Below are 56,635 nucleotides of genomic sequence, written 5' to 3'. Positions count from 1 at the left end.
GGCGATCGCCGGGTAGATCGAGGCGCAGCCGTCCATCTTCGTCGTCGAGCCGAAGGGCACCGCGAAGGAGGCGTACTCCTTGGGGACGCCCAGCCGCTCGGTGACCTTCTGGGTCAGCGGCATGGTGCCCACCGAGGAGCGGGAGACGAAGGCGAGCTGGATGGCGGGCCAGGCGCCCTTGAAGAAGCTCAGCGGGTTGACCTTGGCGACCGTCGCGAGCAGCAGCGGGTAGACGCCGAACATCACCAGCGCGCAGCCGATGTAGATGTCGGCGGTGAAGGTCGCGTACTTGCCGATCAGGTTCCAGCCGTAGTCGGCGATGGCGGTGCCGATGAGGCCGAGGGTGCCCAGTGGGGCGAGGCGGATGACCCACCACAGGGCCTTCTGGAGCAGTTCCAGCACCGACTGGCTCAGGGTGAGGATCGGCTGGGCCTTCTCGCCGAGCTGGAGGGCCGCGACGCCCGCGACGGCGGCGATGAAGACGATCTGCAGGACGTTCAGCTCGGTGAACGGGGTGATGACGTCGGTCGGCACGATCCCGGTGAGGAAGTCCAGCCAGGAGCCCGCGTGGTCGGGCTTGGCGCCGTCCTTGGGGGTCAGATCGGTGCCGGCGCCCGGGTTGGTGATCAGGCCGATCGCGAGGCCGATGGCGACGGCTATGAGCGAGGTGGCCATGAACCACAGCAGGGTGCGGGTCGCCAGCCGGGCGGCGTTGTTGACGTTCCGCAGATTGGTGATCGAGATCAGGATCGCGAAGAACACCAGCGGGGCGACGGCCAGCTTCAGCAGCTGGACGAAGATCGAGCCGATCTTGTCGAGCGTGGTGACCAGCCAGCCGACATCACCGCTGCGGGCGATCCAGCCCAGCACCACACCGAGGACGAGGCCCAGCAGGATCTGTGCCCAGAAGGGCACCTTGGGCAGGCGGAAGGACGACGACCCCTGGGGGACGCCTTGAGGGCGGACGACAACGGACACACTCCGGTGGAGGTAAGAGGGCGGGAGAAAGCCAGGAGTCCGTACGGGATCTCCGGCCGCTGTGCGTGAGGTCGATCAGCGGCGACGACAGGCCGCGGACAGGCAGCGGCAAAGATCGATGTGCAGGCGCGCCACGAGCGGAACGCTCGCGGAGATGAGGGGCGCGGCTGCTGTCTTCATGACAAGTACATTAACACCGCCGCTTTGGGGCACCCAAAGGAAATCTTTGACTTCTGGCGGCTTCTGAGGGCTCCTGACGGCTCCTGAGGGGCCGAAAGACATCAACGCCCCCTGTGCCAACGGAAGCTGGCGCAGGGGGTGTCGGTGGAGTGTGTGGGGTGGTGTGAGGAGGGTTACAGCCCGGCGCGGGTCAGACGCCGTCCTCCTGGCTCTGGTTCGCCGCCAGCCGCTCCTTGGCGCGGTCCACCTTCTCGGCGACCTGGACGGCCACGGCGTCCCGCTGCCTGCGCAGCATCACCCAGCTCAGCGGCGCGGAGACGACCAGCGCGAGCAGCGCCACCCAGAAGAGGTTGGAGCTGCCGAGGCCGGAGGGCAGCACCCGCACGTAGACCAGGCCCCAGATGACCAGGAACGAGCCGACGAAGATGCCCAAGCGCATGAGGGTGTAGCGGAACATGGCACTCGGCGTGAAGGACACGACTCGTCCTCTCTCCTGGGAGTTCTGCTGGGCGTTCTGCCGGAGCTTGTGCCGGGAGAAACTGTCCTCCCAGTGAACCACGGCCGGTTTCCGATCAATTCAGCGGCAGCCACATGGTGACGTCGTCCCGGAAGTCGTCGTCCGCGACCTTGATCGCGCCGGGCACCCGCCCGACCTCCTTGTAGCCGCACGCCTCGTAGAAGCGGTCCGCCCCGGTGCCGCCGCGGCAGGTGAGCCGTATCCCCCGGATGCCGTCCATATCGCGCGCGGCGTTCTCGGCGGCGGCCATAAGGGCGCGGCCATATCCCTTGCCCTGGTGGGAGGGGTGCACCATCACGGTGTAGAGCCAGCACCAGTGGCGCATCAGCCGGTGGACGTTGAAGGTGAAGAACGCGGTGGCGGCCACGGTGCCGTCCTGGTCGCGGCCGATGAGCAGGCGGGTCCGGCCCTCCGTGATCGCGGCGAGGTGCTTGAGCAGCTCGGGGCGTATGTCGTCCTCGGTCACGGGCGGTACGAAGCCGACGGCGCCGTCCGCGTTGGATACGTCGGCCCAGAGGGAACAGACGGAGTCGAGCAGCTCGGGGGTGACCTCGGGGTCGAGTTCAAAGCGCAGGGACATGCGGCCGACGATACCCACCGGGACTGTCAGTGCCCACGCGCCTCGGGCCCCTTACACGACGGCGGCGGAACCCCCGGGCTCCCGTACGCCCCCGCCCCGGCCGCTCGCTCAGCCGAGCACCTCCGCCGCGACCCTCAGATCCGCCACCAGCCCGCCGTACACCGCCTCCCGGTCATCGGCCCGCAGCACCGCGGAAGGGTGGATCGTGGGGACGATCAGGGCGCCGCGGGCCGGTCCCGACGCGTCGCCCTCCAGCCGCGTCCCGCGCTCCTTGGTCACCCGGAACGATGAGCCGAGCAACGCCTTCCCGGCCGTGGCGCCGAGCGCCACGATCACCTCGGGTCCGATCAGCTCCACCTCGGCCTCCAGCCAGGGCCCGCAGGCCGAGAGCTCGCGCAGGCTGGGCGGCTTGTGGATGCGCCGCTTGCCGCGCTCGGGGACGTGGGTGAACTTGAAGTGCTTGACGGCGTTGGTGATGTACGTCTCGTCCGGATCGATCCCGGCCTCGGCAAGGGCCCGGTCGAGGACCTTGCCGGCCGGGCCCACGAAGGGCTTGCCCTGCCGGTCCTCCTGGTCGCCCGGCTGCTCGCCCACCAGCATGGCCCGGGCGCCCGGGTCGCCGGCGCCGAAGACCGTCTGCGTGGTGTCGCGGTGCAGCGGGCAGCCGCGGCATCCGGCCGCCGCCTCCCGGAGCGCGCCCAGATCGGCGCCGTCCGGGACGAAGGGGGCGGCGGTGTACGCGTCCTCGGGGCTGTTCGTACCGGCCATGGCCCCCGAGTGCCCCGCTCGGCGGCCGTCAGACAGCGGCCGCCGAACGGTGGGCAGGACGGGTCACACCCGCATCGGCTGCGGGGACTCGCGGCGGGCCGCGTCCGGGCCCTCGAACTCGCGGATGATCTCGTAGCGGGTGTTCCGCTCCACCGGCCGGAAGCCGGCGTCCCGGATCAGGTCGAGCAGGTCGTCACGGGTGAGCTTGTTGGGCGTCCCGTAGGAGTCGGCGTCGTGAGTGATCTTGTACTCGACGACCGAGCCGTCCATGTCGTCCGCGCCGTGGTTGAGCGCGAGCTGTGCGGTCTGCACACCGTGCATCACCCAGAAGACCTTGACGTGCGGCACGTTGTCGAACAGCAGCCGCGAGACCGCGAAGGTCTTCAGCGCCTCGGCGCCGGTCGCCATGGTGGTGCGGGCCTGAAGACGGTTGCGGATCTTGCCGTCCTTCATGTCCACGAAGTCGTGCTGGTAGCGCAGCGGGATGAAGACCTGGAAGCCGCCGGTCTCGTCCTGGAGCTCACGCAGGCGCAGCACGTGGTCCACCCGGTGGCGGGGCTCCTCGATATGCCCGTAGAGCATCGTGCAGGGGGTCTTGAGCCCCTTCTCGTGCGCGAGCCGGTGGATGCGCGACCAGTCCTCCCAGTGGGTTTCGTGGTCGACGATGTGCTGCCGGATCTCCCAGTCGAAGATCTCGGCGCCGCCGCCGGTGAGCGACTCCAGTCCGGCGTCGATCAGCTCGTCGAGGATCTCCGAGGCCGGCATGCCGGAGATCTTCTCGAAGTGGTGGATCTCGGTGGCGGTGAACGCCTTCAGCGAGACCTGCGGCAGGGCTTCCTTGAGCGCCTTGAGCGAGCGCGGGTAGTAGCGCCAGGGAAGGGTCGGGTGCAGGCCGTTGACGATGTGGAGCTCGGTGAGGTTCTCGTTCTCCATCGCCTTGGCGAGGCGGACGGCCTCCTCGATGCGCATCGTGTAGGCGTCCTTCTCGCCGGGCTTGCGCTGGAAGGAGCAGTACGCGCAGGACGCGGTGCACACGTTCGTCATGTTGAGGTGGCGATTGACGTTGAAGTGCACGACATCGCCGTTCTTACGGGTGCGCACCTCATGGGCGAGACCGCCCAGCCAGGCCAGGTCGTCGGACTCGTAGAGGGCGATGCCGTCCTCCCGCGAGAGCCGCTCGCCCGCGCGGACCTTCTCTTCCAACTCCCGCTTGAAACCCGCGTCGTGTGTGGTCCCCGTCACCCCGGTCGCCTCCCAATACGTCTGCTGATGTCAGCCTTCGCCGAGACTACGCCTCGATGTCCTCGGGAAGCTCGCCGACCCGGTTCTCCCACTTGGTGGAGAGCACGATCGTGGTGCGGGTACGGGAGACGCCCTTGGTGCCGGAGAGCCGGCGGATGGTCCGCTCCAGGCCGTCCACATCGGAGGCGCGCACCTTGAGCATGTAGGAGTCGTCGCCCGCGATGAACCAGCAGTCCTCGATCTCGGCGAGCTCGCGCATCCGGTGGGCCACCTCCTCGTGGTCGGTGGCGTCCGAGAGCTGGATGCCGATCAGGGCGGTGACGCCCAGTCCGAGGGAGGCGGCGTCGACGGTCGCGCGATAACCGGTGATCACCCCGGCGGCCTCCAGGCGGTTGATCCGGTCCGTAACGCTGGGCCCGGAGAGGCCGACCAGCCTGCCAAGCTCCGCGTACGAGGCCCGGCCGTTCTCCCGCAGGGCCTGGATGAGCTGCCTGTCCACCGCGTCCATAAGCACGTACGCCTTCCATTATTCAGGGATTGAGCGAGATTACATGTAGAATCTAAGGCATCAGGGCCACAAGCCCTGTAAATCTTTCAGGCGATCAACCTGTCCTCAGGAGATGAGACTCACCGTGTACACGATCGAAGGTCTTGAGGCCCGCATGCTCGAGCTGCGGGACCTGGCCAACCGCTCGCGTGCAACCCATGCCACCGACCGGCCCGTCTCCCGTGCGGCCCGCCGCGCGGCCGTCGTCGCGGCCCGGGCCGCGCGCACCAGGAGGCGCTGGACCCGCTAGGGCGAGCGCCCCTAGGCCGCTCCCCGGTCCCGGTCCCCACCGAGCTCCCCCTCCCACCGGCGGTACAGCTTGTGCGGCACCCCCGCCGCGTCCAGCACCCGCCCCGCGACGAAGTCCACCAGATCCTGGATATGCGTCGCCCCCGCGTAGAACGCCGGCGAGGCGGGCAGCACCACCGCGCCCGCCTCGTCCAGCGACACCAGAGCCTTGAGGGTCTGCCCGTTCAGCGGCGTCTCGCGCACCGCCACCACGAGCTTGCGCCGTTCCTTGAGCGTCACGCTCGCGGCCCGCTGGAGCAGATCCTTCGACAGCCCGAGCGCCACCCCGGCCACACACGCGGTGCTCGCCGGGACGATCAGCATCCCCTTGGTCGGATACGAGCCGGAGGACGGCCCGGCCGCCAGGTCCCCGGCCGCCCAGTGGGCCACGTCCGCGACCTCGGCGGGCACCTCGAAGGCGTCGGGACTGCCGTCCGCGCCCCGCGCCAGCCAGCGGCGCAGATCCTCGCGCCAGTGGGCGTCCCGGAACCCGATCCCCGTCTCGTCCAGCAGCGTCAGCCGTGACGCCCTGCTGACCACGAGGTCGACGGCCTCCCCCGCCGCCAGCAGCGCGCGCAGCACCGAGGCGGCGTACGGCGTCCCGGACGCGCCGGACACGCCGACCACCCAGGGACGGCGCCGGCTCACTTCTTCGTGCGGCCCGTACGGCTCGTGCGGTCCGTAAGGCTCGTGCGGCGTCTCCACGTCACCGAGCCTATCCGGCGGGTCTCACAGGCCGAGGCCCCGCACCACGAGGTCCAGGAGCGCGCAGGCGAAGAGGGCGATCCCGATGAAGCCGTTGACCGTGAAGAAGGCGCGGTTCAGCCGGGACAGATCGCCGGGCCGCACGATGGTGTGCTCGTACCCGAACGCCACCGCGACGATCACCAGCCCCACCCAGAAGAACGCCCCGGCGTCCGTGGCCAGCGCGTACCAGACCAGCAGGGCCGTGGTGACCACATGGCAGACGCGCGCCCCGTAGAGGGCGCCCGCGATGCCGAAGCGGGCCGGCACCGACCGCACCCCGTGCGCCCGGTCGGCCGCCACGTCCTGGCAGGCGTAGATCAGGTCGAAGCCGCCGATCCAGATGCCGATCGCGAGTCCGAGGATCACCGCGTCCCACGACCACTCGCCGGTGACCCCGATCCAGGCGCCCACCGGGCCGATGGCCTGGGCCAGCCCCAGGATGGCGTGCGGAAAGTCGGTGAACCGCTTGCCGTACGGATAGACCACCATCGGCACCACCGCGAACGGCGCCAGCGCCAGGCAGAGCGGGCCCAGGAGCGCCGCCGAGCCCAGGAAGACGGCGAGCGCGATGAGCGCGCCGGTCCAGGCGGTGCGCACCGACACGGCGCCGGTGACCAGCTCACGTCCGGCGGTGCGCGGATTACGGGCGTCGATCTCGCGGTCGATGATCCGGTTGCAGGCCATCGCGAAGGTGCGCATGCCCACCATGGCGACCGTGATCAGCAGCAGCCGCGTCCAGTGGACGGTGCCGTCCCACAGCTGCATCGCGGTCAGCGCGGCCGTGTAGGCGAAGGGCAGCGCGAAGACCGAGTGCTCGATCATCACCAGCCGCAGAAAGGCGCGGATCCGCCCGGGCGGCGCCGGTTGGGGGCCGAAGAGATCGGAGGTTGCGGATTCGGCGCTCACAGCCCGTACTCCTTCCATCGCTTTGTCACCCGATCGGCGATCTCCGGGTCGGACATGACCATGCGGGGCCATCCGCCGTCGCGCGTATAGCCCTCCTCGGGCCATTTCGCGGTGGCGTCGATGCCCGCCTTGCCGCCCCAGAACTGCTGGTACGAGGCGTGGTCGAGGTGGTCGACGGGGCCATCGACCACGGTCAGATCGCGGCCGTAGTCGGTGTTCCCGAGGGCGCGCCAGGAGACCTCGTGCACATCGTGTACATCGCAGTCGGCGTCGACTACGACGATCAGCTTGGTGAGCGACATCATGTGGGCGCCCCAGATGGCGTGCATCACCTTCTGCGCGTGCTTGGGGTACTTCTTGTCGATCGAGACGATCGCGCAGTTGTGGAATCCGCCGGACTCGGGGAGGTGGTAGTCCACGATGTCCGGGACGATGATCTTGAGCAGCGGGAGGAAGAACCGCTCGGTCGCCCGCCCCAGCGGTCCGTCCTCGGTCGGCGGACGGCCCACCACGATCGACTGGAGCAGCGGCCGCCGCCGCATCGTCACACAGTCGATGGTCAGGGCCGGGAACGGCTCCTGGGGCGTGTAGAAGCCCGTATGGTCGCCGAACGGGCCCTCCGGCAGCATCTTTCCGGGCTCCAGCCAGCCCTCGATGACGACCTCGGCGGCCGCCGGGACCTGGAGCGGCACCGTCTTGCAGTCGACCATCTCGACCCGCCGGCCCTGGACGAACCCCGCGAAGAGGTACTCGTCGATGTCGCCGGGCAGCGGCGCGGTCGAGGCGTAGGTCACGGCGGGCGGCGCGCCGAAGGCGATCGCCACCGGGAGCTTCTCCCCGCGCCGGGCGGCCACTTGGTAGTGGTTGCGGCTGTCCTTGTGGATCTGCCAGTGCATGCCGATGGTGCGGCGGTCATGGCGCTGGAGGCGGTAGAGGCCGAGGTTGCGCACCCCGGTCTCGGGGTGCTTGGTGTGGGTGAGGCCGAGGTTGAAGAACGACCCGCCGTCCTCGGGCCAGGTGAACAGCGCCGGAAGCTGGTCCAGATCGACGTCCTCGCCGGTGAGGACCACCTCCTGGACGGGCGCCTCCTTCACCTTCTTCGGCGGCACATGGGCCATCGAGCCCAGCTTCCCGAACGCCTCGCGCATACCGCCGAATCCCTGCGGCAGCTCGGGTTTGACCAGCCCGCCGATCTTCTCGCTGATCTCGTCGTACGAGCGGAGTCCGAGGGCCTTGAGGAGGCGGCGGTCGGTGCCGAAGACATTCATGGCCAGCGGCATCGCCGAGCCCTTGACGTTCTCGAAGAGCAGCGCGGGGCCGCCCGCCTTGTTGACCCGGTCGACGATCTCCCCGACCTCCAGATACGGATCCACTTCGGCCTTGACCCTCTTGAGGTCGCCTTCCTTGTCGAGCGCCCGCAGAAAGGAACGAAGATCGTCATAAGCCATGCGTCCCAGTATCCGGTACGCACTACCCTGGTCCCGTAACTGGGGGCCCGAGCCACCGCCCCGAACACCACACGCAGGGGGGAATCGCCTCATGCTACGGGTGCTGATGATCCTGGTGCCGCTGGCACTGAGCATCTACGCGTTCATCGACTGCATCACCACCGACGAACAGGACATCCGCTATATCCCCAAGCCCATCTGGGCGATCCTCGTCCTGCTGTTCCCCGTCGTGGGCTCCGTCTCCTGGCTGATCGCGGGCCGTAAGCGCGCCGTCGCCGAAGGCGGCGGCCGGGGCGCTGCCCGCGGCGCGGGCGGGTGGGTCGCGCCGGACGACAATCCCGAGTTCCTCAAGTCCCTGAACGACAACAGCCGTAAGGACGACGGGGACGCGCAGGCCGACCCGCCCGGCGGCCAGGAGAGCGACGAGGAGCGGCTGAAGGACTGGGAGGCCGACCTCCGCCGCCGCGAGGAGGAGTTGCGCCGCAAGGGCGAGGGGCCCGGTTCCGGTTCCGGCTCCGGTCCCGAGGACTCACCGCCGCCGGCCGCGTCCTGAGGAGCGGTCGGACGGCCTGACGCGGCGGCCGGAGCTGTCCGCACGCACCACGGCCGGTGCCCGTGACCTGGGTCACGGGCACCGGCCGTTGGCGTGTTCCGGTGTCAGACGCCGGCGTAGGAGTGCTTGCCGGTGATGAAGATGTTGACGCCGTAGTAGTTGAACAGGTAGCAGCCGAAGGCGATCAGCGCCAGGTAGGCGGCCTTGCGGCCCTTCCAGCCGGCGGTGGCGCGGGCGTGCAGGTAACAGGCGTAGGCGACCCAGGTGATGAAGGACCAGACCTCCTTGGGGTCCCAGCCCCAGTAGCGGCCCCAGGCCGCCTCGGCCCAGATCGCGCCCGCGATGATCGTGAAGGTCCACAGCGGGAAGATCGTGGCGTTGATGCGGTACGCGAACTTGTCCAGCGACGCCGCCGAGGGCACCCGCTCCAGAACGGACGTGGCGAACCGGCCGTACTGCTTGCCCTCGGGGTTCTCCAGCTGGGCCTCGTAGCGGTCGCGGAAGAGGTACAGCAGCGTGGAGACGGCCCCGATGTAGAGCGAGGCGCCGGAGACGATCGCGCAGCTGACGTGGATCCACAGCCAGTACGAGTGCAGGGCCGGAACCAACTGGTCGCTGTCGGTGTACAAGACAGAGACGGCGAGACCGAGGTCGAGGAGGACCGTGGTGACGAGGGGCAGCCCGATCCAGCGCACATTCTTCTTCAGCGCCAGCAGCACCAGGTACGTGGCGACCGCGACCATGGCGAAGGTCGTGGAGAACTCGTACATGTTGCCCCACGGCGCCCGCTGCACCGACAGCGCGCGGAAGAGGACGCCCACGGCATGAAAGAGCAAGGCCAGTACGGTCAGGCCCACCGCGATCCGGCCGTACACATCGCCCTGTTCGGTGCCGCCCGCGGCGCCCGGCCCGTCCGGCACGTCGCGGCTGCCCGCCGCGGAGCGGGTGACGATCTTCGGTCGCTCCAGCACGGCGGTGCCGCCGCTCTGCCCGCCGACCTGCACGGTCACCTTGGCGCGCTGGGCGGCCGCGGCGTCGGCGGTGATCGCGGCGGCGGTGCGGCCGACGGCGCTGCGGCTGCCGAACACCCACTCGGCGATATGCGCGAGGAAGGCGAGCGTGTAGACCGCCATCGCCGAGTAGATCAGCACGTTGCTGTAATGAGCCAGGTTCTCGTTGACTTCGGCGGCGAGGTTCACGCGCGCGCTCCTTCGGCAGGATCTGCGGGATCTGCGGTGTCGGATGCGGATTCCGATGCGGAGTCCTTGGTGGGCTCCTCGGTGGAGTCCTTGCCGGGCTCCTCGGTGGAGTCCCGGGCGGGCTCCGGATCGGGTTCCGCTTCCGGGGCCGGAGGTGCGTCCGTCTGCAGACGGACGGCCAGATCGGCGAGTTCTTCGGGGAGCTTGGCGTACTCACTGCGGCCGAGCCCCGCCATCTCGACCACGGTGGTGCCGTCATCGCCCCTCGCCGCGCGCACCCACACCCGGCGGCGCTGGATGAACAGGGAGCCGGCCAGGCCCACCAGGGCGGCGACGGCGCCGATGAGGGCGCCCTGGTCACCCGGCTTGTGCGAGATCTGGAAGCTGGCCCATTCCTTGACGCCGTCGAACGACAGCGTTCCGGCGCCGTTCGGCAGCTTCATGGTGTCGCCGACCTTGAGCGCCCGGGCGAACTTGGTCTTGCCGTCGGACTCCATGAACTGCTTCATCCGCGACTTGTCCAGCTGGTACACGCTCTGTGGAGTGCCGCCGTCGACGCCGAGGCTGCCGTGGTAGGCGGTCAGGACCAGTGTCGGGTTGTCCAGCGCCGGGAAGACGGAGAACATGCCCTGGCTGCGCACCCAGGTCGGCAGGAACTGCCCCTGGAAGCCGATCTGGTCCTTCTTGCCGTCCTTGTCCCGATAGTCCGGGACCTTGATGACCATGCTCTCGGTGAGGTTGGCCCCGTCGATCGGCAGCCCGACCACCGGGCCCTGGTGCACCACATTGCCCTTGCCGTCCCGGATGGTGACGACCGGCGAGTAGCCGTGGTTCCCCAGGAAGACCTTGTAGCCCGAGATCTCCAGCGGCTCGTTCACCTCGATGGAGGTCTTGCGGGTGGCCCCGTCCGCGCCCTCCCAGTAGGACACATCGGCGCGGAAGGTGCGCGGGGTGCGCATCTGCGGACCGCTGCGTTCATAGGTCGCGGTGAAGCGGTCGAGCTGGAAGCCGAAGGGGGCGAGATCGTCGTTGTTGAACAGCTGCCCCGACTTGAGGTCGTCGTACTGGGTGACGCTGTTGGAGAAGCCGCCGCCCTCGGTGATCAGGGTGCTGCCCTCGGTCTTCCACAACTGACCGGCGGCGAAGGAGACCAGCAGCACGATCAGCGCGATATGGAAGAGCAGATTGCCCACCTCGCGCAGATAGCCCTTCTCCGCGGCCACCGCGTCACCCGAGCCGTGGATGCGGAAGCGGCGCCGCTTCATGATCTTCCGGGCGGCCTCGAGCACCTGCTCCGGCTCGGCCTCGCTGCGCCAGGTGGTGTACGCGGGAAGCCGGGTCAGCCGGCGGGGCGCGGCCGGCGGGCGGCCGCGCAGCTGGCCGATGAACTGCCAGGTGCGCGGCACGATGCAGCCGATGAGGGAGATGAACAGCAGGAGATAGATCGCCGAGAACCACACCGAGCTGTAGACGTGGAAGAGCTGCAGCTTCTCGTAGATCGGCGTGAGCGTCGGGTGCCGCTCCTGGAAGTCCTGCACCTTGAGCTGGTCGATGCTGGTCTGCGGGACCAGCGAGCCGGGGATCGTGCCGAGGGAGAGCAGCAGGAGCAGCAGCAGCGCGACCCGCATCGAGGTGAGCTGCCGCCAGAACCACCGGGCCCAGCCGAGCGGCCCCAGCGAGGGGATGTTGATCTCCTCGGCCGGGGCGGTGGACAGCTGCGACTCCGCGGCGCCGAGCTCGCGCTCCTCGGCGGTCGCGCCGCTCTCGGGCGGCGCCTCCTGGCCGGCCGCGGTGTCGGTATCGGTGGTGGACATCAGTCAGATCCCAACGTTGAAGCCCTGAGCCCAGGTCTGCATGGAGCCCATCATGGTGTCCCAGATACCGGTGAGCAGCAGCACCCCCAGGAGGACGAGCATGCCGCCGCCGGCTCGCATCACCCAGACGTAGTGCCGCTTGACCCAGCCGAAGGCGCCCAGCGCCCGGCGGTAGGCCACGGCGACCACCACGAAGGGCAGCCCGAGCCCCACGCAGTACGCGGCGGTGAGCAGCGCCCCGCGCCCCGCGCTCGCCTCGTTGAACGCCAGGGCGTTGACGGCGGTGAGCGTCGGCCCCAGGCACGGCGTCCAGCCGACGCCGAACAGGGCGCCCAGCACCGGCGCCCCCGCGAGCCCCAGCGTGGGCTTGATGTGAAAGCGGAACTCCCGCTGTCCGAAGCCCCCCAGCACCCCCATGAAGGCCAGGCCCATCACGACCGTGACGACCCCGAGAATCTTGGAGATGGTCTCCTTGTGCTCCTGGAGGGTCCAGCCGAAGTTGCCGAAGAGCGCGCCGCCGGAGACGAAGACCGCGGTGAAGCCGAGCACGAAGAGCGAGGCGCCCGCGACCATCCGGCCGCGCTTGGCCTCGGCCAGATCCGTCCCCGTGACCCCGGTGACATACGACATGTAGCCGGGCACCAGCGGCAGCACGCACGGGGAGAAGAAGGAGACCAGCCCGCCGAGCAGGGCGACCGGAAGCGCCAGCAGCAGCGCCCCGGTCAGGACGGTCTGGTTGGGATCGGTGGCGGCGGCCAGAGTGCTCACGGAGGTCACTTCTCCGCGATCAGCGGGGTGATCATCGAGCGCAGGCGCTCCTCGCTGAGCGGCGTCAGAGCGCGGGCCGCGATCCTGCCCTCCCGGTCCAGGACGATCGTCGAGGGGATGGCCTGCGGGTTGAGGCTGCCCTTGGGGAAGCGCAGCATGAGCTTCCCGATCGGGTCGTACAGGCTCGGGTAGTCGACGCCGTATTCCTTCTCGAACCTGAGAGCGGGGGCGCGGTTGGAGTCACGGGTGTTGATCCCGACGAACTGCACACCCTTGGCCTTGGTGTCCTTGGCGACCTTGGCGAGGTTCGACGCCTCGGCCCGGCAGGGGGCACACCACGAGCCCCAGACGTTCAGGACCACGATCTTGCCCTTGTAGTCCGCCACGTCCAGCGGCTTGTCCTCCAGGGTCTTCCCCGACAGCTTGGGGGCGTCCTTACGGTTCTCCTCGGAGACCGTGTCCACTCCGCCCTTGCCCTGGACGAACTTGGTGTCGGCGGAGCCGCCCGAGGCGCCGCCCCCGCCGCAGGCGGTCAGGGACAGCGCGGCGATCACGGCCCCGATGGCCGGCACGGTTGCGCCACGACGGGTCGCGAGGCCCCGAAGGGCACGGCAGGCACTCATGTGAAAAGTTTCGCATGGCCCTTTTGCGGATCTTCGCCACCCCCCTCCGGGCATCCCCGCCAGGGGTCCGGAGGGCCTCCGCGGGCCTTTCGGCCCGCCGGCACGGTCAGTGACCGCTCGCGCTCCACGCCTGGCCCACGCCGAGCCCGCGCAGATCGGCCAGGACCGCGGGGTCCTGTGCGTCCATCCAGTCGGTGAACTGCTTGAAGGAGACCAGCCGGACGTCCTTCCGCTTCTCGTCGGCCATATGCTTCAGCGCCTCTTCGACGGCGTCCATGTAGATACCGCCGTTCCACTGCTCGAAGTGGTTGCCGATGAAAAGCGGGGCACGGTTGGTCTCATAGGCCCGCTTGAAGCCGGCTATGTATGCCTCGGTGGCCTGCTTGCGCCAGCCCGGGTAGTTCGCGGGCGGGGCATTGGTGGAATTCTTCGACTGGTTCGCCAGGATGTTGTAGTCCATCGAGAGCACCTCGAAGGTGTGCCCCGGAAAGGGAATCTGCTGCAGCGGGAAGTCCCACACGCCCTGCTTCTTCGACGGCCATACCTGGAGTCCGCCGGGCGAACTGGCGTCATAGCGCCAGCCGAGTTCCCGGGCGGTCGGCAGCAAATTGGTCTGGCCCTTCAGACAGGGCGTGCGGCCGCCGATGAGTTCCTTGGCGTAGTCGAACGGCAGCGGTTCCACATCGGTGAAGCGCGTATTCGTCCGCCACTCGGTGACAAAGGACATGGCCTGGTCGATCTCGGACTTCCACTGCGCGGACGTCCAGTTCTCCACCGACCCGCTTCCGGAGCAGAAGTGGCCGTTGAAGTGGGTGCCGATCTCATGGCCCTCGAGCCACGCCTCGCGCACGTTACGCAGCGTCTCCTTGATGTGCTCATCGGTGAGATAACCGATGTCGGAGGCGCCCACCGGGTTGTTCGGCGGCCGGTACAGCGACTTCTTCGACTCCGGAAGGCAGTAGATACCGGAGAGGAAGAAGGTCATGGTCGCGCCGTGGTCCTTGGCGAGTTTGCGGAACCGCGGGAAGAGACCGTTGCCGACCTCTCCCGCGCCGTCCCATGAGAAGACCACGAACTGCGGCGGCTTCTGCCCCGGTGCCAGCCGCTCGGGCTTCGGGTCCGCCGGTCGCTGCTCACCCTTCGAAGTGGAGCCGTCACCGATCGGCTTCGCCTGAGTGGTCTTCTTCGCAGGCTTCGGCGTCCCGGATCCCGAGGAACAGCCGGCGACGGCCAGTGATGCCGCCGCTCCCATACCCAGACCGAGGATCCCCCTCCGGCTGACCTCACGCATAACGTCCTCTATTCGCACTCGCCGTTCCGATTGCCCGGGGTGTCCGGACAACCCTGGAGATGGCGAAGCGAATAGCGAGGTTCCGAAGGAACGCGGTCAATTACACGCTGGACACAATGTCTCCGTTCGGGAACGCGCCCCGTGGCGCACCGGCCATCCCGCGGCCAGGCGCCGGTCACCGCGCACCGCGGCCCGCGCCGCAGCCCTGCCGCTCGGGCGCCGTAGGCCCCGCCGCTCAGGCGCCGTAGGCCCCGCCGCTCAGGCGCCGAAGCCCTTGGAGGCCCCCTTCACCGGCTTGGCGCCCGCGCGCAGATGGGCCGGGACAAGATCACGGGCCGGTTCGCTGTAGCCCACCGCGACGATCCTGTCGCCGCGGTAGGTGAAGCTGGTGAGGCTGGCCAGGGTGCACTGCCGCTTGCGCGGGTCGTGCCACAGCCGCCGCCGCTCCACGAAGCTGCGCACGATCCAGATGGGGAGCTGATGGCTGACGCACACCGCCTCGTGCCCGCGCGCGGCGTCCCGCGCCCGGCCCAGCGCCGCCATCATCCGCACCACCTGGTCGACATAGGGCTCGCCCCAGGACGGACGGAAGGGGTTGGTGAGATGGCGCCAGTTGGCCGGTTTGCGCAGTGCGCCGTCGCCCACGCCGAAGGTCTTGCCCTGGAAGACGTTCGCCGCCTCGATCAGCCGCTCGTCCGAGGCCACGTCCAGGCCGTGCGCCTTGGCGATCGGCCCCGCCGTCTCCTGCGCCCGCTCCAGCGGGGAGGCGACGACATGGGTGATGTCACGGTCGGCGAGGTGCTCGGCGACCCGATCGGCCATCTGCCGCCCCAGGTCCGAGAGGTGGTAGCCGGGCAGCCTGCCGTAGAGCACGCCCTCCGGGTTGTGGACCTCGCCGTGGCGCATCACATGGACGACGGTGATCTCGTTCTCGCTCTGTGTCATGTCATCCATCATTCAGTGGCCTCGGCGGCCGCCCGCGCCGCCCCCGGCAGAGCCGCTGCCACCCGCTCCAGCGCCCGCTCGTCATGCGCCGTGGAGACGAACCAGGACTCGAAGGCGGACGGCGGGAGATAGACGCCCTGGGACAGCATCGAGTGGAAGAAGGCGGTGAAGCGGAACGACTCCTGCGCCTTGGCCTGCTCGTAGTTGGTGACCTCGTCGTCGGTGAAGAAGACCGAGAACATGTTGCCCGCGACCTGCACCCGGTGGGCCACGCCCGCCTTGGAGAGCGCCTCGGTCGCCATCGCCCGCAGCCACTCGGAGGCCGCGTCGACCTGTCCGTACGCCGCGTCGTCCAGCAGCCGCAGCTGCGCGACGCCCGCGGCCGTGGCGATCGGGTTCCCGGACAGCGTGCCCGCCTGGTAGACCGGGCCGGCCGGGGCGAGACGCTCCATGACATCGGCGCGCCCGCCGAAGGCCGCGGCCGGGAAGCCGCCGCCCATGACCTTGCCGAAGGTCATCAGGTCCGGTTCCACGCCGTCCAGCCCGAACCACCCGGCCCGGGAGACCCGGAAGCCGGTCATGACCTCGTCGGAGATGTAGAGCGCGCCATGGTCGGCGCACAGCTGCTTGAGGCCCGCGTTGAACCCGGGCAGCGGCGGGACCACGCCCATGTTGCCCGGCGACGCCTCGGTGATCACACAGGCGATCTCCCCGGGGTGCGCGACAAAGGCCGCCCGGACCGCCTCCAGATCGTTGTACGGCAGCACCACGGTCTCCCCCGCCTGCGCTCCCGTCACCCCCGGAGTGTCCGGCAGCCCGAAGGTCGCCACTCCGGACCCGGCCGCGGCCAACAGGGCGTCCACATGCCCGTGGTAGCAACCGGCGAACTTGATCACCTTCGACCGCCCGGTGAACCCGCGGGCCAGGCGGATCGCCGACATCGTCGCCTCGGTGCCGGACGACACCAGGCGCACCTGCTCGACGGGGGCGACCCGCGCCACGATCTCCTCGGCGAGCTCGACCTCACCCTCACCGGGCGTGCCGAACGACGTACCGCGAGCGACGGCGGCCTGCACGGCCGCGATGACCTCGGGGTGGGAATGGCCGAGGATCATCGGTCCCCACGAGCACACGAGGTCCACATACTCGCGTCCGTCGGCATCAGTGAGGTACGGACCGTCACCGGACACCATGAACCGGGGCGTTCCTCCCACGGCGCGGAACGCCCGCACCGGAGAGTTCACGCCGCCGGGGGTCACGGCGGCCGCGCGATCGAAAAGCGTCTGCGAAACTGGGGCTGCGTACGGATAGCTCACGCAAGCCATGTTGTCAGAGCCGGACAGACTCCCGCGGCCGGGCGTTTCACAGCCCGAGCGTGGGGGAGGTTGCTGTAACAGAGATCGGGTTGCGCGGTAGTGGCCGCGAGTGGTCGGGTGGAGATATGCATCGCGGTGGCGAACTGGGTGAAGGGACTGACGACCGAGGCGGCCCCGAGCGTGCCCGGCCCGGTCGCCATCGGCGGGACGAGGCGGGCAGGGCAGGCAGAAGCGGGGGCCGCATGGGGGTGACCTACAAGTACTTCGGTGCGCCCGATGGCGCCACCGCGGCCAGGGTCCCCATCTCCATGCGCCCCGAGGAGCTCGGCGGCGATGAGCTCGGCCAGGGCATGTTCACGAAGATCAAGCCGGAGACGGTCGCGGCGATGGTCCTCACCGGCATCGAGGGCGTCCCGCTCCACAGGGTCCCCCCGCTCGAACTGGTCGTCCTCCACCCGGACTACGCCGTCGTCAAGCTCCCGATGACCGTCGTCGACCCGCTGCGCGGCGTGGGCGAGGAGTCCGTGGGCGCCGCGGCCTTCATCTGGTCCACGGTCCCCGACCGCGGCGGCCCCCGGGACGCCTTCACGGTCTATCAGTTGCTCCACGAGTGGCAGGACTTCAGCCACCGTCTGCACGAGGCGGGGCACCAGGCGTACTGCCTGGTGTGGCCCTGAGGCCGGGGGTTCTGAAGCCCGGGCCCTGAGGCCGGGCCGTGCTCTGAGGCCGGAGCCCTGAGGCCGGGGGTTCTGAGGCCGGGCCGTGCTCTGAGGCCGGAGCCCTGAGGCCGGGGGTTCTGAGGCCGGAGCCCTGAGGCCGGGGGTTCTGAGGCCGGGCCCCTACGCCGCGGACGCCGCGCGCAGCAGGCGGAGTTGGCCGATCTCGGTGGCGTTCTTCATCAGCTCGGCGTTCACCCAGGCCGCCATGTGGGCCACGGTGTGCTCCGGGTCCCGATCCCAGGGGAACGGCGCGATGGCGTCCAGGTCCTCCTCGGTGAGCCGTTCCAGCACGGCCGTCCACGCCGTCCGCAGACCCCGCAGCCAGTCGATGACCGCCTTACCGTCGCCGGGCCAGATCACCTCGGTCCGCTCCCGCGGCCTCCGTCCCTCCGCGTGATCGATGGTCACACTCCACCACCAGCCGATATGCCAGCTCAGCCATCCGATGGTGGGGACGGGCACGGGATCGGGCTCGGTCTCCGCCCAGTCCGGCACCCACGCCCCGTCGGCGTCCCGCCGCACCGTCCAGCAGTGGGCCGCGGGCTCCCACAGGAAGTCCCCGGGCTCCAACCGCTCCAGGTGGTACTCGAAGAGCGACCAGGTCAGGTCGAACTGCCAGCGCAGTAAGGCACATCGGGATGTCGTCGACGTCGTCATCGGCCCGACCCTGGCACACGGGCGGATGCGCGCAAAGAGAATTTCGGCCGGCGCCCGGGGCTCAGGCGGGCCCATGGGCGGTTCGTTCCGGCTTCATGATCGGGCCGTACCCTTCCCCCATGCTCACCGCACGTTCCATCGCTCTGTTCGCCGTGGCCGCGCTCCTGGAGATCGGAGGCGCCTGGCTCGTCTGGCAGGGCGTACGTGAGCACAGGGGTTGGGCGTGGATCGGCGCAGGGATCATCTCCCTGGGCGCCTACGGGTTCGTGGCCACGCTCCAGCCGGACGCGGAGTTCGGCCGCATCCTCGCGGCGTACGGCGGCGTTTTCGTCGCCGGATCGCTCGCCTGGGGCATGGTCGCCGACGGCTACCGGCCCGACCGCTTCGATGTCATCGGAGCGCTGATCTGTCTGGCCGGAGTCGCTGTGATCATGTACGTGCCTAGGCGGTAACCATCGGCCGGCCGTGGCCGCCCTTGCCCTTGTGGTCGCCGTGGTCACCCTTCTTGCCGTGGTCACCGTGGCGGTCGTCCTGCTCCTGCTCCTGCTCCTGCTCCGTACCGAGGACGCAGCCGGTCTCCGGGTCGATGAAGACGGTCGTGAGGGTGTGGTCGCACTCGACCTCCACGACCCACACCTTCTTGCCCTCCTTCTGGTGCGGGTCCTTGTGCTCGTCCTTGCGCTGCTTGTCCTTGCGCTGACCGTCGTGGTGCTGCGGGTCCTTGCGCTCGTCCTTGCGCTCGTCCTTGCGCTCGTCCTGGTGGTTGCCCTTGTGGTGCGGGTCGTCCTCGGGGCAGTCCACCAGCTCGGCGGTGACGGCCCGGCCGCCGACCTCGCACTCGGCGATCTCGATCGCCTCGGCGATCGTCACCGGGTCGCTCTTCTTCGCGTCCTGGTGCTCCTTGTTGTTCTTGTCGTCCTTGTTGTTCTTGTCGTCCTTGTTCTGCTTGTTCTGCTTGTTCTCCTCGCCGTGGCGCGCCTGGTCGTCCTCGTGGGAGGGAACGGTGACGGGGCGCACGGCGCCGCGGTCCTGGGCCTCCTCAGCGGGCTGGGCGGCCTGCTCGGGCTGGGCCACCTGCTCGGGCTGCGCGGCCTCCTGCGGCTGCGCGGCCTCCTGCGGCTGTGCGGCCTGCTCCGGGCGCGCCATGCTGCGGGTCTGGGGGCCGTGCCAGAACTTCCCGGGGAAGTACTGGCTCAGGTCCGGACGCCCCTGGTTCTCGCGCTGGCCGTTGTCCTCCTGGCCGCCGTTGTTCTCCTTGTTCTCCTTGTTTTCCTTGCTCTCCTTGCTCTCCTTGCTCTCCTTGCCGCCGTTGTCCTCCTGGCGCCCGTGGTCGTCACGGCCGCTGTCCTCACGCTGGCCGTTCTCCTCGTGCCGCCCACCGTCGTCGTGACGGCTGTCCTCGTCGTGGCGGCTGTCCTCGTCGTGACGGCTGTCCTCGTCGTGACGGCTGTCCTCGTCGTGACGGCTGTCCTCGTCGTGACGGCTGTCCTCGTCGTGACGGCTGTCCTCGTCGTGGCGGCTGTCCTCGTCGTGACGGCTGTCCTCCTCGTGCCGCCCACCGTCGTCGTGACGGCTGTCCTCGTCGTCCCGGACGTGATCGTGGCGGCCGTTCGGGTCCTGATGACCATTCTCGTCGTGGCGGCCGTTCGAGTGCTGGTCACCGTTCTCGTGGTGCCCCTTGCTGTCACCGTGCGCCCTGTCCTGGTGGCACTTGTTGCTCGGCGACGAGTGCGGCTCGGGGGTGCTGCCCGTGGCCCATGCGGTTCCCGGAGCACCTGTGACCAGGGCCGCCGCCGCGATGGCACCCGCTGAGGCCACGCCCCAGCGCCGGAAAGAACGACGAGACCGCTGAAGGAATCTGCTCTGCTGCGTCATTACCTGAATTCACTCCTTGGGCATGGGTGCTCCATTACCGGCGCCGCGCCGGACGCACTGCACCCTTCCCCGAGCCCAGGACCCGCTAGCGGATTCCGATCTTCAGTCCCCCGGTTGGAGGTAAATCAGGCCGTCATATCCTGCGTATGGATCATGCGCAGGCACCACCGTTTGCGCCACGTCGTCACTGGAGGGCCGATGACCACCCGTACCGCAGTCATCACCGGCGCGAGCAGCGGGATCGGCGCCGCGACCGCGCGCCGCCTGGCCGCCGCCGGATTCCGCGTCATCCTCGCCGCCCGCCGTAAGGAGCGCCTCGACGCGCTCACCGCCGAGCTGACCGAGGCGGGGCACGAGGCCGAGGCGTATGTCCTGGATGTCACCGACCGTGCCGCCGTGGAGTCCTTCGCCGCCGCTGTGGACCGCTGCGACGTCCTGGTGAACAACGCGGGCGGCGCGATCGGCGCCGAGCCCGTCGCCACCGCCGACCCGGCCGACTGGCGGGCGATGTACGAGGTCAATGTGGTGGGCGTGCTCCAGGTGACCCAGGCGCTGCTGCCCGCCCTCACCGCCTCCGGCGACGGCACGATCGTGGTGCTGTCCTCCACGGCGGGCCATGTGGCGTACGAGGGCGGCGGCGGGTACGTGGCGGCCAAGCACGGCGCCCACGCCATCGCGGCCACCCTGCGCCTGGAGCTGTGCGGTGAGCCGGTGCGGGTGATCGAGATCGCCCCGGGCATGGTCAGGACGGACGAGTTCGCGGTGAACCGCTACCGCGGCGACGAGGCCAAGGCCGCGGCCGTCTACGACGGCGTGGCCGAGCCGCTGACCGCCGACGACGTGGCCGACACGGTCGAGTGGGCGGTCACCCGCCCCTCGCATGTGAACATCGACATGATGGTCATCCGCCCACGCGCCCAGGCCGCCCAGCACAAGGTCCACCGCGAGCGCTGAGCCCGCGAACCGGCGGCTTGTAGCCGTCCGCCCGTCCGACCCGGTGCATGTGCGCCGTCCCGAGGTCTCTCCGATGCTGGGAGAGACCGTCACCTCACGGTGAAGCGGAGGCGTCATGAGAGTTGTCGTAGATCTCAACCGGTGCCAGGGCTACGCACAGTGCGCCTTCCTCGCGCCGGATGTGTTCGCGATGCACGGTGAGGAGGCGCTGCTGTACGACGGGCAGCCCGACGACTCGCGGCGCCTGGACGTCCTGCGGGCGGAGGCGGCCTGTCCGGTCAAGGCCATCACCGTGGAGGGCGCGGGCGCCACATGGGCCGCGGAGGGGGCGGGTGTCTCCGATGGCGGTTGACGGTTCGCTGGAGCGGCTCAGGCGCGAGGGCCGCATCGTCGTCGTAGGCGCCTCCCTGGCGGGGCTGCGGGCCGCCGAGACGCTCCGGGAGGAGGGCTTCACCGGCACCCTCACCATGATCGGTGACGAGCCGTACGAGCCGTACGACCGCCCGCCGCTGTCCAAGCAGGTCCTGCTCGGCAGGGTGCCGGCCGACCATACGGCGCTTCCCCGGCGCCGCGCGATCGAGGCGCGATGGCGGCTGGGTGTCGCCGCGACCGGTCTGGATCTGTCGGCCAAGCGGGTGGCTCTCGCCGATGGCACCTCGGTGGAGTACGACCGGCTGCTCATCGCCACCGGGGTCCGCTCCCGCCCGTGGCCGAACGAGCTGGAGGCCGGCCTGGACGGCGTCTTCGTGCTGCGGACCATGGACGACGCCACCCGGTTGAGGCACCGGCTGAAGGCCGGGCCCAGCCGGGTGCTGGTGATCGGTGCCGGATTCACCGGCTCGGAGATCGCCTCCGTCTGCCGCGAGCGGGACCTGCCCGTCACGGTCGCCGAACGCGGCCCGACCCCCCTGTCGGGCGCCCTGGGCAGCGTGATCGGCGATGTGGCCGCCCAGCTGCACCACCAGCACGGCGTCGACCTGCGCTGCGGCGTGATGGTCACCGGGCTCGAAGGCGACGGCGCGGGACGGCTGCGACGGGCCCACTTCTCCGACGGCGGCACGGTGGACGCGGAGGTGGCCGTCGTCGCCCTGGGCGCGACGCGCAACACCGAATGGCTCACGGGATCCGGGCTGGCCGCGGGGCCGCGCGGGATCGCCTGCGACGCGGGCTGCCGGGCCTTCGACGTACGGGGCATCGTCGCCGACGATGTCTTCGTCGCGGGAGACGTCGCCCGCTCCCCGCATCCGCTGTTCGGCTACCAGTTCCTGTCCCTGGAGCACTGGGGCAACGCGGTCGCGCAGGCCGAGGTCGCCGCCCACAACATGATCTGCCACGGTGAGGAGCGCCGCCCGCACCTGTGGACGCCGTATTTCTGGTCGGCCCAGTTCGGCGTCAACATCAAGTCCGTCGGGGTCCCGAACATGGCCGACCAGATCATCGTCAGCCAGGGGTCGCTGGGCGAACACCGCTTCACCGCGGCCTATGGCTACCAGGGCCGCGTCATCGCCGCCGTCACCTTCGACCAGGCGAAATGGCTGGAGTTCTACCAGCGGCAGATCGAACAGGCCGCGCCCTTCCCCCCGCCGTTCACCACCGTCGACCGGCGGACCGAAGGACTGCGTCCGGTGCCGGCCGGATTCCCCGACCCCTCGGTGCCCACCCACGGCCCGCAGGTGACCGTGAGCGGCCACTCCCCGACCGACCAGCGCGTCACGTTCACCCCGGCCTGACGCGGGCCCCGACGCCTGACGCGTTCACCCCCGCCTGATACGGGCCCCACCACCCGACGCGGACACCCGGACACCATCGGCACCCGGAAGGAAAACCACCATGACGTCGGTCGCACTCCTGGGCCAGATCCTCGACTACGCCAACCGCGCCGACCCCTACCCGCTGTATGCCGAACTCCGCAGGACCCCCGTGGTGCGGGACGAATCCGGCCCCTACCTCGTCAGCACCTACTGGGAGATCCACAGCCTGCTGCACGACCCCAGGGTCAGCTCCGACATCCGCAATCTCGCCCCCGAGGCGAAGACCGGCCCCAGGACCGATGACCCCGACCTGCCGCCGAGCTTCATCAGGCTCGACCCCCCGGACCACGACCGCCTGCGCCGGCTGATCATGCGGACGTACGGCCCGCCGCACTCCCCCCGGCGCGTCTACGGCCTGCACGGCGAGATCTCCGGAATCGTCTCCGGCCTCATCGACCGCTTCCAGGGGCGGGAGCAGATCGACCTCGTCGACGACTTCTCCTACCCCTTCCCCGTCACCGTGATCTGCCGTCTGCTCGGGGTCCCGCAGGAGGACGAGCAGCGCTTCCACGGCTGGGCCGACACCGTCGCCACCGCCATCGAGCCGCCCGTGGGCACGCCCGAGGAACAGGAGGCCCACTGGCGGTCCATCCGCGAGGCCCACCACCAGCTCGCCGACTACCTCTCGGGCCTGATCGAGCAGCGCCGCCGCGCACCCCGGGAGGACATGATCTCCGCCCTGGCCACCGACTGCGGAGCCGACGAGAGCCCGATGTCCCTGCCCGAGATGCTCAGCAACCTGACGCTGCTGCTGATCGCCGGGCATGAGACCACCGTCAACCTCATCACCAACGGGATGCTCACCCTGCTGCGCCACCCCGACCACCTCAAGCAGCTTCGCGCGGACCCCGACCTGGTCATCCCGCTGGTGGAAGAGCTGCTGCGGTTCGAACCGCCCGTGCAGCTACTGCCCGAGCGCACCACGCTCGACGACATCGAGATCGCCGGGACCACCATTCCCCAGGGCGCCTCCCTGTGGCTCGTCCCGGCCTCCGGGAACCGGGACCCCCAGCGCTTCCCCGAGCCCGACCGCTTCATCCCCGACCGCCCGGACAACCAGCACTTCGGCTTCGGCACCGGCATCCACAACTGCATCGGCTCGCCCCTGGCCCGCCTCGAGGCGCAGGCCGCGCTGGCCGAACTCGTCCGCCGGCTCGACAACCCCCGCCTGGTCGAGGACCCGCCCCCTTACCGCCACAACGCCGTCCTCAGAGGCCCCCGGCATCTGCCCATCGCCTTCGACGGCCTCAGCCGATAGCGCCGGGCATCACCCGTGGACAAGGCGAGGCCCCCGAACCGTCACCGGTCCGGGGGCCGTTGATCATGTGCGGTCGCGGGGTTCCGGGCCTCAGCCCTTCACGCACACGACCTGCTTGAGCCTCGCCACCACCTCGACCAGATCCCGCTGCTGGTCGATGACCTTCTCGATCGGCTTGTACGCCCCCGGGATCTCGTCCACGACGCCGGAGTCCTTACGGCACTCCACGCCCCGCGTCTGCTCCTCCAGATCCCGGGTCGAGAAGCGCTTCTTCGCCGCGTTACGGCTCATCTTCCGGCCCGCTCCGTGCGAGGCCGAGTTGAACGACGCCTCGTTCCCCAGACCACGCACGATGTACGAACCGGTGCCCATCGAGCCCGGGATGATCCCGTAGTCCCCGCTTCCGGCGCGGATGGCGCCCTTACGGGTCACGAGAAGGTCCATGTGCGCGTAGCGCTCCTCGGCGACGTAGTTGTGGTGGCAACTGATCACCGGCTCGAAGACGGGGCGGGCCTTCCTGAACTCCTTGCGCACCACGTCCTGGAAGAGCGCCATCATGATCGCGCGGTTGTACTTCGCGTACTCCTGCGCCCAGAAGAGATCGTGCCGGTACGCGGCCATCTGCGGGGTGTCCGCGATGAAGACGGCCAGGTCGCGGTCGACCAGATCCTGGTTGTGCGGCAGCTTCCGGGCCTCGCCGATGTGGTACTCGGCGAGCTCCTTACCGATGTTGCGGGAGCCGGAGTGCAGCATCAGCCAGACCGAGCCCTCGTCATCGAGGCAGAACTCGATGAAGTGGTTACCGGACCCGAGCGACCCCATCTGCTTGACGGCCCGCTCCTGACGGAACTTGACCGCCTCGGCCACTCCCCGAACCGGCTCCAGAAGTCGTCCCACCCCGCCGTCGGAAACGCGTGCAGCCGTCCCGGGTCCACCGGGTCGTCGTGCATTCCGCGCCCCACCGGGATCGTCTGCTCGATCCGGGACCGCAGCCGCGAGAGATCCCCCGGGAGGTCGTCGGCGGTCAGCGATGTCTTGACCGCCGACATCCCGCAGCCGATGTCCACGCCGACGGCCGCCGGGCACACCGCGCCCGCCATCGCGATCACCGAGCCGACCGTGGCACCCTTCCCGTAATGCACATCCGGCATCACGGCGAGGCCCTTGATCCAGGGCAGCGTGGCGACATTCCGGAGCTGCTGCATGGCCACGCCCTCGACCGTCGAGGGGTCGGTCCACATCCGGATCGGCACCTGGGCGCCGGGCACCTCGACATACGACATGATGTACTCATTCCCCCGTAAAAGACAGAAAACGCAAAAGCCGGACCAAGGCCCCGTAGACGGCAGGCGACCGGCAGGCACCGCAGTGCGTGCGGTAGACATTGTCTCCAGCCACCGCCCCCGGGCGGCAAGGAGTTTTCCGTCGCTCGAAGGGACACCGACAGTGCAGCCAGCGCAGCGAAGGGCGTACGGATGGCGGGCCACCCCGGCCGTCGCCGTGCTCATCACCGTGCTCGCCGCCGCGGGGCTCGGCGGATGCACCGGCTCCGATTCATCCTCCGGCCCGGACGACGGCGCCTCCGGCGACTCCGGGACGAATGTCTCCGCCGAGCCCGGCCGTTACCGCACCCTGCCCGAGGCATGCGGCGCGGTCAGCCGTAAGACCCTGCAGACCCTGCTGCCGGGCGCCGAGCAGGACGACAAGGTGTACGACGGCCAGGCCGCCGTGACGTATGACATAGACCGGCGGGACGGCTGCCGCTGGAAGGTGGAGACCGCGAGCGGCACGCGCTATCTCACGATCGACTTCCAGCGCGTCGTCTCGTACGACCCCTCGGTCAGCGATGACGACCGGGCGCAGGAGACCTACGAGAAGAAGGCCGTCGCCGCCCACATCCCGGACGCCCCGAGCTCCCCCTCGACCCCCTCCACGAGCTCACAGAGCGAGGGCGGCACGAGCGGTGACAGCGGCTCCTCCGCCTCCCCCGGCACCAGCTCCGACGAGCCCGGCACGAGCGGTAAGGGTGCCGCGGGCGATGAGGCCCACAACTCCGACCAGACAGGCAAAGGCACCGATACCCCCTCCGCGGGGGGCGAGGCGAGCGGCGAAAGTGATGAAGGTGACACCGCCTCGGACGACACCGCCCCGCGCCGGCTGGACGACCTCGGTGACGACGCCTTCCTCAACGACGAGCTGATCACCAAGGACTCGGGTATACACCGCGATATCACGCTGGTGTTCCGGTCCTCGAATGTGATTGCCACCATTGAGTACGACCAGTGGACGACCGACAAGAAGCACATTCCCAACAGCCAGGGACTGCAGGAAAACGCCCAGGACTTGGCCGATGAGCTGACCGGTCGCCTCAACGAATAGCGGGTTCCGGCCCCCCTCTGCGAGCCCCCGCTCAGACCTCGGAAATTGGGACGCCCGCGCGTCGGCCGCGTACCGTGCCGACTAATGACGCGGGCGGTACGTCCGCCCATCGACAGAGAATGAGCGAAGGACCCATGCACCGTTCAGCCCCGCGACTCGCCCGAATACTCGCCTGCGCGACCGTACCGATGGTGCTCGTCGCCGGCTGCTCCTCCGGCTCGGACGACAAGGACGACAAGAACGCCGGTGGCTCGGCGAGACCCGGCTCGCCCAGCGCTTCACCCACCGTCGCGGCCGCGAAGTTCAGCAAGCTGCCCGACGTGTGCACCGCCCTTTCCGGCAAGACCGTCGACAAGCTCGTCCCCAAGGCGCAGAACAAGAAGGGCAAGGCCCTTCCCTCGGCCGACACCAACACGTCGGCCAGTTGCCTGTGGAGCGGCCTCGACGGCTTCAAGTACCGCTCGCTGACCGTCTCCCTCAAGCTGTTCCGCTCCGACCCGGGGCTCGGCTCCGGCGACCGGCGCGCCGGGGAGTACGCCGCCCAGCAGGCGAGCCGGGCCGCCACCGGCAAGGTGACCGACCCCAAGACCGAGAAGGTCGCGGGCATCGGCGACGAGGCGACCTCGGTCAGCTCCAAGGAGAAGAAGGACGGCGACGAGTTCCGCAACCAGACGGTGGTGACCCGCACCGCCAACGTCGTCATCACCGTCCAGTACGACGGCGCGGGCTATGAGAAGGAGAAGACCCCGGACGCGGCCGCGCTGCTCAAGGACGCCAAGTCCGCCGCCAAGGAGGCCGTCGGCGCCATCGCGAAGGACTCCCAGAGCGGCACCTGATCCCCCGACACGGCCCCTTCCCGCCCACGGACCTTGACGTGTATGCGACGCTGAGGCCGCTGTTGTTGAAGACGGGGAGGGGTCGCGGGTGGCCGCGATGCGACTGACACGGATGCACCGAATACTGGCCGGGGTGGTCGTCACCGGGGCGGTGGTGATCGCGGGGATCGGCTTCGCCGGTTCCTACTCCGCGGTGCGCGATCTCGCCCTCGACAAGGGCTTCGGCGCGTTCTCCAACGTCTTTCCGATCGGCATCGACGCGGGGATCGTGGTCCTGCTCGCGCTGGATCTGCTGCTCACCTGGATCCGCATCCCCTTCCCGCTGCTGCGCCAGACGGCCTGGCTGCTGACCGCGGCCACCATCGCCTTCAACGGCGCGGCCGCCTGGCCGGACCCGGTCGGCGTCGGCATGCACGCCGTGATCCCGATCCTCTTCGTCGTCTCCGTGGAGGCCGCCCGGCACGCGGTCGGCCGGATCGCGGACATCACCGCCGACCGGCACATGGAGTCGGTCCGCATCACCCGCTGGCTGCTCGCGCCGGTGCCCACCTTCCGGCTGTGGCGCCGGATGAAGCTGTGGGAGCTGCGCAGTTACGACGAGGTCATCAGGCTGGAGCAGGACCGGCTGGTCTACCAGGCCCGGCTGCGGGCCCGCTATGGGCGCGCCTGGCGCCGTAAGGCGCCCGTGGAGTCGCTGATGCCGCTGCGGCTGGCGCGGTACGGGGTGCCGCTGTCGGACACCGCCCCGGCGGGGCTCGCGGCGGCCGGTCTTGAGCCGTCCGCGGTGTCGCCGACGGCGCTTCCGCGGGGCCGGACCGACGCGGCGGACGGGGCGGGGGCCAAGAGCACCTCCCCGGGGGCCCAGCCGGGCCCGTACGGCCCGCCCGGGGCCCTGGAGGGTGCGGGCGGCACCGGCGCCGCCGACGCCCCGCAGCAGCACCCCCAGACGCCCCAGACGCAGGAGCTGCCGCTCTCGCTGCCCCTGCCGGTCTACCAGCAGCCCGCCGGGCAGGGCCACGACGGCCGCCACGCCGTGCCGTTCGACCCGGCGGCCGCCACCCACCCCACGCCGGTCGAGCAACAGCCGCAGCAGCCGCAGCAGCCGCAGTACGAGCAGGCCCCCCAGCCGCAGTACCAGCAGGTCCCGGCCCAGGCGGCGCAGTTCGGGCAGCAGCCCGAGCAGCAACAGTCGCAGCAGCCCCAGCTGACCGTGCCGGTCGGGCCCGGCGGCCGGGTGCGCCCGCTCGGCGGTGAGGGCGTCGGCAGCCATCAGGGCGTGTACGTGCCGGAGCAGCGCGAGCCCGAGCGGTACGCGTACGAGGAGCAGCCGGGGCAGCCGGTGAACCAGCTCCCGGACGACGTCCCGCGCGAGGAGGTCTACTACGCGACCTTCCGCCAGTTCCTCGCCGACCACAGCCGGTACCCCTCCGCGTACCAGTTCGGGCAGCGGCTGCGCGAGACGTACGGCGTGAGCGACCTCAGCAACGGCGAGCTGTCCGCGTATGTCGAGGACTTCAAGGAGCGCGTCCGCCTGGAGCGGGAAGCCATCCCGTAAAGCCGAAGGCGCCGGGCGGCAGCCGTAAGGCCGCCCGCCCGGCGCCCGGGAGCGCGGAGGTCAGGCCGCGAGCAGCTTGCGCACCCGGTCCGCCCCCACCGCCAGCAGCAGCGTGGGCAGCCTCGGGCCGGTGTCCCGCCCGACCAGCAGGGTGTAGAGCAGCGCGAAGAACGACCGCTGGGCGACCTTCAGCTCCGGCGTCGGCTTGGCGTCCGGCGACAGCCCCGCCTGGATCTTGGGCACTCCGTAGACCAGCGTGGTGAGGCCGTCCAGCGACCAGTGGTCGTCCAGGCCGTCGAGCAGCAGCCGCAGCGACTCCCGCTCGGCATCGCCCAGCACGGCCAGCCGCTCGGTGTCCGGCTCGTCCCGGACCCGGGTGCGCTGGTCGGCCGGGACCTGGGTGGTGATCCAGCGCTCGGCCTTGTCGAGCCGGGGCCGGGTCTCCTCCAGGGACGTGACCGGGTTGCCCGGGTCGAGGTCGCTGAGGATGCGCAGCGTCTGCTCGTCATGGCCGGTGGTGATGTCCACCACCGAGGCCAGCGTGCGGTACGGCAGCGGGCGCGGGGTGCTCGGCAGCTCGCCCGTGGAGGTGCGCGTCGCGCGGCCGTAGGCGGCCACGTCGGCGGGCTGGGCCGTGCCCTCGGTGATCTTGCGCTCCAGCGCGTCCCACTCGTCGTAGGTCCGCTGGATCTCCTGGTCGAAGGCGATCTTGAAGGACTGGTTGGGCCGGCGGCGGGCGTACAGCCAGCGCAGCAGCGGCGCCTCCATGATCTCCAGGGCGTCGGCCGGGGTGGGCACACCGCCCTTGGAGGAGGACATCTTGGCCATGCCGCTGATGCCCACGAACGCGTACATCGGGCCGATGGGCTGCTCGCCGCCGAAGACCTCGCGGACGATCTGGCCGCCGACCACGTAGGACGAGCCGGGCGAGGAGTGGTCGACGCCCGAGGGCTCGAAGACGACGCCCTCATACGCCCAGCGCATCGGCCAGTCGACCTTCCAGACCAGCTTGCCCCGGTTGTGCTCGGTGAGCAGGACGGTCTCGCCGTGGCCGCACGCGCAGGTGTAGGCCAGCTCGGTGGTCTCGTCGTCGTACGAGGTCACCGTGGTCAGATCGCGGTCGCAGACCGAGCAGTAGGGCTTGTACGGGAAGTAGCCCGCGCCGCCCGCGCTGCCGTCGTCCTCGGCGGCCGCGCCCGAGCCCTCGGCGGCGGCCAGCTCGGCCTCGTCGACCGGCTTCTGCTGCTGCTTGGCCGGCTTCTTGGCGCCGGCCTTCTCCTTGGTGCGGTACCGGTCCAGGACGGCGTCGATCTCCCGGCGATGGCGCATCGCGTGCAGGATCTGCTCGCGGTACGCCCCCGAGAGGTACATCTCGGTCTGGCTGATGGGGTGGAACTCGATGCCCATCTCCCGCAGCGCCTCGGCCATCGGCACCTTGAAGTGCTCCGCCCAGTTCGCATACGGCGATCCGGGCGGGGCCGGGACCGAGGTGAGCGGCTTGCCGATGTGCTCGGACCAGGACGGGTCGATCCCGGCCGGGACCTTGCGGTACCGGTCGTAGTCGTCCCAGGACAGGATGTGAACGCATTCGTAGCCCCGGCGCCGGATCTCGTCGGCGACCAGGTGCGGGGTCATGACCTCGCGCAGATTGCCGAGGTGGATCGGGCCGGACGGGCTGAGGCCCGAGGCGCAGACGACAGGTTTGCCCGGGGCGCGGCGCTCCGCCTCGGCAATGACCTCGTCGGCGAATCGGGAGACCCAGTCGGTCTCGGTGCTCTGAGCCACGGTCGGCACTTCCTTCCTAGCGGTCATGGCACCGCCCATTGTCCCAGACGGAACGGACCCCTCTGGCGTTGCCCACAGGGCCTGCCGGGCGGGCCCGGGTTATCCACAGGCCGGGGAAATCGTTGGACCCGCCGTGAAATACTGGGTTGCCCATACCACCACTATCGGAATGGCACCTCATCTATGGCATCGGTCGCTTCCCTCGCCGCCACCGTCCATCAGCGCGTCGCGGACGCCCTCTCGGCTGCCCTGCCGGAGGCCGGCTCCGCGGACCCGCTGCTGCGACGAAGCGACCGGGCCGATTTCCAGGCCAACGGGATGCTGGCGCTGGCCAAGAAGCTCCAGGGAAACCCTCGTGAGCTGGCCTCCAAGGTCGTGGCGCACCTTCCGGTCGCCGCCACCTCGGCCGACCCCGATCCGGTGATCGCCGACATCGAGGTCTCCGGCCCCGGCTTCCTCAACATCACGATCGCCGACTCCGCGATCACCGCGACCCTGGCCGCCCGCGCCGCCGACGACCGCCTCGGCGTGCCGTCCGCGCAGGCGCCCGGCACCACCGTGATCGACTACGCCCAGCCCAATGTGGCCAAGGAGATGCACGTCGGCCATCTGCGCTCGGCGGTGATCGGCGACGCGGTGGTGCGGATCCTGGAGTTCGCGGGCGAGAAGGTGGTCCGCCGCCACCACATCGGCGACTGGGGCACCCAGTTCGGCATGCTCATCCAGTATCTGATCGAGCACCCGCATGAGCTGGACCACAAGGACGCCTCCTCCGGTGAGGAGGCCATGTCCAATCTGAACCGGCTGTACAAGGCCGCGCGGGCGCTCTTCGACGCCGACCCGGAGTTCAAGGAGCGGTCCCGGCGGCGGGTGGTGGACCTCCAGGCGGGCGACGAGGAGACCATCGCCCTGTGGCGGAAGTTCGTGGACGAGTCGAAGATCTACTTCTACTCGGTCTTCGACAAGCTGGACATCGAGATCCACGACCCCGATGTGGTCGGCGAGTCGGGTTACAACGACATGCTGGCCGAGACCTGCCGGCTGCTGGAGGAGTCCGGCGTCGCCGTTCGCTCCGAGGGTGCGCTGTGCGTCTTCTTCGACGACATCAAGGGCCCCGAGGGCAATCCGGTGCCGCTGATCGTCCAGAAGTCCGACGGCGGCTTCGGCTATGCGGCCACCGACCTCTCCGCGATCCGCGACCGGGTGCAGCATCTGAAGGCCGACACCCTGCTGTATGTGGTGGACGCCCGGCAGTCGCTGCACTTCAAGATGGTCTTCGAAACCGCCCGCCGGATCGGCTGGCTCAATGACCAGGTGCACGCCGTCCAGCTCGCCTTCGGCACCGTCCTGGGCAAGGACGGTAAGCCGTTCAAGACCCGCGCGGGCGAGACGGTGCGGCTGGAGGACCTGCTGAACGAGGCGACCGAGCGGGCCGCCGCCGTGGTCCGGGAGAAGAGCGAGAAGCTCGGCCTCACCGAGGAGGAGATCCTCGAGCGCGGCGCCCAGGTCGGCGTCGGCGCGGTGAAGTACGCGGATCTGTCCACCTCCGCCTCGCGTGACTACAAGTTCGACCTCGACCAGATGGTCTCGCTCAACGGCGACACCTCGGTCTATCTGCAGTACGCGTACGCCCGGATCCAGTCGATCCTGCGCCGCGCCGAGGAGGGCCAGCGGGCGCTGGCCCATCCCGAGCTGCCGCTGACCAAGGCCGAGCGGGCGCTGGGCCTGCACCTCGACCAGTTCGGGGAGACGCTGGGCGAGGTGGCCGCCGGGTTCGAGCCGCACAAGCTGGCCGGGTATCTCTACCAGCTGGCCTCGCTCTACACGACCTTCTACGACCAGTGCCCGGTCCTGAAGGCCGAGGGCGGCCCGTCCCAGGTGGAGAACCGCCTGTTCCTGTGCGACATCACGGCGCGGACGCTGCGGCAGGGCATGACCCTGCTGGGCATCCGCACCCCCGAGCGCCTCTGAGCCGGTCGAACGTGAAGCGCCCCGCCCCTGCGACAGGGAGCGGGGCGCCGCACGTTCATCAGGGGCGTATCGCGTTCCTCAACCGCGCGTGCCTCAACCGCGCGTTCCTCACCGGCAGAGCACATCGTGCTGCGGCCGCTCCCCCTTCAGCAGGAAGTCCGTGACCTTCCGGTCCGCGCAGGCGCTGCCGTTGTTCACCACATAGGCCGCGCCATGCCCCATCGCGTCCACGCTGACCATCCGGGCCCGGTCGCCGTAGGCGCGCCGCAGGTTCAGCGCCCCGCTGTACGGGGTGGCCACATCGCGCTTGTTCTGCACCAGCAGGACGTTCGACGGCCCCTGGTCGGTGATCCGCACCGGCTTGTCCCGCGGCGCGTCATGCCAGAACGAGCACGGCGTGACGTTCACCGGCATGCCCGCGGTGAGCGGGTGGCTCTTACGGCTGGCGGCCACATCCCGGGCGTAGTCCGGCAGGGACGTGGGCCACTTCACGTCGTTGCAGATGGTCGCGAGGGACACGGCCGCGGCGTCCTGGGACGGGTCGGCCGGTGCCGCACCGGGCGCCTTACCGGCGTCCGCGGCCACGATCAGCCTGGCCAGGTCCTCGAAGTCGTCCCGGGAGTACAGGGCGTTCAGCATGCTCTGGCGCAGTGCGTTGCCGTCCAGCTCGGGCGGGTTGGCGCCGGGCCACGGCAGCGGCTTCGCGTCCAGCCGGGCGGCGAGGTCCAGCACCCTGCTGCGCACCCCGTCGGGGGTCCCGGCGAGCCGGACGGGGCTGTTCGGGGCGGAGGCCCAGGCGGCGAAGTCGGGGAAGGTGTCCTCGACGCCGACGGCGTAATTCGCCAGCCAGCGGCGCTCCACCCGCTCCGGGTCCGGGTCGTCATTGCTGTCCAGCACCCAGCGGTCGGTGTGCTCGGGGAACATCTGCGCGTAGACGGAGCCCACGTACGTCCCGTAGGAGACGCCCCATGCGGACAGCTTCCGCTCGCCGAGCGCCCGGCGGATGCTGTCGATGTCCCGGGCCTCGTTGACGGTGCTGATGGTGCGCAGCAGCTCACCGCCGTTGCGGGCGCAGGTGTCGGCGATACGGCGGCCGGTGGTGACGTTCCGCGTGATGTCCCCGCCGGGGGCGGGCCAGGGGCGGGAGGCGAGCAGCGACAGATCGGCGGTGTCCAGACCGCATCCGGTGTGCGTGGACCGCCCCATGCCGCGCGGGTCGAAGCTGACGATGTCATAGGCGTCCCGCACCGACCGCGGCAGCCGCTTGCCGAGTGTGGTGGGCCGCTCCAGCCCCGTGGATCCGGGGCCGCCCGGGATCAGCAGCAGGGTGCCCCGGCGGGCCTGCGGCCGCTCGCTGGGGATACGGGATACGGCGAGGGAGATCCGCTTGCCGCCGGGGTCGCGGTGGTCCAGCGGCACCGTGAGCGTGGCGCATTCCTGCCGGGGGTCGAGCCCGGTGCCCGCGCAGGCCCCCCAGCTGAGCGCGGTGGCGGTCGGATCGGCCAGCGGTCCCGGCGTCGCGTCCGCGGACGCGCTGCCGAGGAGGGATGCGGTGGCGGCGGTGGCGATGGCCAGCGCGGCGGTTCTGCCGGTCGTCGGTCTCATGTGCACAAGCCTTGTCGAACCGGCTTCTGCCTCCCATCCGGGCAACCGGCCGACCCGTCCGGGGGATAACCCCCGACGGAGCGTCAGGCGTAGCGTCGCGCACGTAGCATTCGCGACACATTTCCCGGACCGGGACAACCTCTCGCCACCCCGGCCCGTCCAACCCCGTGAATCACCTGTCATCAACAGACCATTGGGGGCTCGACCATGCGACGGTGGGGGACCGCACTCACGGCGATGGTGCTCGCGGGCGGCGCGCTGGCGGCGACGGCGGGGGCGGCGGGAGCCGTCACTCCGGCCGCGGCCGGGGCGGCGGCCTGTGAGACCGGCTGGGGCAGCGGCGACAAGACGGCCCAGCCGGCGGGGCACACACCGCTGGGGAGCATCAGGACCGGCCGGCACGCCTGCTACGACCGCATGGTGTTCGACGTGAAGGGCGCCACGGCCGCCGATCGCGTCGGCTACCGCGTGGCCTACGTGGACACCCTGTACCAGGACGGCTCGGGCGAGGAGATCCCGGTCGGCGGCGGGGCGATCCTGGACATCCATGTGGCCGCGCCGAGCTACGACCCGGGGACCGGCGGGGAGTCGTATCCGGGGCGGGCGCGCAAGCCGCTGCCGGGGGTGAACATCGCCGGGTACCAGACCTTCCGGGACACCCGCTTCGGCGCCAGCTTCGAGGGCGAGACCCAGGTCGGCCTGGGCGTGCGCGCACGGCTGCCGTTCCGCGTCTTCCAGACGGACGGCCGGGTCGTGGTGGATGTGGCGCACTCCTGGAACGCGGTGCGCTGAGGGAGACGGCGAAGGGCCTGCCCCACGGCCGGACGGTCGTGGGGCAGGCCCTTGTTCGCCTCGGACTCGGCCTACCGCTTGAAGCCGTAGTCCATGATCTTCTTCGCGTCCGCCGTGCGGTTGTCCACCGAGGAGGAGGCGAGGACGGTGCCGATGACCGTCTTCCCGTTCCGGGTGGCGGCGAAGACCAGGCAGTACTTGGCCTCCGGACCCGAACCGGTCTTGACGCCGATGGTGCCCGAATAGCTGCCCAGCAGATTGTTGGTGTTGGTCCACGACATGTAGCGGTAGCCGCCGCTCTTCGTGGTCACCTTCTGCTTGGTCGACTTCGTCTTCACGACCGTACGGAACGTGGAGTACTTCATCGCGCTGCTGGCCAGCTTCGTCAGATCGCGCGGTGTCGAGTAGTTGGCGCCGTGCCCGATGCCGTCGAACGAGTCGAAGTGGGTGTTCGTCAGCCCGAGGGACTTGGCCGTGGTGTTCATCTTGCCGATGAACGACTTCACCCGCGCGGCCCGGGTGGAACCGGTGCCGAACTTGTCCGCCAGCGCGTACGCCGCGTCACAGCCGGACGGGAGCATCAGCCCGTACAGCAACTGGCGGACGGTGACCTTGTCGCCGACGATCAGCCGGGCCGAGGAGGCCCAGTTGTTGTCGACGATGTAGTCGCTGTACGCCTTCTGGACCGTGACCTTGGCGTCCAGGTTGAGGTTCGGCTGTGCGAGCACCACCCGGGCAGTCATGATCTTGGTGGTGGAGCCGGTGGACCGACGGGTGTCCGCGGCCTTGGTGAACAGGCTCTTTCCCGTGCCGTTGTTCATCACGAACCCGCCCTTGGCGGCGATCGTGGGAGTAGCGGTCGTCGCGGCCTGCGCGGAGGCGGTGAACGCCCCCGCCGTCAGCACGGCTCCCGCGGTGATCGCGACCGCGGATACGCGACGTAGACCCTTCATGCCGGTTTTCAACGTGAATATCTCCAAATGCCCCATGCGTGCGGCCGCATCGCAGGGCCGCTCTCCCATGTGACGCGTGAAAGGGGTCAAGGGATGTGCCCCTCTGCCGAGATTTCTGGAAATTCCCCCGGCTGCCCGCCTGCCCGCCCCGTCACCGGCAGCCGCGGGGGCGGGCCGCGGGCCGGATAGTGGATCGTGCCGATTCCCGAAAGCCACCGAAAGCGCCGCCATGACCTCCCAGCAACTCCTCGACCGCGTCCAGCGCCTGGCCGACGCGGGCGGCCGCCGCCTGCTCGGCATCGCCGGACCGCCCGGGGCCGGCAAGACCACCCTCGCCGAGTACCTGGTCGACGCCCTCGGCGCCGACCGCGCCGTCCTGGTGCCGATGGACGGCTTCCACCTCGCCGACGCCGAGCTGCGCCGACTCGGCCTGCTCGGCCGCAAGGGCGCGCCGGAGACCTTCGACCCGTACGGCTACACCGCGCTGCTGCGGCGGCTGCGGGCGCCGCGCGCCGAGGAGGTCGTCTACGCGCCGGGGTTCGACCGCGAGCTGGAACAGCCCGTCGCGGGCACCATCCCGGTGCCGCCAAAGATCCCGCTGGTGATCACCGAGGGGAACTATCTGCTGCTGGACGAGGCGCCCTGGCTCCCGGTCCGCGAGCTGCTGGACGAGACCTGGTGGGTCGACCTGGACACCGAGGAGCGGGTGCGCCGGCTGATCGACCGCCATGAGCGGTTCGGCAAGCCGCGCGAGGTGGCCGAGCGCTTCGTCCTCACCTCCGACGAGGCCAACGCCCGGCTGGTCGCCCCCGGGCGGGCGGCCGCCGACTTCGTGGTCGGGGGCCGGTGATCGCCGTGTGCGCGATATGAGGAGAAGCGGGCCGGGGGCTCCGCTCCCCCGGCCTCGTGATCATTCCCCGCGGTGGAGACTCACTCCCCGCGGTTCAGCCGCTGGGCGACCTCGACCGCCCAGTACGTGAGGATCATCCCGGCGCCAGCGCGCCGTACCGACGTCAGCGTCTCCATGATCGCGCGGTCGCGGTCGATCCAACCGTTGGCCGCCGCCGCCTCGACCATCGCGTACTCACCGGAGATCTGGTACGCGGCCACCGGCACGTCCACGGCGTCGGCGATCTGCCGCAGGATGTCCAGATACGGCAGGGCCGGCTTCACCATGACCATGTCCGCGCCCTCGGCCAGGTCCAGCTCCAGCTCGCGCATCGCCTCCCGGGCGTTGGCCGGGTCCTGCTGATACGTCTTGCGGTCGCCCTTCAGCGAGGAGCCCACCGCCTCGCGGAACGGGCCGTAGAAGGCGGAGGCGTACTTCGCGGTGTAGGCGAGGATCGAGACGTCCTGGTGCCCGGCGCCGTCCAGCGCCTCGCGGACCACCCCGACCTGCCCGTCCATCATGCCGCTGGGGCCCACCGTGTGGACGCCCGCGTCGGCCTGGACGCGGGCCATCTCCGCGTACCGCTCCAGGGTGGCGTCGTTGTCGATCCGGCCCTCGGTGTCCAGGACCCCGCAGTGGCCGTGATCGGTGTGCTCGTCCAGGCAGAGATCGGACATGATCACCAGGTCGTCGCCGACCTCGGCGCGCACATCGCGGATGGCCACCTGAAGGATTCCGTCCGGGTCGGTGCCGGGCGTGCCGACGGCGTCCTTCTTGGACTCCTCCGGCACCCCGAAGAGCATGATCCCGCCGATGCCCGCGGCGACCGCGTCGGCCGCCGCCTTCCGCAGGGAGTCCCGGGTGTGCTGCAGCACGCCCGGCATCGTCTGCAGCGGCACCGGCTCGGTCACGTCCTCGCGGACGAACGCGGGCAGGATCAGCTCGGCCGGATGCAGCCGGGTCTCCGCGACCATGCGGCGCATGGTCGGGTTCACCCGCAGCCGGCGCGGCCGCGCACCGGGGAAGCTGCCGTACGTGGTGCTCAAGAGCGTGCCCTCCTCCTCGAACCGGGCCGTCGCTCGCTCGGGCGGGTGACCGGCTCCCCGGCCTCGATCGCGGCCTGCCGCCGCGCCGCCCCGAAGTCCGCGAGCGCCTCGGCGAGCTTGAGCACCGAGGGCTCGGGCGACAGCACGTCCACCCGCAGCCCGTGCTCCTCCGCGGTCTTCGCGGTGGCCGGGCCGATACAGGCGATGACCGTGACATTGTGCGGCTTGCCCGCGATGCCGACGAGGTTCCGCACGGTGGACGACGAGGTGAAGAGCACCGCGTCGAACCCGCCGCCCTTGATGGCCTCACGGGTCTCGGCCGGCGGCGGCGAGGCGCGCACGGTGCGGTACGCGGTCACGTCGTCGACCTCCCAGCCCAGCTCGATCAGCCCGGCGACCAGGGTCTCGGTGGCGATGTCGGCCCGCGGCAGGAAGACGCGGTCGATCGGGTCGAAGACCGGGTCATACGGCGGCCAGTCCTCCAGCAGCCCGGCCGCGGACTGCTCACCGCTGGGCACCAGATCCGGCTTCACCCCGAAGTCGATCAGCGACTTCGCGGTCTGCTCGCCCACCGCCGCGACCTTGATCCCGGCGAACGCGCGGGCGTCGAGCCCGTACTCCTCGAACTTCTCCCGCACCGCCTTGACCGCGTTGACCGAGGTGAAGGCGATCCACTCATAGCGCCCGGTGACCAGGCCCTTGACCGCGCGCTCCATCTGCTGCGGGGTGCGCGGCGGCTCCACGGCGATCGTCGGCACCTCGCTGGGCACCGCGCCGTAGCTGCGGAGCTGGTCCGAGAGCGAGGCGGCCTGCTCCTTGGTGCGCGGCACCAGGACCTTCCAGCCGAACAGCGGCTTGGACTCGAACCAGGAGAGCTGATCGCGCCGGCCGGCCGCGCTCTGCTCGCCGACCACGGCTATCACCGGCTGTGCGCCCTGCGGGGACGGCAGCACCTTCGCCGCCTTCAGCACCTGGGCGATGGTCCCCAGCGTCGCGGTCCAGGTCCGCTGGCGGGTGGTGGTGCCGCCCACGGTGACGGTCAGCGGGGTGTCCGGCTTGCGGCCCGCGGCCACCAGCTCACCCGCGGCGGCGGCCACCGTCTCCAGGGTCGCGGAGACCACGGCGGTCGCGTCGGACGAGCCGACCTCGCTCCAGCAGCGCTCGTCGGCGGCCAGGGCGTCCACGAAGCGCACATCCGCGCTGTGGGCGTCCCGCAGCGGCACCCCCGCGTAGGCGGGCACGCCCACCGCGGCGGCCACACCCGGCACCACCTCGAAGAGGATGCCCTCGGCGGCGCAGGCGAGCATCTCCTCGGCGGCGTATCCGTCGAGGCCGGGGTCGCCCGCGACCGCGCGGACGACCCGCTTGCCGCCGCGCGCGGCCGTCATGACAAGATTGGCGGTGTCCCGGAGTATCGGGACGGCGGCGGTGGCTGACGACCCATCAGCGTCCGCCTGTCGCGGCGCGCCCTGAGCGTCCGCGGCCACGCCCGGCCTGACGTGCCCCCGCACCACGTCGAGCACTTGCGGGTCGGCGATCAGTACGTCCGCGGTGGCCAGAGCCTCCACGGCGCGCAAGGTCAGCAGGCCCGGATCTCCGGGGCCCGCACCGAGGAAGGTGACGTGTCCGCAGCCGGGGTGATTCGGGACGGTGGGGTTCAAAGTGCTCGCTCCCCCATAAGACCGGCCGCACCCTTGGCGAGCATCTCGGCGGCGAGTTCGCGACCGAGGTCCCCGGCCTCACTGGGCGACGCGGGTACGGGACCGGTGGTGGACAGCTGCGCCAGCGTCGTGCCGTCGAGGGAGCCGACGACGCCGCGCAGGCGCATTTCGGTGACAACCTGACCGTCGGCCAGCAGGTCGGCCAGCGCCCCCACGGGTGCGCTGCAGCCGGCCTCCAGGGCGGCGAGCAGGGATCGCTCGGCGGTCACGGCGACCCGCGTATACGGGTCGTCGATCTCGGCGAGCCGGGCAGTGAGCGCCACGTTGGACGCGGCACACTCCACTGCCAGAGCCCCCTGGCCGGGGGCGGGCAAAACATGACCGACATCGAGCAGCTCGGTCGCCTCGCCGATCCGCCCCAGACGGATCAGGCCGGCGGCGGCGAGCACCACGGCGTCCAGCCGTCCCGACCGGACGTAGCCGATGCGGGTGTCGACGTTGCCGCGTATCGGCACGGTCTCGATGTCGAGGCCGAAGGAGCGGGCCCACGCGTTGAGCTGGGCCGCGCGGCGCGGGGATCCGGTGCCTATCCGGGATCCCGGGGGAAGCTCGGCGAAGGTGAGCCCGTCCCGGGCGATCAGCGCGTCGCGCGGGTCCTCGCGGCGCGGTATCGCGGCCAGCCGCAGCCCCTCCGGCTCCGCGGTGGGAAGGTCCTTCAGCGAGTGCACGGCCAGGTCGATCTCACCGCTCAGCAGCGCCTCGCGCAGCGCCGAGACGAAGACGCCGGTGCCACCGATCCGCGCGAGGTGCTCCCGCGAGGTGTCGCCGTACGTGGTGATCTCGACCAGTTCGACGGGGCGCCCGGTGGCCTCCCGTACCAGCTCCGCGACCAGGCCGGACTGGGCCATGGCGAGCGCGCTGCGGCGGGTGCCCAGACGCAGCGGCGCAGTGCCGCCGGAGGCGGCGGGTGAGGGGGTGGCGTTCATGGCCGGCCTCCCTTCGGGTCGTTCTGTTCGGCCGCGCGGGCCGAGCCGTCGGCACGGCTGACGGCGGCGACCGCCTGCGGATCGAGGTCGAAGAGCTCGCGCAGCGCGTCGGCGTAACCGGCGCCACCCGGAGTGCTCGCGAGCTGCTTGACCCGCACGGTGGGCGCGTGCAGCAGCTTGTCGACGACCCTGCGCACGGTCTGGGTGATCTCGGACCGCTGCTTGTCGTCCAGATCCGGAAGGCGCCCGTCGAGCCGGGCGATCTCACTCGCGACGACGTCCGCCGCCATGGTACGCAGCGCGACCACCGTCGGGGTGATGTGCGCGGCGCGCTGGGCCGCCCCGAAGGCGGCCACCTCGGCGGAGACGATGGTCCGCACCTTGTCCACATCGGCGGCCATCGCCCCGGCGGACGAGCCCGGCGCCCCGGACGGCTCGGCGGCCGCCTCGGCGAGGGACTCGATGTCGACCAGGTGCAGCCCCTCGATCCGGTGCGCCGCCGCGTCGATGTCGCGCGGCATCGCCAGATCGAGCAGCGAGACGTCCGTCCCCGCGCGGTGGGCCCCGGGCGGGCAGGCGGCGCGCTGGGCGAGCGCGGTGCGCAGCTCCGCGGCGGTCAGGACCAGCCCGGTCGCGCCCGTACAGGAGACGACGATGTCGGCGTGCGGCAGCTCGGCGGACACCCGGTCCCGCGGCACGGCGCGGGCCACCAGCGGCTCGCGCAACGTTTCATCACCCTCGGCGGGGATCGCGGCCGGGGTGGCCGCGTGCTGCTGGACCAGGGACTCGGCCAGGCGCAGCGCCCGCTCCAACGTCCTGTTGGCGATCACCAGTTCTGCCACACCGGCGCGCGCGAGCGTCGCCGCGGCCAGCGAGGACATCGAACCCGCGCCGATCACCAGGGCCCGCTTGCCCCGGGCCCACTCCGCCACCGGCGCGCCCTGGGCGAGCTGCTCCAGGCCGAAGGTGACCAGCGACTGGCCCGCCCGGTCGATACCGGTCTCGCTGTGGGCCCGCTTGCCGACCCGCAGCGCCTGCTGGAAGAGATCGTTCAGCAGCCGCCCTGCGGTGTGCAGCTCCTGCCCCAGCGCGAGCGCGTCCTTGATCTGGCCGAGGATCTGCCCCTCGCCGACGACCATCGAGTCCAGCCCGCAGGCCACCGAGAAGAGGTGGTGGACGGCCCGGTCCTCGTAGTGGACGTAGAGGTACGGGGTGAGCTCGTCCAGTCCGACGCCGGTGTGCTGGGCGAGCAGCGTGGACAGCTCGGCGACCCCGGCGTGGAACTTGTCCACGTCGGCGTAGAGCTCGATGCGGTTGCAGGTGGCCAGCACCGTGGCCTCGGTGGCGGGCTCGGCGGCGAGGGTGTCCTGCACCAGCTTCGCCTGCTCGTCCCCCACCAGGGCGGCGCGCTCCAGCACGCTCACGGGCGCGCTGCGGTGGCTCAGTCCGACGACGAGGAGACTCATGCCGGCATCACGGCGGGCACGTCCCCGTCAGGCCCTTGCCGGCCGCTGTCCGCTGCGGGGCCGCCGGAGGGCGCGCGATGCGCCACCGGCGGCGGTGGAACGGCTCCCGCCGCCTCCTCGGGGGCGGCGACCTCCTCGCCCGCCTTGCGCTGCTCGTGGAAGGCGAGGATCTGTAGCTCGATGGAGAGATCGACCTTGCGCACATCCACCCCGTCCGGAACGGTCAGCACGGTGGGCGCGAAGTTGAGGATCGAGGTGATCCCGGCGGCGACGAGCCGGTCGCAGACCTGCTGGGCCGCGCCCGCCGGGGTGGCGATGACACCGATCGAGACGCCGTTGTCCGTGATGATCTTCTCGAGCTCGTCGGTGTGCTGCACCGGGATGCCCGCGACCGGCTTCCCGGCCATGGTGGGGTCGGCGTCGATCAGCGCGGCGACCCGGAAGCCACGGGAGGCGAAGCCGCCGTAGTTGGCGAGCGCGGCGCCGAGATTACCGATACCGACGATCACAACCGGCCAGTCCTGGGTGAGCCCGAGCTCCCGCGAGATCTGGTAGACGAGGTACTCGACGTCGTAGCCCACACCGCGGGTGCCGTACGAACCGAGATAGGAGAAGTCCTTGCGCAGCTTGGCCGAATTGACGCCGGCCGCGGTGGCCAGCTCCTCCGAGGACACTGTGGGCACCGAGCGCTCCGAGAGAGCGGTCAGCGCACGCAGATACAGCGGTAGCCGGGCGACGGTGGCCTCGGGGATCCCTCGGCTGCGGGTCGCCGGTCGGTGAGTTCGGCCAGTTGCCACGGTGCTCCTGCGGGTAGAGCGAGGCTGTGGGCGGCCGGGTGTTTCATGACCGCCCCATCGACAGCAGGCTATGTCTTTGTGAACGCGTGCACAAAGATGGTGTCCGCTTTGTCCGAGCAAAGTGACCGGTGTCACGCGCCTTTTCGGGCCAGCCGCGGAACCACCACCTGCGTCACACCGTTCCCGGCAGGCACGCTCGCACCGCTGGGCCGCCGACCGGAGCACAGGCCCTCACTCCTCACCCTTTTACCCCCGGACAGCAACAAAACGCCCACGATCGTAATCGACCGAGAGCCCACTTCCGAACTCGTGGAAGCAGGCCCGCCGACGCGGGCAGGCAGAATGAGGGGCATGAGTCCGTTGCTGCGCCGCACCCCGCGGAAGAAGCCCTCCGAGCGCACGGTCACGCTGATCGGCAAGCCCGACTGCCATCTGTGCGAGGACGCCGAGGCCGTGGTCGAAGAGGTCTGCGGCGCGCTGGGCACCCCCTGGGAGAAGAAGGACATCACCCAGGACGAGGAGCTGTACCGCGCCTACTGGGAGCAGATCCCGGTGGTACTCATCGACGGCGAACAGCATGACTTCTGGCGGGTGAATCCCCAGCGGCTGCGCACCGCGCTCGGCGGCTGAGTCCGCCCCCGCGAGGCGGCTGATTTCAGCCCCTCCGCGGCCTCCCTTTCGCGTAACCTGAATCGGCCCGACACCCGGGCGTAACGGGATGCGCCGGAGCGCTGGCTATGCTCGCCCCATGGCCGCACTGGGATGGTTCACCCGACGTCGACGACCCGCCACCGAGCGGAGTGTCCTCGCCGGAGAGGCATCGGCCGAGGCGGCGCGCAAGTCGTCGGCCGAGACCCCCGCACCGCAGCCCCCCGCCGAACCGGAGTTCCCCGTCGTCGGCGACGAGCGGGCCGCCGCCTTCTTCGACCTGGACAACACGGTCATGCAGGGCGCCGCGATCTTCCACTTCGGCCGCGGCCTCTACAAGCGGCACTTCTTCCGCAAGCGCGAACTCGCCCGCTTCGCATGGCAGCAGACCTGGTTCCGGGTGGCCGGCGTCGAGGACCCGGCGCATATGGAGGACGTGCGCAGCAGCGCCCTGTCCATCGTCAAGGGCCACCGGGTCTCCGAGCTGATGTCGATCGGCGAGGAGATCTACGACGAGTACATGGCCGACCGCATCTGGCCCGGCACCCGCGCCCTCGCCCAGGCCCATCTGGATGCCGGACAGCGCGTCTGGCTGGTGACCGCCGCACCGGTCGAGACCGCGACGATCATCGCCCGGCGGCTCGGCCTGACCGGGGCGCTGGGCACGGTGGCCGAGTCGGTGGGCGGCGTCTACACCGGCCGGCTGGTCGGTGAGCCGCTGCACGGCCCGGCCAAGGCCGAGGCCGTACGGGCGCTGGCGACGGCCGAGGGGCTGGACCTCTCCCGCTGCGCGGCCTACAGCGACTCCGCGAACGACATCCCGATGCTGTCGATCGTGGGCCATCCGTACGCGGTGAACCCGGACACCCGGCTGCGCAAGCACGCCCGTGAGCACAGCTGGCGGCTGCGCGACTACCGCACCGGCCGTAAGGCGGCCAAGATCGGCATTCCGGCGGCGGCCGGGGTGGGCGCGGTGGCGGGCGGCACGGCGGCCGCCGTGGCCCTGCACCGCCGACGCCGCTGACCGCGGGCACGACTGGGACCACCGGCGCCGCTGACCCCAAGCGGCCGACGGCCCCCTCCACCCCTCCGACCTCCCGCTGAACCCTTTCCGGCGCGCTTCCCTCGGGCCCCGCTGACCGCTCGCGCACGACCGTGACCGAGGACGGTCAAGGCTGACCGCCGATCGCGCTCCGTGACCACGCGTCCATCGATACGCAGCGTCACCAACCGAACGCGCCCGCCCAGTTTCGGTCATTCCGCGCGTCTTACCCCACAGCGCTCCCGCCAGTCCCCTTACCGCCGCTTTGTCACAACACGCCACGCAATCGCACAATCCACGAACGATTCCGGTCAATTAGCGGTGCACGTTCGATACTTGATGAGTCATCAATACATAACAGAGCGAACGGAAACGATGATTTGAACAACTGGGTGTAGTGCCGCCTGTACGAAGCGTTATTCTCCTTAGACGCAAACCGGTACCCACACGTCCCTACGGCGGGTGACGGTCCCGTACTGCTCGTGATGGAAGCTCTGCCTCTGGGAGTCTCGTGTACCCACACGTCGGGGTTGACGCCTCGGGCCTGGCTACGCTGCGCGCAACGGTCCTTGACTGTCTGCGCGGCTTCGTCCCCACCGCGTATGCCGTCCCCGCCCTCGCCACCCCCCTGCCCGTCAGCCCAGCCGTCGGCACGGTCAATCGCCCCGGCCAGGCCGGTCCGTGCTACGCACTGGCGGACGGCGGCGCCGCGGTCAGCAGACGCTCCCGCGGCTCCACCACCCCCACCGCCCGGCGCCCCGGCGCGGACAGCGACAGCCGTCGCATGATGGACCTCGTCGAGCGCGCCCAGTCCGGAGAGGCCGAGGCATTCGGCAGGCTCTACGACCAGTACGCCGACACGGTCTACCGCTATATCTATTACCGCGTGGGCGGCAAGGCCACGGCGGAGGACCTCACCAGCGAGACGTTCCTGCGCGCCCTGCGCCGCATCGGCACCTTCACCTGGCAGGGCCGCGACTTCGGCGCCTGGCTGGTGACCATCGCGCGCAACCTCGTCGCCGACCACTTCAAGTCCAGCCGCTTCCGGCTGGAGGTCACCACCGGCGAGATGCTCGACGCCAACGAGGTCGAGCGCAGCCCCGAGGACTCCGTCCTCGAATCGCTGTCCAACGCGGCCCTGCTGCAGGCGGTGCGAAAACTCAACCCGCAGCAGCAGGAGTGCGTGACGCTCCGCTTCCTCCAGGGCCTCTCGGTCGCCGAGACCGCCCGGGTCATGGGGAAGAACGAGGGCGCGATCAAAACCCTTCAGTACCGGGCCGTGCGCACCCTGGCCCGGCTTCTTCCGGACGACGCCCGCTGACCACCCGTAGCCGTCCGGCCACGGACCGTCCGCCTTTGGGCAGGGCGTAACCCGGGTGCTGCGCCGCTCGTTGTGGGGGATGCAGGCGCCTCGTGGTCGTACCCTGCCCGTAGTCCACTCACTCGATCGGGTGGACGCGCGCATGGCACGGAACCCTCGGGTGTCCTGGGGAGTCGACCGTCACGACGAGAGGAGGTGCCGCCTGTGATCGCGAACGTATCGGCACACCGGCGGGCGAACGCCTTCGCCAAGGCCCTGGAGGCCCTGGAGGCCCTGGAGAGCAACCACCAGGCCGCCCAGGACAAGACGCCGCAGCAACAGCCAGGTTCCCCATCGGCGGAGAGCGCCGAGCGGAGACGGCTGCTGGCCCTGGCGAGCGGGCTGGGCGAGCTGCCGGCACCGACATTGGACCCGGAGGTCCGCGTAACCCAGCGGGCGCAGTTGCTCGCCGCCATGGAGGCGGCCTTCGCCGAGGGCGCGCCACGCGTACCCGAGCAGCGCCGCCGCACCGGCGGCGCCCACCGCGCCAAACCCCCGGTGGCAAGACTGCGCCCCCGTTCCCGCTGGTCCAAGGGGCTTGCGGCCGGGGGGCTCACCGTCGGCGTCGCGGCGGGTGCCTTCGGCGGCGTCGCCGCGGCCAGCTCGGACGCACTGCCGGGCGACACCCTCTACGGGTTCAAGCGCGGCATGGAGGACCTCAAGCTGGAGATGGCGGACGGCGACGCCGACCGGGGCCGGATCTATCTGGACCAGGCGTCGACGCGGATGAGCGAGGCGCGTCGGCTGATGGAGCGCACCCGCACCGGCGATCTGGACCATGACTCGCTGGGCGAGATCCGCCGGGCCCTGGCCGGTATGCGCCATGACGCCTCCGAAGGCCACCGGCTGCTGCACCAGGTCTACGAGCGCGACGGCTCGCTCGGCCCGATCCAGCAGCTCTCGTCCTTCTCCCAGGCCCATCGCGGCGGCTGGAGCCGCCTGCGCGGGCAGCTTCCGGTCCAGCTCACGGACGTCGGCGACGAGGTGAGCTCGGTCTTCGACGCCATAGACCAAGAGGTCGGCCCGCTGCGGGCGTTGCTGCCCACGAAGAAGGAGCAGCAGGGCCAGTCCGGCCAGACCGGCCACGCGCCCCAGCGCGCGGACGGGGTGGCCCCGGGCGACCGCCCGGCGTCCACCTCGGCCACCCCGAGCGGCAGCCGCACCGGCGAGACCACCACCCACCCGCACCCGTCGTCCTCGTCAAGCACCCACGACCAGAGCGGCGGGCTGGTGGGCGGCGCCGGGGACCTGCTGGACCCGCCGCTCGGCGGCGCGACCCCCAGCCCGTCCACGGGCAAGGGCGACCCGGGCGGCAAGACGTCGTCCCAGCCGGACATCACCATCCCCCCGCTGCTGCCGGACCTGCTGCCGGGCCTGAGCATCGACGGCGACGACACGAGGTGACGACGTCCTGAGGGCGGGTGGTGTGCGATACGCCCACCACCCGCCCTCAGACCACGTCACGCCTCAGAAAAACACCGACCGCCGCCGCACCAGCAACTTGGCCCCTCTCCCGGCCGCATCACGACCCCCGCGGGGGCAAGCCTCAGAAAAACACCGACCGCCGCTGCACCAGCAACTTATAGAGCGTGTGCTGGATCGTTTCTCGTACCTGGTCCGTCAGGTTGAACATCAGCATCGGGTCGTCCGCCGCCTCCGGCGGATGCCCGTCGGTGGGGATGGGCTCGCCGAACTGGATCGTCCACTTCGTCGGCAGCGGCACCGCACCCAGCGGCCCCAGCAGCGGGAAGGTCGGCGTCACCGGGAAGTACGGCAGGCCGAGCAGCCGAGCCAGGGTCTTCGCGTTCCCCACCATCGGGTAGATCTCCTCCGCGCCCACGATCGAGCACGGCACGATCGGCGCCCCCGCGCGCAGCGCGGTCGAGACGAAGCCGCCCCGCCCGAAGCGCTGCAGCTTGTACCGCTCCGAGAACGGCTTGCCGATCCCCTTGAAGCCCTCCGGCATCACCCCGACCACCTCGCCGCGCTCCAGCAGCAACTGGGCGTCCTCGGAGCAGGCGAGGGTGTGACCCGCCTTGCGCGCCAGCTCGTTGACGACCGGCAGGACGAAGACGAGGTCGGCCGCGAGCAGCCGCAGATGGCGCTTGGCCGGGTGGTTGTCGTGCACCGCGACCTGGAGCATCAGGCCGTCCAGCGGCAGCACCCCGGAGTGGTTGGCGACGACGAGCGCACCGCCGCTGTCGGGGATGTTCTCGATCCCCTTCACCTCGACCCGGAAGTACTTCTCGTACAGCGGGCGGAGCAGGGACATCAGGACCTGCTCGGTCAGATCGTGGTCGTAGCCGAAGTCGTCGACCTCGTAGTCCCCGGTGATCCGGCGGCGCAGAAAGCTCAGCCCGTGGGCCAGCTTGCGCTCCCAGTCTCCGCTGCCCGGAGCCTGCTTGGGCGGGCCGGGCGGCAGGGGCGGCACGGCCGCGGCCGCCGTCTGGGGGCGCTGTTCGAGCGCCTCGTCGCGCTGCTGCGGTACGGGCTTGAGCGAGCCCTGGGAGCGACCGCCGCGCCCCAGCCGAGGGACCTTCCTCCGAGAAGACCGGGGCTCCTCACCGAACGGAATGACCTTGGCGTCCGCCATGGTGGTTGCGCTCCTCACGTCTGGGCGCCGGCGGGCAGCAGCGCGGCGAGCCGATCGATGGTACGGGCGAGGGTCTCGGGCGGGAGCAGCCCGGGACCACGGCTGTGCGCATAGTCCGCGAGGGCACCGGCGGTGGTGTGCTCGGGTTCGAATCCCAGGGTCTCGCGCATCTGGTTGGTGGCCACGACCCGGCCGTGGGTGAGCAGCCGGATCTGCTCGGGCGAGAAGTCGGTGATGCCGAGGGACCGCAGCGCGGTGCGGGCCCATCGCAGGGTGGGCAGCAGCAGCGGCAGGGTCGGGCGGCCGAGTCGCCGGGCGGCCTGGGAGAGCAGCAGCACCCCGTCTCCGGCGATATTGAACGTGCCGCTGTTGAGCGTGGACCGGCGCGGCTCGGAGGCGCCGATCCGCAGCACCTCGATGGCGTCCTTCTCATGGACGAACTGCAGCCGCGGGTCATAGCCGATGACGGTGGGCAGTACGGGCAGCGCGAAGTACTCGGCGAGCGGTGAGTCCGCGCAGGGCCCCAGGATGTTGGCGAAGCGCAGCACGCACACCGCGACATCGGGGCGGCGCCGGGCGAAACCGCGGACATATCCCTCGACCTCGACGGTGTCCTTGGCGAAGCCGCCGCTCGGCAGGGATTTGGGCGGGGTGGTCTCGCTGAAGACGGCGGGGTCGCGGGGCGCGGAGCCGTACACATTGGTGCTGGACTTCACCACCAGCCGCTGCACCGACGGGGCCTTCTGGCAGGCGCCGAGGAGCTGCATGGTGCCGATGACATTGGTCTCCTTGATCGAGGCGCGATTGCCGCGCGCCCCCAGCGGAGTCCCGTTGATATCCATGTGGACGACCGTGTGGACGCCGTATTCGGCGAGCAGTTTCCCGATCGTGGGATGCCGGATATCGGCCCGGACGAAGTCGGCACCGCCGAGGTGGTGTTCGGGCGGCACGGCGTCCACGCCGATCACCCGCTCCACATCGGGTTCGCGCTGTATGCGCCGGACGAAACGGCCTCCCAGCCGGCGGGCGACCCCGGTGACGAGCACGACCTTTCCCAAGATCAGCGCCTTCCTTCCCACCCTCGTCCGAGCTGGGCTGTGCCGAACACCGTAACCGCTCGTTGTTGCGCTGTGATGACCACTCGCCGCGCGATGCGCGTTTTAAGCCGGGGCCGCAGGGGCCGGCGTGGCGCAGACCCGTGCCACACACGCACCGCAGCCCTTCCACCGGTGGTGGAAGGGCTGCGGGACGAACACAGCGTCGCTTGCTTACTTCTTGTTGCGACGCTGGACGCGCGTGCGCTTGAGCAGCTTGCGGTGCTTCTTCTTCGCCATCCGCTTGCGCCGCTTCTTGATAACAGAGCCCACGACTACCCTCGCTCACTTCGATTCACTCGGTGCGGGGCGTCCGAGCCCACACGACCTACATCGGGCCAGCCTACCCGCCGCCGAGCGAACCACGTAATCCGAGGGTCCTCCCCGGGCCCGGAAAGCGCCTAGGCGGACTCGACCCCCACATACGATTCGCGGAGGTATTCATGAACCGCTTGCTCTGGGACCCGGAAAGACCTGCCCACCCGGATCGCCGGCAGATGACCGCTGTGCACCAAGCGGTACACGGTCATCTTGGACACTCGCATCACCGAGGCGACTTCCGCCACGGTCAGAAACTGAACCTCGTTCAGAGGCCGTTCGCCAGCAGCCATGACACAACACCTGAACCTTCCGCACATGTCGGGCACCGGCTTCCCCTCCGGTGACTCCTTGTCGCATGCGCGCTCCACTCCAGGTTAGGGGCGGGTGATGCAAGTGGGGAAGAGGAGTAGCGATCGGACGCCTACTGTGACAGACACGCTCGATTGAGTACATAGCGAGTAAGCGGCCGGTAGTAACCAGACCGCACAGCGTCATCAAGCGGAACGGCGACGGACACCCGCCCCTCGGCCTCCCCGACGAACAGCGCGGGGTCGTCCGTATCCCCCAGCCCGATGGCCTCAAAGCCCAGCTGACCTGCACCGCAGACCCATCCGTGGTCCCCGATGACCAGTCCCGGCAGCGGGCCGCCGGACTCCGCGGCAGAGCCCAGCGCGACCCGAACCGGGAGCGGCGAATGGCTGTGGGCGCCCGGCTCACTCAGGGTCGGGCGAGCGCCGGGCGCCTGCACCATCGCAATACCTCGTACGTAGGCGAGCCGGTGGGTACGTACGCCGAACCGCGTCGTTATGTCGATACATCTACCGTGCGCGGGAGTGAGGACACGGCAGCCCGCCGCCGAGAGCGCCGACGCCAACGCGGCGTAGAAACCGAGGAGACGGTGGGGATGGCCGGTGCCGAGGAGCACGGGGAGCCGGTCCCGGGCGGCGGCGCGCAGCCGGTCCGCGAAGGCATGCAGCGCGGCGATCGTCAGCTCTGGATCGATCACATCCGGCCCCGAAACATTGGCCGGGTCGACCGAAACCCCGCATTTCGCGCCCATCAGGCTGAGCAATTCCGTAAAGGACCAGTCGTATTCGGGCTCCAGACCGAGCAGCACCCGGGGGTCCCGGGCGGCGAAGAGCCGATAGCGGCGCAGGCTCTCCTCCCGGCTCGTCGCCACGGGTCCGGCGAGCCGCGCCGCCAGCAGATGCGCGCGCAGCGCGGCAGTACTCAACACGTCACCGATGCTGACGGACGCACCCCGCCGGCCGCCCGGTTATGCCGCCAGACCCCACGGTTGGCGTAACGCCCGTTGGGTCAGACCCTGGTCGGGGCGTTCCCGATCAGCGCGGAGGGGCTTTTCGCGGGGCGATTCACGGAAGCAGCCCGTGGTGCGGGAAGACCGCCCGGCGCGTCGCCAGGATCGCCTGGTCCAGCCGGTCCGCCGGGTCGTACCCGGACTCGGCGAACTCCCGCCAGCTCGGCTCCCGCCCGTCCGTCATCCGCCGCGGCGCGTCCATCCGGGTCCGCCGGTACACCTCCTGCCGCCACTCCTCCGGCACCGGCGTGGTGGCCTCGACCGGCCGCCCCGCAGCGATCGCGACCAGATGCGTCCAGGACCGCGGCACCACGTCCACCACCGCATAGCCGCCGCCCCCGAGCGCGACCCAGCGCCCGTCCGCATGCTCATGCGCCAGCCGGTGACAGCTCTCGGCTACCGCCCGCTGTGCGTCGACCGTCACCGCCAAGTGGGCCAGCGGGTCCTCGACATGGGTGTCCGCGCCATGCTGGGTCACCAGCACCTGCGGACGGAACGCCGCCAGCAGCTCCGGCACGACGGCGTGAAAGGCCCGCAGCCATCCCTCGTCCGAGGTCCCGGCCGGCAGCGCCACATTGACCGCCGAGCCCTCGGCGCCCTCCCCGCCCGCCTCCTCCGGCCAGCCGGTCTGCGGGAACAGGGTGCGAGGGTGCTCATGCAGCGAGATCGTCAGCACCCGCGGATCGTCCCAGAACGCCGCCTGGACCCCGTCCCCGTGATGGACATCCACATCCACATACGCGACCCGCTCCGCGCCCAGCTCCAGGAGCCGCGCGACCGCCAGCGCCGCGTCGTTGTAGATGCAGAACCCGGACGCGCCCCGGGGCATCGCATGGTGCAGCCCGCCCGCGAAGTTCACCGCGTGCAGCGCCTCCCCGCGCCAGACGTCCTCGGCCGCGCCCACCGACTGCCCGGCGATCAGCGCGGACGCCTCGTGCATCCCCGCGAAGGCCGGATCGTCGATCGTCCCCAGGCCGTACGAACCGTCCGCCGATCCCGGGGCGGCCGAGGCGCGCCGTACCGCCTCGATGTACTCCTGCCCGTGGACCAGGCGCAGCGTCGACTCCCCGGCCGGCTTGGCGGCCACCACTTGGACCGCCCGATCCAGCCCGTACGCCTGCACCAACCGCATGGTCAGTGCCAGCCGCACCGGGTCCATCGGGTGCCCGGCGCCGAAGTCGTATCCGGTTACTTCCTCATCCCACATCAACTGTGCGCGGCCGCTCATGCCCGTCACCGTATCCGGCTGGTACAGGGGTGAACGACCTCGCATACCGGATCGTCACCAGCACGAGCGCCATCGGCACCAGCATCGCCGCCCGATAGTTCCATGCGCCGCCCAGCGCGCCGACGAGCGGTGAGCCGATGAGAAAGCCCACGTAGTTGAAGATATTGAGGCGGGCGACGGCGGCATCGGACGCCCCGGGGAAGAGCCGCCCCGCGGCCGCGAAGGTCTGCGGCACCAGCACGCACAACCCCAGCCCCAGCAGCGTGAACCCGCCCATCCCCACCCATGGGCCGGGCGCCGCCGCGACCACCGCGAAACCGGCGCCCGCGAGCAGCGCCCCGGCCCGGACCACGGCGACCGCGCCGAAGCGCCGCACCCCGAAGTCGCCGAAGGAGCGGCCGAGGAGCGTGGTGACCATATAGACGTTGTACGGGACCGTGGCCAGCTGCTCGGAGCTGTGCAGCACGTCCTCCAGATACTTGGCGCTCCAGTTGGAGACGGTGGAGTCCCCGATATAGGCGAAGGCCATGACGAGCCAGAGCGGCAGCAGCGCCCGCATGCTCACGGCGGCGCCGTGGTCGTCGGCTTGGTCATCGGCTTGGTGATCGCCCTTGCGGTCCACGTACCAGCGGCTGGCGATCAGTGCGACCGGCACCAGGGTGGCCACCAGCGGCGCGTAGAGCGTGGGCAGCGGCAGGTCCCAGTGCGCGCCCACCCAGGCGAGCGAGGCCCCGGCGATCCCGCCCAGGCTGTACGCGCCGTGGAAGCCGAGCATGATGCTGCGGCCGTACGCGCGCTGCAGGCTCACCCCGAGCATGTTCATCGACGCGTCGAGCGCCCCGACCGTCAGCCCGAACACCGCGAGAGCCGCCGCGAGCTGCCACACCGTCGTACCCGATCCGGCGGCCAGCAGGGCGACGGAGACGATGGGCTGGACCACGCGGAGGACGAGCCCCGGGCGCATCCGCTTGACCAGATGCTCGGTGCCGACGCTGCCCACACCGGCGAGGATCGGCACGGCGGCCAGGAAGAGGGGCAGCAGCCCGTCGGATATCCCGTACCGATCCTGCAGCGCGGGTATGCGCGTCACCAGCAGAGCGAAGATCGCGCCCTGGACGAAGAAACTGATGGCCAATGAGGCCCGGCCCTGCCGAAGCCGGCGGCTCGGACGCGAATCCGTCATGGCCGTGGAGCGTACGGCCCCGGACTACTTGTGGGTAGAGGTGAGCAACCCTCGCAGTTCGGCCATGTGGACGAAACGGTCCCGGGCCGCGGCGAGCTTGGCGGCGGGTGTCATGGCCGTGTAGCCGTACACATCCATCCCGGCGGCCACGGCGGCCTGGACCCCGAGCGGGCTGTCCTCGACGACGGCACAGCGCTCGGGCGCCACCCCCATCCGCTCGGCCGCGTGCAGAAACAGATCCGGGGCGGGCTTGCCCCGGCCCACGTCCTCGGAGCTGAAGATGTGGTCCTCACCGAAGAGGTCGTACAGCCCGGTCGTACGGAGGGCGACGCGGATGCGCTCATGGCTTCCGGAGGAGGCGACGCAGTACGGAACACCGTCGGCCCGCAGCTTCTCCAGCACCTCGGACACCCCGGCCACCGGCTGCAGCTCCTGCCGGAAGGCGTCGAAGACCCGGCCGTGGAAGGTGGCATCGAAGTCCGGCGGCAGCCGTCGGCCCGAGCGCTCCAGGACCAGCTCGTGGATGCGATGCATGGCGGAGCCCATGTAGTCGCGTATGGAGTCCTCGTAGCTGGTGGGGTGCCCCAACTCGGTGAGGTAGGCGGCGAGATACCGATTGGAAATGGGCTCGCTGTCGACGAGCACTCCATCGTTGTCGAAGATCACCAGGTCATAGCGCATACGGCCAGCCTACAAACTGAAATGAGAAAAGCCCGGTTGAGAGCCTAAGCTCCCAACCGGGCTTTTCTTAAGATTTGTTCGGCGGTGTCCTACTCTCCCACAGGGTCCCCCCTGCAGTACCATCGGCGCTGAAAGGCTTAGCTTCCGGGTTCGAAATGTAACCGGGCGTTTCCCTAACGCTATGACCACCGAAACACTATGAAACCAAAACCGGAACCACACCCCAAAAAGGGGGGCTCAATACGGTTCATTACTTCAGAACCAACACAGTGGACGCGAGCACCTGAGGACAAGCCCTCGGCCTATTAGTACCAGTCAACTCCACCAGTTACCCGGCTTCCATATCTGGCCTATCAACCCAGTCGTCTACTGGGAGCCTTAACCCATCAAGTGGGTGGGAGTCCTCATCTCGAAGCAGGCTTCCCGCTTAGATGCTTTCAGCGGTTATCCCTCCCGAACGTAGCCAACCAGCCATGCCCTTGGCAGAACAACTGGCACACCAGAGGTTCGTCCGTCCCGGTCCTCTCGTACTAGGGACAGCCCTTCTCAAGACTCCTACGCGCACAGCGGATAGGGACCGAACTGTCTCACGACGTTCTAAACCCAGCTCGCGTACCGCTTTAATGGGCGAACAGCCCAACCCTTGGGACCGACTCCAGCCCCAGGATGCGACGAGCCGACATCGAGGTGCCAAACCATCCCGTCGATATGGACTCTTGGGGAAGATCAGCCTGTTATCCCCGGGGTACCTTTTATCCGTTGAGCGACGGCGCTTCCACAAGCCACCGCCGGATCACTAGTCCCGACTTTCGTCCCTGCTCGACCCGTCGGTCTCACAGTCAAGCTCCCTTGTGCACTTACACTCAACACCTGATTGCCAACCAGGCTGAGGGAACCTTTGGGCGCCTCCGTTACCCTTTAGGAGGCAACCGCCCCAGTTAAACTACCCACCAGACACTGTCCCTGATCCGGATCACGGACCCAGGTTAGACATCCAGCACGACCAGAGTGGTATTTCAACAATGACTCCACACTGACTGGCGTCAATGCTTCACAGTCTCCCACCTATCCTACACAAGCCGAACCGAACACCAATATCAAGCTATAGTAAAGGTCCCGGGGTCTTTCCGTCCTGCTGCGCGAAACGAGCATCTTTACTCGTAGTGCAATTTCACCGGGCCTATGGTTGAGACAGTCGAGAAGTCGTTACGCCATTCGTGCAGGTCGGAACTTACCCGACAAGGAATTTCGCTACCTTAGGATGGTTATAGTTACCACCGCCGTTTACTGGCGCTTAAGTTCTCAGCTTCGCCACACCGAAATGTGACTAACCGGTCCCCTTAACGTTCCAGCACCGGGCAGGCGTCAGTCCGTATACATCGCCTTACGGCTTCGCACGGACCTGTGTTTTTAGTAAACAGTCGCTTCTCGCTGGTCTCTGCGGCCACCACCAGCTCACCAAGAAAATCGGATCACCAGCAATGGCCCCCCTTCTCCCGAAGTTACGGGGGCATTTTGCCGAGTTCCTTAACCATAGTTCACCCGAACGCCTCGGTATTCTCTACCTGACCACCTGAGTCGGTTTAGGGTACGGGCCGCCATGAAACTCGCTAGAGGCTTTTCTCGACAGCATAGGATCATCCACTTCACCACAATCGGCTCGGCATCAGGTCTCACCCCTCATGAGGAACGGATTTACCTACTCCTCGGGCTACACCCTTACCCCGGGACAACCACCGCCCGGGCTGGACTACCTTCCTGCGTCACCCCATCACTCACCTACTACAGGTCTGGACCGTCGGCTCCACCACTCCCCTTCACCCGAAGGCTCCAGGGCGGCTTCACGGACTTAGCATCGCCTGGTTCGACGTTGGCGCTTCAAAGCGGGTACCGGAATATCAACCGGTTGTCCATCGACTACGCCTGTCGGCCTCGCCTTAGGTCCCGACTTACCCTGGGCAGATCAGCTTGACCCAGGAACCCTTAGTCAATCGGCGCACACGTTTCCCACGTGTGTATCGCTACTCATGCCTGCATTCTCACTCGTGAACCATCCACAACTCGCTTACACGGCTGCTTCACCCGGCACACGACGCTCCCCTACCCATCACAGCGATCGTTGGACCACATGCTGCAATGACACGACTTCGGCGGTACGCTTGAGCCCCGCTACATTGTCGGCGCGGAATCACTTGACCAGTGAGCTATTACGCACTCTTTCAAGGATGGCTGCTTCTAAGCCAACCTCCTGGTTGTCTCTGCGACTCCACATCCTTTCCCACTTAGCGTACGCTTAGGGGCCTTAGTCGATGCTCTGGGCTGTTTCCCTCTCGACCATGGAGCTTATCCCCCACAGTCTCACTGCCGCGCTCTCACTTACCGGCATTCGGAGTTTGGCTAAGGTCAGTAACCCGGTAGGGCCCATCGCCTATCCAGTGCTCTACCTCCGGCAAGAAACACAC

General features: G+C 69.8%; 52 protein-coding genes, 2 rRNA genes and 1 pseudogene (2 of these 55 running past the window's edge). 18 read left to right on the top strand and 37 right to left on the bottom strand.

Translation table 11 applies throughout. The annotated features are described in order from the left end of the window. The 6 genes from BLV72_RS19365 to BLV72_RS19340 all read right to left on the bottom strand — a co-directional run. Positions 1–978, bottom strand: the 5' portion of a protein-coding gene (locus BLV72_RS19365; protein WP_093463738.1) for a dicarboxylate/amino acid:cation symporter. It extends 354 nt beyond the left edge of the window; the window shows 978 of its 1,332 coding nt (coding positions 1–978); it begins with the start codon at positions 976–978; the stop codon falls past the left edge of the window. A gap of 370 nt (positions 979–1,348) precedes the next feature. Then, positions 1,349–1,636: a DUF4229 domain-containing protein gene (locus tag BLV72_RS19360; protein WP_228053185.1), complete on the bottom strand. Its 288-nt coding sequence runs from the start codon at positions 1,634–1,636 to the stop codon at positions 1,349–1,351. Positions 1,637–1,730: 94 nt separating this feature from the next. Further along, the gene (locus BLV72_RS19355; protein ID WP_093470435.1) at positions 1,731–2,255 is read right to left on the bottom strand and encodes a GNAT family N-acetyltransferase; all 525 of its coding nucleotides are present in this window, start codon (positions 2,253–2,255) and stop codon (positions 1,731–1,733) included. A 108-nt stretch (positions 2,256–2,363) separates the two neighbouring features. Next, a complete protein-coding gene (locus BLV72_RS19350; RefSeq protein WP_093463735.1) occupies positions 2,364–3,023 on the bottom strand; it encodes a UdgX family uracil-DNA binding protein in 660 nt (219 codons plus the stop codon). A gap of 63 nt (positions 3,024–3,086) precedes the next feature. Then, the gene (gene mqnE / locus BLV72_RS19345) at positions 3,087–4,265 is read right to left on the bottom strand and encodes an aminofutalosine synthase MqnE (RefSeq protein ID WP_093463734.1); all 1,179 of its coding nucleotides are present in this window, start codon (positions 4,263–4,265) and stop codon (positions 3,087–3,089) included. A gap of 46 nt (positions 4,266–4,311) precedes the next feature. Continuing rightward, positions 4,312–4,773, bottom strand: coding sequence for an Lrp/AsnC family transcriptional regulator (locus BLV72_RS19340; protein ID WP_014054040.1), 462 nt, complete (start codon positions 4,771–4,773; stop codon positions 4,312–4,314). Positions 4,774–4,885: 112 nt separating this feature from the next. On the opposite strand from BLV72_RS19340, the gene BLV72_RS47985 reads away from it, so the two are divergent. Next, entirely contained in the window at positions 4,886–5,062 is a 177-nt protein-coding gene (locus BLV72_RS47985; RefSeq protein WP_162953078.1) for a hypothetical protein, read from the top strand. Between the two features lie 11 nt (positions 5,063–5,073). Here BLV72_RS47985 and BLV72_RS19335 read toward each other — a convergent pair whose 3' ends face one another. From BLV72_RS19335 to BLV72_RS19325, 3 genes are all read right to left on the bottom strand, one after another. Next, positions 5,074–5,748: a UbiX family flavin prenyltransferase gene (locus BLV72_RS19335; protein ID WP_093463732.1), complete on the bottom strand. Its 675-nt coding sequence runs from the start codon at positions 5,746–5,748 to the stop codon at positions 5,074–5,076. A gap of 81 nt (positions 5,749–5,829) precedes the next feature. Further along, on the bottom strand, positions 5,830–6,753 hold the full coding sequence (gene mqnP / locus BLV72_RS19330) for a menaquinone biosynthesis prenyltransferase MqnP (RefSeq protein WP_093463731.1): 924 nt from the start codon (positions 6,751–6,753) through the stop codon (positions 5,830–5,832). Continuing rightward, the gene (locus tag BLV72_RS19325) at positions 6,750–8,201 is read right to left on the bottom strand and encodes a menaquinone biosynthesis decarboxylase (RefSeq protein ID WP_059145070.1); all 1,452 of its coding nucleotides are present in this window, start codon (positions 8,199–8,201) and stop codon (positions 6,750–6,752) included. Before BLV72_RS19325 ends, mqnP begins: the two co-directional genes overlap by 4 nt. A 91-nt stretch (positions 8,202–8,292) precedes the next feature. On the opposite strand from BLV72_RS19325, the gene BLV72_RS19320 reads away from it, so the two are divergent. After that, positions 8,293–8,754 carry a PLD nuclease N-terminal domain-containing protein gene (locus tag BLV72_RS19320; protein ID WP_093463729.1) on the top strand — a complete coding sequence of 154 codons (462 nt, stop codon included), beginning with the start codon at positions 8,293–8,295 and terminating at the stop codon, positions 8,752–8,754. A 104-nt stretch (positions 8,755–8,858) separates the two neighbouring features. On the opposite strand, the gene ccsB is transcribed toward BLV72_RS19320, so the two are convergent. From ccsB to hemL, 7 genes are all read right to left on the bottom strand, one after another. Next, positions 8,859–9,953, bottom strand: coding sequence for a c-type cytochrome biogenesis protein CcsB (ccsB, locus tag BLV72_RS19315; RefSeq protein ID WP_093463728.1), 1,095 nt, complete (start codon positions 9,951–9,953; stop codon positions 8,859–8,861). Further along, positions 9,950–11,767 (bottom strand): cytochrome c biogenesis protein ResB, encoded by a 1,818-nt coding sequence (gene resB, locus BLV72_RS19310; RefSeq protein WP_093463726.1) that lies wholly within the window; start codon positions 11,765–11,767, stop codon positions 9,950–9,952. Before resB ends, ccsB begins: the two co-directional genes overlap by 4 nt. Positions 11,768–11,770: 3 nt before the next feature. Further along, a complete protein-coding gene (locus tag BLV72_RS19305; RefSeq protein WP_014054032.1) occupies positions 11,771–12,535 on the bottom strand; it encodes a cytochrome c biogenesis CcdA family protein in 765 nt (254 codons plus the stop codon). A gap of 5 nt (positions 12,536–12,540) precedes the next feature. Next, entirely contained in the window at positions 12,541–13,158 is a 618-nt protein-coding gene (locus BLV72_RS19300; protein ID WP_093463725.1) for a TlpA family protein disulfide reductase, read from the bottom strand. Between the two features lie 106 nt (positions 13,159–13,264). Next, positions 13,265–14,449 (bottom strand): polysaccharide deacetylase family protein, encoded by a 1,185-nt coding sequence (locus BLV72_RS19295; protein ID WP_093463723.1) that lies wholly within the window; start codon positions 14,447–14,449, stop codon positions 13,265–13,267. 258 nt (positions 14,450–14,707) lie between these two features. Continuing rightward, positions 14,708–15,394 carry a histidine phosphatase family protein gene (locus tag BLV72_RS19290; RefSeq protein ID WP_208905672.1) on the bottom strand — a complete coding sequence of 229 codons (687 nt, stop codon included), beginning with the start codon at positions 15,392–15,394 and terminating at the stop codon, positions 14,708–14,710. A gap of 8 nt (positions 15,395–15,402) precedes the next feature. Continuing rightward, positions 15,403–16,719 carry a glutamate-1-semialdehyde 2,1-aminomutase gene (hemL, locus tag BLV72_RS19285; RefSeq protein ID WP_093463720.1) on the bottom strand — a complete coding sequence of 439 codons (1,317 nt, stop codon included), beginning with the start codon at positions 16,717–16,719 and terminating at the stop codon, positions 15,403–15,405. Between the two features lie 116 nt (positions 16,720–16,835). Here hemL and BLV72_RS19280 point away from each other — a divergent pair, with 116 nt between their 5' ends. Then, positions 16,836–17,387, top strand: a complete 552-nt coding sequence (locus BLV72_RS19280) for a hypothetical protein (RefSeq protein WP_232546254.1) — start codon at positions 16,836–16,838, stop codon at positions 17,385–17,387. A gap of 162 nt (positions 17,388–17,549) precedes the next feature. Here BLV72_RS19280 and BLV72_RS19275 read toward each other — a convergent pair whose 3' ends face one another. Then, complete coding sequence (locus tag BLV72_RS19275; RefSeq protein ID WP_093463719.1) at positions 17,550–18,086, bottom strand: DinB family protein; 537 nt, start codon at positions 18,084–18,086, stop codon at positions 17,550–17,552. Positions 18,087–18,205: 119 nt separating this feature from the next. Between BLV72_RS19275 and BLV72_RS19270 the strand changes: the two genes are divergently transcribed. Next, entirely contained in the window at positions 18,206–18,538 is a 333-nt protein-coding gene (locus BLV72_RS19270; protein ID WP_093463717.1) for a YnfA family protein, read from the top strand. Here the strand turns inward: BLV72_RS19270 and BLV72_RS47980 are convergent. Continuing rightward, entirely contained in the window at positions 18,528–19,904 is a 1,377-nt protein-coding gene (locus BLV72_RS47980; protein WP_167746380.1) for a PepSY domain-containing protein, read from the bottom strand. The two genes, BLV72_RS19270 and BLV72_RS47980, sit on opposite strands and share 11 nt — an antisense overlap. 255 nt (positions 19,905–20,159) lie before the next feature. Between BLV72_RS47980 and BLV72_RS19255 the strand changes: the two genes are divergently transcribed. From BLV72_RS19255 to BLV72_RS19240, 4 genes are all read left to right on the top strand, one after another. Beyond that, on the top strand, positions 20,160–20,915 hold the full coding sequence (locus tag BLV72_RS19255) for an SDR family NAD(P)-dependent oxidoreductase (RefSeq protein ID WP_093463714.1): 756 nt from the start codon (positions 20,160–20,162) through the stop codon (positions 20,913–20,915). Between the two features lie 115 nt (positions 20,916–21,030). Continuing rightward, positions 21,031–21,267, top strand: a complete 237-nt coding sequence (locus tag BLV72_RS19250; protein WP_093463713.1) for a ferredoxin — start codon at positions 21,031–21,033, stop codon at positions 21,265–21,267. Beyond that, positions 21,257–22,645, top strand: a complete 1,389-nt coding sequence (locus BLV72_RS19245; RefSeq protein ID WP_093463711.1) for an NAD(P)/FAD-dependent oxidoreductase — start codon at positions 21,257–21,259, stop codon at positions 22,643–22,645. The genes BLV72_RS19250 and BLV72_RS19245 overlap by 11 nt, the downstream gene beginning before the upstream one ends. A gap of 100 nt (positions 22,646–22,745) precedes the next feature. After that, positions 22,746–23,984 (top strand): cytochrome P450, encoded by a 1,239-nt coding sequence (locus tag BLV72_RS19240; RefSeq protein ID WP_093463710.1) that lies wholly within the window; start codon positions 22,746–22,748, stop codon positions 23,982–23,984. A 90-nt stretch (positions 23,985–24,074) separates the two neighbouring features. Here BLV72_RS19240 and BLV72_RS19235 read toward each other — a convergent pair. Further along, a pseudogene (locus BLV72_RS19235) lies at positions 24,075–25,267 on the bottom strand (RtcB family protein). Positions 25,268–25,430: 163 nt separating this feature from the next. On the opposite strand from BLV72_RS19235, the gene BLV72_RS19230 reads away from it, so the two are divergent. The 3 genes from BLV72_RS19230 to BLV72_RS19220 all read left to right on the top strand — a co-directional run bounded on the left by BLV72_RS19230 (position 25,431) and on the right by BLV72_RS19220 (position 28,754). Beyond that, positions 25,431–26,363 carry a DUF3558 domain-containing protein gene (locus BLV72_RS19230; protein ID WP_244320849.1) on the top strand — a complete coding sequence of 311 codons (933 nt, stop codon included), beginning with the start codon at positions 25,431–25,433 and terminating at the stop codon, positions 26,361–26,363. A gap of 134 nt (positions 26,364–26,497) precedes the next feature. Then, positions 26,498–27,199, top strand: a complete 702-nt coding sequence (locus BLV72_RS19225; RefSeq protein ID WP_093463708.1) for a DUF3558 domain-containing protein — start codon at positions 26,498–26,500, stop codon at positions 27,197–27,199. 88 nt (positions 27,200–27,287) lie between these two features. Continuing rightward, positions 27,288–28,754, top strand: a complete 1,467-nt coding sequence (locus BLV72_RS19220; RefSeq protein ID WP_093463707.1) for a DUF2637 domain-containing protein — start codon at positions 27,288–27,290, stop codon at positions 28,752–28,754. A gap of 60 nt (positions 28,755–28,814) precedes the next feature. On the opposite strand, the gene lysS is transcribed toward BLV72_RS19220, so the two are convergent. Beyond that, complete coding sequence (lysS, locus tag BLV72_RS19215; protein ID WP_093463705.1) at positions 28,815–30,566, bottom strand: lysine--tRNA ligase; 1,752 nt, start codon at positions 30,564–30,566, stop codon at positions 28,815–28,817. Positions 30,567–30,722: 156 nt separating this feature from the next. Between lysS and argS the strand changes: the two genes are divergently transcribed. Beyond that, positions 30,723–32,510 (top strand): arginine--tRNA ligase, encoded by a 1,788-nt coding sequence (gene argS, locus BLV72_RS19210; RefSeq protein ID WP_093463704.1) that lies wholly within the window; start codon positions 30,723–30,725, stop codon positions 32,508–32,510. 108 nt (positions 32,511–32,618) lie between these two features. Here argS and BLV72_RS19205 read toward each other — a convergent pair whose 3' ends face one another. Then, positions 32,619–34,115, bottom strand: coding sequence for an alpha/beta hydrolase (locus tag BLV72_RS19205; RefSeq protein WP_093463702.1), 1,497 nt, complete (start codon positions 34,113–34,115; stop codon positions 32,619–32,621). Between the two features lie 207 nt (positions 34,116–34,322). On the opposite strand from BLV72_RS19205, the gene BLV72_RS19200 reads away from it, so the two are divergent. Beyond that, positions 34,323–34,907, top strand: a complete 585-nt coding sequence (locus tag BLV72_RS19200; RefSeq protein ID WP_093463701.1) for an AMIN-like domain-containing (lipo)protein — start codon at positions 34,323–34,325, stop codon at positions 34,905–34,907. A gap of 71 nt (positions 34,908–34,978) precedes the next feature. On the opposite strand, the gene BLV72_RS19195 is transcribed toward BLV72_RS19200, so the two are convergent. Then, positions 34,979–35,860 carry a D-alanyl-D-alanine carboxypeptidase family protein gene (locus tag BLV72_RS19195; RefSeq protein ID WP_093463699.1) on the bottom strand — a complete coding sequence of 294 codons (882 nt, stop codon included), beginning with the start codon at positions 35,858–35,860 and terminating at the stop codon, positions 34,979–34,981. A gap of 229 nt (positions 35,861–36,089) precedes the next feature. Between BLV72_RS19195 and BLV72_RS19190 the strand changes: the two genes are divergently transcribed. Next, on the top strand, positions 36,090–36,710 hold the full coding sequence (locus BLV72_RS19190) for a nucleoside/nucleotide kinase family protein (RefSeq protein WP_093463698.1): 621 nt from the start codon (positions 36,090–36,092) through the stop codon (positions 36,708–36,710). An 80-nt stretch (positions 36,711–36,790) separates the two neighbouring features. Here the strand turns inward: BLV72_RS19190 and hemB are convergent, their stop codons facing one another. Genes hemB through BLV72_RS19165 form a run of 5 tightly spaced genes read right to left on the bottom strand, consistent with a single transcriptional unit; the run spans position 36,791 to position 42,705 of the window. Continuing rightward, positions 36,791–37,795, bottom strand: coding sequence for a porphobilinogen synthase (hemB, locus tag BLV72_RS19185; protein ID WP_093463696.1), 1,005 nt, complete (start codon positions 37,793–37,795; stop codon positions 36,791–36,793). Beyond that, on the bottom strand, positions 37,792–39,456 hold the full coding sequence (locus tag BLV72_RS19180; protein ID WP_093463695.1) for a bifunctional uroporphyrinogen-III C-methyltransferase/uroporphyrinogen-III synthase: 1,665 nt from the start codon (positions 39,454–39,456) through the stop codon (positions 37,792–37,794). The genes hemB and BLV72_RS19180 overlap by 4 nt, the downstream gene beginning before the upstream one ends. Continuing rightward, the gene (gene hemC, locus BLV72_RS19175; RefSeq protein WP_093463693.1) at positions 39,453–40,442 is read right to left on the bottom strand and encodes a hydroxymethylbilane synthase; all 990 of its coding nucleotides are present in this window, start codon (positions 40,440–40,442) and stop codon (positions 39,453–39,455) included. Before hemC ends, BLV72_RS19180 begins: the two co-directional genes overlap by 4 nt. After that, complete coding sequence (locus BLV72_RS19170; RefSeq protein WP_093463692.1) at positions 40,439–41,908, bottom strand: glutamyl-tRNA reductase; 1,470 nt, start codon at positions 41,906–41,908, stop codon at positions 40,439–40,441. Before BLV72_RS19170 ends, hemC begins: the two co-directional genes overlap by 4 nt. Next, complete coding sequence (locus tag BLV72_RS19165; RefSeq protein WP_059145101.1) at positions 41,905–42,705, bottom strand: redox-sensing transcriptional repressor Rex; 801 nt, start codon at positions 42,703–42,705, stop codon at positions 41,905–41,907. The genes BLV72_RS19170 and BLV72_RS19165 overlap by 4 nt, the downstream gene beginning before the upstream one ends. 351 nt (positions 42,706–43,056) lie before the next feature. On the opposite strand from BLV72_RS19165, the gene BLV72_RS19160 reads away from it, so the two are divergent. From BLV72_RS19160 to BLV72_RS19145, 4 genes are all read left to right on the top strand, one after another. Next, positions 43,057–43,335: a glutaredoxin family protein gene (locus tag BLV72_RS19160; protein WP_093463690.1), complete on the top strand. Its 279-nt coding sequence runs from the start codon at positions 43,057–43,059 to the stop codon at positions 43,333–43,335. Between the two features lie 118 nt (positions 43,336–43,453). Next, positions 43,454–44,377 carry an HAD family hydrolase gene (locus BLV72_RS19155; RefSeq protein ID WP_059145103.1) on the top strand — a complete coding sequence of 308 codons (924 nt, stop codon included), beginning with the start codon at positions 43,454–43,456 and terminating at the stop codon, positions 44,375–44,377. Between the two features lie 529 nt (positions 44,378–44,906). After that, positions 44,907–45,716: an ECF subfamily RNA polymerase sigma factor, BldN family gene (locus BLV72_RS19150; protein ID WP_093463689.1), complete on the top strand. Its 810-nt coding sequence runs from the start codon at positions 44,907–44,909 to the stop codon at positions 45,714–45,716. A gap of 204 nt (positions 45,717–45,920) precedes the next feature. Further along, positions 45,921–47,159, top strand: coding sequence for a DUF5667 domain-containing protein (locus tag BLV72_RS19145; protein WP_093463687.1), 1,239 nt, complete (start codon positions 45,921–45,923; stop codon positions 47,157–47,159). Positions 47,160–47,301: 142 nt separating this feature from the next. Here BLV72_RS19145 and BLV72_RS19140 read toward each other — a convergent pair whose 3' ends face one another. The 10 genes from BLV72_RS19140 to BLV72_RS19095 form a co-directional block, all read right to left on the bottom strand. Next, a complete protein-coding gene (locus BLV72_RS19140) occupies positions 47,302–48,348 on the bottom strand; it encodes a lysophospholipid acyltransferase family protein (RefSeq protein ID WP_059145106.1) in 1,047 nt (348 codons plus the stop codon). Positions 48,349–48,362: 14 nt separating this feature from the next. After that, positions 48,363–49,406 carry an NAD-dependent epimerase/dehydratase family protein gene (locus BLV72_RS19135; protein WP_059145107.1) on the bottom strand — a complete coding sequence of 348 codons (1,044 nt, stop codon included), beginning with the start codon at positions 49,404–49,406 and terminating at the stop codon, positions 48,363–48,365. Positions 49,407–49,616: 210 nt separating this feature from the next. Continuing rightward, positions 49,617–49,715, bottom strand: coding sequence for a 30S ribosomal protein bS22 (locus tag BLV72_RS19130; RefSeq protein ID WP_003948845.1), 99 nt, complete (start codon positions 49,713–49,715; stop codon positions 49,617–49,619). Positions 49,716–49,843: 128 nt separating this feature from the next. Continuing rightward, positions 49,844–50,053 carry a helix-turn-helix domain-containing protein gene (locus BLV72_RS19125; protein ID WP_014053989.1) on the bottom strand — a complete coding sequence of 70 codons (210 nt, stop codon included), beginning with the start codon at positions 50,051–50,053 and terminating at the stop codon, positions 49,844–49,846. Between the two features lie 131 nt (positions 50,054–50,184). Further along, positions 50,185–51,000 carry a phosphatase gene (locus BLV72_RS19120; protein WP_093463686.1) on the bottom strand — a complete coding sequence of 272 codons (816 nt, stop codon included), beginning with the start codon at positions 50,998–51,000 and terminating at the stop codon, positions 50,185–50,187. A 136-nt stretch (positions 51,001–51,136) separates the two neighbouring features. Continuing rightward, entirely contained in the window at positions 51,137–52,309 is a 1,173-nt protein-coding gene (locus BLV72_RS19115; protein WP_093463684.1) for an acetoin utilization protein AcuC, read from the bottom strand. Further along, positions 52,278–53,492: an MFS transporter gene (locus BLV72_RS19110; RefSeq protein ID WP_093463683.1), complete on the bottom strand. Its 1,215-nt coding sequence runs from the start codon at positions 53,490–53,492 to the stop codon at positions 52,278–52,280. Before BLV72_RS19110 ends, BLV72_RS19115 begins: the two co-directional genes overlap by 32 nt. Positions 53,493–53,516: 24 nt before the next feature. Next, the gene (locus BLV72_RS19105; RefSeq protein WP_093463681.1) at positions 53,517–54,173 is read right to left on the bottom strand and encodes an HAD family hydrolase; all 657 of its coding nucleotides are present in this window, start codon (positions 54,171–54,173) and stop codon (positions 53,517–53,519) included. A 76-nt stretch (positions 54,174–54,249) separates the two neighbouring features. Then, a 5S ribosomal RNA gene (rrf, locus tag BLV72_RS19100) occupies positions 54,250–54,366 on the bottom strand. A 92-nt stretch (positions 54,367–54,458) separates the two neighbouring features. After that, a 23S ribosomal RNA gene (locus BLV72_RS19095) occupies positions 54,459–56,635 on the bottom strand (it continues 943 nt past the right edge of the window).

This window comes from Streptomyces melanosporofaciens (assembly GCF_900105695.1).
Lineage (GTDB): Bacteria > Actinomycetota > Actinomycetes > Streptomycetales > Streptomycetaceae > Streptomyces > Streptomyces antimycoticus.
The sequence above is the reverse complement of the archived record's forward strand: the minus strand, read 5'-3'. Positions and strand labels throughout refer to the sequence as shown.

Bases quoted from the DNA above. Each gene is read 5' to 3' on its own strand.
- BLV72_RS19355 (WP_093470435.1), bottom strand. From the start codon at position 2,255: ATGTCCCTGCGCTTTGAACTCGACCCCGAGGTCACCCCCGAGCTGCTC.
- BLV72_RS19350 (WP_093463735.1), bottom strand. From the start codon at position 3,023: ATGGCCGGTACGAACAGCCCCGAGGACGCGTACACCGCCGCCCCCTTC.
- BLV72_RS19340 (WP_014054040.1), bottom strand. From the start codon at position 4,773: ATGGACGCGGTGGACAGGCAGCTCATCCAGGCCCTGCGGGAGAACGGC.
- BLV72_RS47985 (WP_162953078.1), top strand. From the start codon at position 4,886: ATGAGACTCACCGTGTACACGATCGAAGGTCTTGAGGCCCGCATGCTC.
- BLV72_RS19325 (WP_059145070.1), bottom strand. From the start codon at position 8,201: ATGGCTTATGACGATCTTCGTTCCTTTCTGCGGGCGCTCGACAAGGAA.
- BLV72_RS19320 (WP_093463729.1), top strand. From the start codon at position 8,293: ATGCTACGGGTGCTGATGATCCTGGTGCCGCTGGCACTGAGCATCTAC.
- resB (WP_093463726.1), bottom strand. From the start codon at position 11,767: ATGTCCACCACCGATACCGACACCGCGGCCGGCCAGGAGGCGCCGCCC.
- BLV72_RS19300 (WP_093463725.1), bottom strand. From the start codon at position 13,158: ATGAGTGCCTGCCGTGCCCTTCGGGGCCTCGCGACCCGTCGTGGCGCA.
- BLV72_RS19295 (WP_093463723.1), bottom strand. From the start codon at position 14,449: ATGCGTGAGGTCAGCCGGAGGGGGATCCTCGGTCTGGGTATGGGAGCG.
- BLV72_RS19290 (WP_208905672.1), bottom strand. From the start codon at position 15,394: ATGACACAGAGCGAGAACGAGATCACCGTCGTCCATGTGATGCGCCAC.
- hemL (WP_093463720.1), bottom strand. From the start codon at position 16,719: ATGGCTTGCGTGAGCTATCCGTACGCAGCCCCAGTTTCGCAGACGCTT.
- BLV72_RS19280 (WP_232546254.1), top strand. From the start codon at position 16,836: ATGCATCGCGGTGGCGAACTGGGTGAAGGGACTGACGACCGAGGCGGC.
- BLV72_RS19275 (WP_093463719.1), bottom strand. From the start codon at position 18,086: ATGACGACGTCGACGACATCCCGATGTGCCTTACTGCGCTGGCAGTTC.
- BLV72_RS19270 (WP_093463717.1), top strand. From the start codon at position 18,206: ATGCTCACCGCACGTTCCATCGCTCTGTTCGCCGTGGCCGCGCTCCTG.
- BLV72_RS19255 (WP_093463714.1), top strand. From the start codon at position 20,160: ATGACCACCCGTACCGCAGTCATCACCGGCGCGAGCAGCGGGATCGGC.
- BLV72_RS19250 (WP_093463713.1), top strand. From the start codon at position 21,031: ATGAGAGTTGTCGTAGATCTCAACCGGTGCCAGGGCTACGCACAGTGC.
- BLV72_RS19245 (WP_093463711.1), top strand. From the start codon at position 21,257: ATGGCGGTTGACGGTTCGCTGGAGCGGCTCAGGCGCGAGGGCCGCATC.
- BLV72_RS19240 (WP_093463710.1), top strand. From the start codon at position 22,746: ATGACGTCGGTCGCACTCCTGGGCCAGATCCTCGACTACGCCAACCGC.
- BLV72_RS19225 (WP_093463708.1), top strand. From the start codon at position 26,498: ATGCACCGTTCAGCCCCGCGACTCGCCCGAATACTCGCCTGCGCGACC.
- lysS (WP_093463705.1), bottom strand. From the start codon at position 30,566: ATGACCGCTAGGAAGGAAGTGCCGACCGTGGCTCAGAGCACCGAGACC.
- argS (WP_093463704.1), top strand. From the start codon at position 30,723: ATGGCATCGGTCGCTTCCCTCGCCGCCACCGTCCATCAGCGCGTCGCG.
- BLV72_RS19205 (WP_093463702.1), bottom strand. From the start codon at position 34,115: ATGAGACCGACGACCGGCAGAACCGCCGCGCTGGCCATCGCCACCGCC.
- BLV72_RS19200 (WP_093463701.1), top strand. From the start codon at position 34,323: ATGCGACGGTGGGGGACCGCACTCACGGCGATGGTGCTCGCGGGCGGC.
- BLV72_RS19195 (WP_093463699.1), bottom strand. From the start codon at position 35,860: ATGAAGGGTCTACGTCGCGTATCCGCGGTCGCGATCACCGCGGGAGCC.
- BLV72_RS19190 (WP_093463698.1), top strand. From the start codon at position 36,090: ATGACCTCCCAGCAACTCCTCGACCGCGTCCAGCGCCTGGCCGACGCG.
- hemC (WP_093463693.1), bottom strand. From the start codon at position 40,442: ATGAACGCCACCCCCTCACCCGCCGCCTCCGGCGGCACTGCGCCGCTG.
- BLV72_RS19170 (WP_093463692.1), bottom strand. From the start codon at position 41,908: ATGAGTCTCCTCGTCGTCGGACTGAGCCACCGCAGCGCGCCCGTGAGC.
- BLV72_RS19160 (WP_093463690.1), top strand. From the start codon at position 43,057: ATGAGTCCGTTGCTGCGCCGCACCCCGCGGAAGAAGCCCTCCGAGCGC.
- BLV72_RS19155 (WP_059145103.1), top strand. From the start codon at position 43,454: ATGGCCGCACTGGGATGGTTCACCCGACGTCGACGACCCGCCACCGAG.
- BLV72_RS19140 (WP_059145106.1), bottom strand. From the start codon at position 48,348: ATGGCGGACGCCAAGGTCATTCCGTTCGGTGAGGAGCCCCGGTCTTCT.
- BLV72_RS19125 (WP_014053989.1), bottom strand. From the start codon at position 50,053: ATGGCTGCTGGCGAACGGCCTCTGAACGAGGTTCAGTTTCTGACCGTG.
- BLV72_RS19115 (WP_093463684.1), bottom strand. From the start codon at position 52,309: ATGAGCGGCCGCGCACAGTTGATGTGGGATGAGGAAGTAACCGGATAC.
- BLV72_RS19110 (WP_093463683.1), bottom strand. From the start codon at position 53,492: ATGACGGATTCGCGTCCGAGCCGCCGGCTTCGGCAGGGCCGGGCCTCA.
- BLV72_RS19105 (WP_093463681.1), bottom strand. From the start codon at position 54,173: ATGCGCTATGACCTGGTGATCTTCGACAACGATGGAGTGCTCGTCGAC.